Source organism: Thalassospira xianhensis MCCC 1A02616 (genome assembly GCF_003326475.1).
Lineage (GTDB): Bacteria > Pseudomonadota > Alphaproteobacteria > Rhodospirillales > Thalassospiraceae > Thalassospira > Thalassospira xianhensis.
Genome location: NZ_JPWA01000030.1, coordinates 1 through 56,639, shown reverse-complemented (window position 1 = coordinate 56,639; position 56,639 = coordinate 1). Strand labels below are relative to the sequence as shown.

General features: G+C 53.2%; 55 protein-coding genes, 1 tRNA gene, 1 other RNA gene and 1 riboswitch (1 of these 58 running past the window's edge). Of the genes, 25 read left to right on the top strand and 32 right to left on the bottom strand.

Going from position 1 to position 56,639, the window contains the following annotated elements:
• Together TH5_RS19570 and ffs are read right to left on the bottom strand one after the other, a co-directional pair.
• Positions 1–1,027 carry the 5' portion of a DNA polymerase III subunit gamma/tau gene (locus tag TH5_RS19570; RefSeq protein ID WP_114123269.1) on the bottom strand. Its footprint begins 875 nt before the window's first position, so the window shows 1,027 of its 1,902 coding nt (coding positions 1–1,027); its start codon is at positions 1,025–1,027; its stop codon lies beyond the left edge, outside the window.
• A 153-nt stretch (positions 1,028–1,180) separates the two neighbouring features.
• An RNA gene (ffs, locus tag TH5_RS19565) (signal recognition particle sRNA small type) lies at positions 1,181–1,275 on the bottom strand.
• Positions 1,276–1,472: 197 nt separating this feature from the next.
• Between ffs and nudC the strand changes: the two genes are divergently transcribed.
• Both nudC and TH5_RS19555 read left to right on the top strand, forming a co-directional pair.
• Complete coding sequence (gene nudC / locus TH5_RS19560) at positions 1,473–2,399, top strand: NAD(+) diphosphatase (RefSeq protein WP_114123268.1); 927 nt, start codon at positions 1,473–1,475, stop codon at positions 2,397–2,399.
• 83 nt (positions 2,400–2,482) lie between these two features.
• Positions 2,483–3,274 (top strand): substrate-binding periplasmic protein, encoded by a 792-nt coding sequence (locus tag TH5_RS19555; protein WP_167443602.1) that lies wholly within the window; start codon positions 2,483–2,485, stop codon positions 3,272–3,274.
• Positions 3,275–3,300: 26 nt separating this feature from the next.
• Here TH5_RS19555 and TH5_RS19550 read toward each other — a convergent pair whose 3' ends face one another.
• The 4 genes from TH5_RS19550 to TH5_RS25665 form a co-directional block, all read right to left on the bottom strand.
• Positions 3,301–3,666, bottom strand: coding sequence for a DUF1636 family protein (locus TH5_RS19550; protein WP_114123277.1), 366 nt, complete (start codon positions 3,664–3,666; stop codon positions 3,301–3,303).
• A 79-nt stretch (positions 3,667–3,745) separates the two neighbouring features.
• Positions 3,746–4,333 (bottom strand): YdeI/OmpD-associated family protein, encoded by a 588-nt coding sequence (locus TH5_RS19545; RefSeq protein WP_114123266.1) that lies wholly within the window; start codon positions 4,331–4,333, stop codon positions 3,746–3,748.
• A 44-nt stretch (positions 4,334–4,377) separates the two neighbouring features.
• Entirely contained in the window at positions 4,378–5,259 is an 882-nt protein-coding gene (locus tag TH5_RS19540) for a LysR family transcriptional regulator (RefSeq protein ID WP_114123265.1), read from the bottom strand.
• A 27-nt stretch (positions 5,260–5,286) separates the two neighbouring features.
• A complete protein-coding gene (locus TH5_RS25665; protein WP_167443601.1) occupies positions 5,287–5,427 on the bottom strand; it encodes a hypothetical protein in 141 nt (46 codons plus the stop codon).
• Here TH5_RS25665 and TH5_RS19535 point away from each other — a divergent pair.
• Positions 5,416–6,024, top strand: coding sequence for a glutathione S-transferase family protein (locus tag TH5_RS19535; RefSeq protein ID WP_114123264.1), 609 nt, complete (start codon positions 5,416–5,418; stop codon positions 6,022–6,024). The two genes, TH5_RS25665 and TH5_RS19535, sit on opposite strands and share 12 nt — an antisense overlap.
• Positions 6,025–6,160: 136 nt before the next feature.
• Here the strand turns inward: TH5_RS19535 and TH5_RS19530 are convergent, their stop codons facing one another.
• Positions 6,161–6,829: a glutathione S-transferase family protein gene (locus TH5_RS19530; protein ID WP_114123276.1), complete on the bottom strand. Its 669-nt coding sequence runs from the start codon at positions 6,827–6,829 to the stop codon at positions 6,161–6,163.
• A gap of 157 nt (positions 6,830–6,986) precedes the next feature.
• On the opposite strand from TH5_RS19530, the gene TH5_RS19525 reads away from it, so the two are divergent.
• The gene (locus tag TH5_RS19525; protein ID WP_114123263.1) at positions 6,987–7,688 is read left to right on the top strand and encodes a TetR/AcrR family transcriptional regulator; all 702 of its coding nucleotides are present in this window, start codon (positions 6,987–6,989) and stop codon (positions 7,686–7,688) included.
• A gap of 7 nt (positions 7,689–7,695) precedes the next feature.
• Here the strand turns inward: TH5_RS19525 and TH5_RS19520 are convergent, their stop codons facing one another.
• From TH5_RS19520 to TH5_RS19505, 4 genes are all read right to left on the bottom strand, one after another.
• Positions 7,696–8,781 (bottom strand): 2OG-Fe(II) oxygenase family protein, encoded by a 1,086-nt coding sequence (locus tag TH5_RS19520; RefSeq protein WP_114123262.1) that lies wholly within the window; start codon positions 8,779–8,781, stop codon positions 7,696–7,698.
• Positions 8,782–8,822: 41 nt separating this feature from the next.
• Positions 8,823–9,968 carry a succinyl-diaminopimelate desuccinylase gene (dapE, locus tag TH5_RS19515; RefSeq protein ID WP_114123261.1) on the bottom strand — a complete coding sequence of 382 codons (1,146 nt, stop codon included), beginning with the start codon at positions 9,966–9,968 and terminating at the stop codon, positions 8,823–8,825.
• A 145-nt stretch (positions 9,969–10,113) separates the two neighbouring features.
• Positions 10,114–10,959, bottom strand: coding sequence for a 2,3,4,5-tetrahydropyridine-2,6-dicarboxylate N-succinyltransferase (dapD, locus tag TH5_RS19510; RefSeq protein ID WP_062952251.1), 846 nt, complete (start codon positions 10,957–10,959; stop codon positions 10,114–10,116).
• A gap of 180 nt (positions 10,960–11,139) precedes the next feature.
• Positions 11,140–11,838 carry a pyrimidine 5'-nucleotidase gene (locus tag TH5_RS19505; RefSeq protein ID WP_114123260.1) on the bottom strand — a complete coding sequence of 233 codons (699 nt, stop codon included), beginning with the start codon at positions 11,836–11,838 and terminating at the stop codon, positions 11,140–11,142.
• A 427-nt stretch (positions 11,839–12,265) separates the two neighbouring features.
• On the opposite strand from TH5_RS19505, the gene TH5_RS19495 reads away from it, so the two are divergent.
• Positions 12,266–13,954, top strand: coding sequence for an EAL domain-containing protein (locus TH5_RS19495; protein WP_114123258.1), 1,689 nt, complete (start codon positions 12,266–12,268; stop codon positions 13,952–13,954).
• Positions 13,955–14,108: 154 nt separating this feature from the next.
• Here TH5_RS19495 and TH5_RS19490 read toward each other — a convergent pair whose 3' ends face one another.
• The 4 genes from TH5_RS19490 to TH5_RS19475 form a co-directional block, all read right to left on the bottom strand.
• Entirely contained in the window at positions 14,109–15,734 is a 1,626-nt protein-coding gene (locus tag TH5_RS19490; RefSeq protein WP_114123257.1) for a phosphoenolpyruvate carboxykinase, read from the bottom strand.
• Between the two features lie 210 nt (positions 15,735–15,944).
• The gene (locus tag TH5_RS19485; protein ID WP_114123256.1) at positions 15,945–16,718 is read right to left on the bottom strand and encodes a HugZ family pyridoxamine 5'-phosphate oxidase; all 774 of its coding nucleotides are present in this window, start codon (positions 16,716–16,718) and stop codon (positions 15,945–15,947) included.
• Between the two features lie 76 nt (positions 16,719–16,794).
• Entirely contained in the window at positions 16,795–17,001 is a 207-nt protein-coding gene (locus TH5_RS19480) for a DUF1289 domain-containing protein (RefSeq protein ID WP_114123255.1), read from the bottom strand.
• A gap of 121 nt (positions 17,002–17,122) precedes the next feature.
• Positions 17,123–17,320: a CsbD family protein gene (locus tag TH5_RS19475; protein ID WP_062952233.1), complete on the bottom strand. Its 198-nt coding sequence runs from the start codon at positions 17,318–17,320 to the stop codon at positions 17,123–17,125.
• Positions 17,321–17,585: 265 nt separating this feature from the next.
• Between TH5_RS19475 and TH5_RS19470 the strand changes: the two genes are divergently transcribed.
• Positions 17,586–18,200 (top strand): RNA methyltransferase, encoded by a 615-nt coding sequence (locus TH5_RS19470; protein ID WP_114123254.1) that lies wholly within the window; start codon positions 17,586–17,588, stop codon positions 18,198–18,200.
• Positions 18,201–18,327: 127 nt separating this feature from the next.
• On the opposite strand, the gene TH5_RS19465 is transcribed toward TH5_RS19470, so the two are convergent.
• The 3 genes from TH5_RS19465 to TH5_RS19455 all read right to left on the bottom strand — a co-directional run bounded on the left by TH5_RS19465 (position 18,328) and on the right by TH5_RS19455 (position 22,546).
• Complete coding sequence (locus TH5_RS19465; protein WP_114123253.1) at positions 18,328–20,568, bottom strand: anthranilate synthase component I; 2,241 nt, start codon at positions 20,566–20,568, stop codon at positions 18,328–18,330.
• Between the two features lie 252 nt (positions 20,569–20,820).
• Positions 20,821–21,792, bottom strand: coding sequence for an ion transporter (locus TH5_RS19460; protein ID WP_114123252.1), 972 nt, complete (start codon positions 21,790–21,792; stop codon positions 20,821–20,823).
• 109 nt (positions 21,793–21,901) lie between these two features.
• A complete protein-coding gene (locus TH5_RS19455; protein WP_114123251.1) occupies positions 21,902–22,546 on the bottom strand; it encodes a phosphoribosylanthranilate isomerase in 645 nt (214 codons plus the stop codon).
• 144 nt (positions 22,547–22,690) lie between these two features.
• Between TH5_RS19455 and ubiE the strand changes: the two genes are divergently transcribed.
• The 3 genes from ubiE to TH5_RS19440 are packed head-to-tail and all read left to right on the top strand — an operon-like array spanning position 22,691 to position 25,473.
• Positions 22,691–23,464 carry a bifunctional demethylmenaquinone methyltransferase/2-methoxy-6-polyprenyl-1,4-benzoquinol methylase UbiE gene (gene ubiE, locus TH5_RS19450; protein WP_114123250.1) on the top strand — a complete coding sequence of 258 codons (774 nt, stop codon included), beginning with the start codon at positions 22,691–22,693 and terminating at the stop codon, positions 23,462–23,464.
• 11 nt (positions 23,465–23,475) lie between these two features.
• On the top strand, positions 23,476–25,035 hold the full coding sequence (ubiB, locus tag TH5_RS19445; protein WP_114123249.1) for a 2-polyprenylphenol 6-hydroxylase: 1,560 nt from the start codon (positions 23,476–23,478) through the stop codon (positions 25,033–25,035).
• Positions 25,036–25,044: 9 nt separating this feature from the next.
• Entirely contained in the window at positions 25,045–25,473 is a 429-nt protein-coding gene (locus tag TH5_RS19440; RefSeq protein WP_114123248.1) for a GNAT family N-acetyltransferase, read from the top strand.
• An 84-nt stretch (positions 25,474–25,557) separates the two neighbouring features.
• Here the strand turns inward: TH5_RS19440 and TH5_RS19435 are convergent, their stop codons facing one another.
• Complete coding sequence (locus TH5_RS19435; protein ID WP_114123247.1) at positions 25,558–27,216, bottom strand: methyl-accepting chemotaxis protein; 1,659 nt, start codon at positions 27,214–27,216, stop codon at positions 25,558–25,560.
• A 500-nt stretch (positions 27,217–27,716) separates the two neighbouring features.
• Here TH5_RS19435 and TH5_RS19430 point away from each other — a divergent pair, with 500 nt between their 5' ends.
• The 4 genes from TH5_RS19430 to TH5_RS19415 all read left to right on the top strand — a co-directional run bounded on the left by TH5_RS19430 (position 27,717) and on the right by TH5_RS19415 (position 31,366).
• Positions 27,717–29,300: a tetratricopeptide repeat protein gene (locus tag TH5_RS19430; protein ID WP_244204982.1), complete on the top strand. Its 1,584-nt coding sequence runs from the start codon at positions 27,717–27,719 to the stop codon at positions 29,298–29,300.
• Positions 29,301–29,510: 210 nt separating this feature from the next.
• On the top strand, positions 29,511–29,990 hold the full coding sequence (gene gpt / locus TH5_RS19425; RefSeq protein WP_114123275.1) for a xanthine phosphoribosyltransferase: 480 nt from the start codon (positions 29,511–29,513) through the stop codon (positions 29,988–29,990).
• A gap of 61 nt (positions 29,991–30,051) precedes the next feature.
• Positions 30,052–31,215, top strand: a complete 1,164-nt coding sequence (locus tag TH5_RS19420; protein ID WP_114123246.1) for a PQQ-dependent sugar dehydrogenase — start codon at positions 30,052–30,054, stop codon at positions 31,213–31,215.
• 77 nt (positions 31,216–31,292) lie between these two features.
• Positions 31,293–31,366 (top strand) — tRNA-Gly (locus TH5_RS19415).
• A 21-nt stretch (positions 31,367–31,387) separates the two neighbouring features.
• Here TH5_RS19415 and TH5_RS19410 read toward each other — a convergent pair.
• The 3 genes from TH5_RS19410 to TH5_RS19400 all read right to left on the bottom strand — a co-directional run bounded on the left by TH5_RS19410 (position 31,388) and on the right by TH5_RS19400 (position 33,291).
• On the bottom strand, positions 31,388–32,038 hold the full coding sequence (locus TH5_RS19410) for a sigma-70 family RNA polymerase sigma factor (RefSeq protein ID WP_114123245.1): 651 nt from the start codon (positions 32,036–32,038) through the stop codon (positions 31,388–31,390).
• A complete protein-coding gene (locus TH5_RS19405; RefSeq protein ID WP_114123244.1) occupies positions 31,975–32,439 on the bottom strand; it encodes an ArsI/CadI family heavy metal resistance metalloenzyme in 465 nt (154 codons plus the stop codon). The genes TH5_RS19410 and TH5_RS19405 overlap by 64 nt, the downstream gene beginning before the upstream one ends.
• A 69-nt stretch (positions 32,440–32,508) precedes the next feature.
• The gene (locus TH5_RS19400) at positions 32,509–33,291 is read right to left on the bottom strand and encodes a thermonuclease family protein (RefSeq protein ID WP_114123243.1); all 783 of its coding nucleotides are present in this window, start codon (positions 33,289–33,291) and stop codon (positions 32,509–32,511) included.
• Between the two features lie 208 nt (positions 33,292–33,499).
• On the opposite strand from TH5_RS19400, the gene TH5_RS19395 reads away from it, so the two are divergent.
• The 3 genes from TH5_RS19395 (at position 33,500) to TH5_RS19385 (ending at position 36,507) form a co-directional block, all read left to right on the top strand.
• Entirely contained in the window at positions 33,500–34,918 is a 1,419-nt protein-coding gene (locus tag TH5_RS19395; RefSeq protein WP_114123242.1) for a TrkH family potassium uptake protein, read from the top strand.
• 102 nt (positions 34,919–35,020) lie between these two features.
• Positions 35,021–35,209: a DUF3012 domain-containing protein gene (locus TH5_RS19390; RefSeq protein ID WP_208638492.1), complete on the top strand. Its 189-nt coding sequence runs from the start codon at positions 35,021–35,023 to the stop codon at positions 35,207–35,209.
• 290 nt (positions 35,210–35,499) lie between these two features.
• The gene (locus TH5_RS19385; RefSeq protein ID WP_114123241.1) at positions 35,500–36,507 is read left to right on the top strand and encodes an aspartate-semialdehyde dehydrogenase; all 1,008 of its coding nucleotides are present in this window, start codon (positions 35,500–35,502) and stop codon (positions 36,505–36,507) included.
• A 69-nt stretch (positions 36,508–36,576) separates the two neighbouring features.
• On the opposite strand, the gene TH5_RS19380 is transcribed toward TH5_RS19385, so the two are convergent.
• Positions 36,577–38,013, bottom strand: coding sequence for a sensor domain-containing diguanylate cyclase (locus tag TH5_RS19380; RefSeq protein ID WP_114123240.1), 1,437 nt, complete (start codon positions 38,011–38,013; stop codon positions 36,577–36,579).
• Positions 38,014–38,241: 228 nt separating this feature from the next.
• On the bottom strand, positions 38,242–39,108 hold the full coding sequence (gene purU, locus TH5_RS19375; RefSeq protein WP_114123239.1) for a formyltetrahydrofolate deformylase: 867 nt from the start codon (positions 39,106–39,108) through the stop codon (positions 38,242–38,244).
• 346 nt (positions 39,109–39,454) lie between these two features.
• On the opposite strand from purU, the gene TH5_RS19370 reads away from it, so the two are divergent.
• The 4 genes from TH5_RS19370 to TH5_RS19355 all read left to right on the top strand — a co-directional run bounded on the left by TH5_RS19370 (position 39,455) and on the right by TH5_RS19355 (position 42,631).
• Entirely contained in the window at positions 39,455–40,903 is a 1,449-nt protein-coding gene (locus TH5_RS19370; RefSeq protein WP_114123273.1) for a TrkH family potassium uptake protein, read from the top strand.
• 184 nt (positions 40,904–41,087) lie between these two features.
• Complete coding sequence (locus TH5_RS19365; protein WP_114123238.1) at positions 41,088–41,669, top strand: TetR/AcrR family transcriptional regulator; 582 nt, start codon at positions 41,088–41,090, stop codon at positions 41,667–41,669.
• A 37-nt stretch (positions 41,670–41,706) separates the two neighbouring features.
• Positions 41,707–41,994 carry a YciI family protein gene (locus tag TH5_RS19360; RefSeq protein WP_114123237.1) on the top strand — a complete coding sequence of 96 codons (288 nt, stop codon included), beginning with the start codon at positions 41,707–41,709 and terminating at the stop codon, positions 41,992–41,994.
• Between the two features lie 31 nt (positions 41,995–42,025).
• Positions 42,026–42,631, top strand: coding sequence for a DNA-3-methyladenine glycosylase I (locus TH5_RS19355; protein ID WP_114123236.1), 606 nt, complete (start codon positions 42,026–42,028; stop codon positions 42,629–42,631).
• Between the two features lie 165 nt (positions 42,632–42,796).
• On the opposite strand, the gene TH5_RS19350 is transcribed toward TH5_RS19355, so the two are convergent.
• From TH5_RS19350 to TH5_RS19340, 3 genes are all read right to left on the bottom strand, one after another.
• Positions 42,797–44,257: a sensor histidine kinase gene (locus TH5_RS19350; RefSeq protein WP_114123235.1), complete on the bottom strand. Its 1,461-nt coding sequence runs from the start codon at positions 44,255–44,257 to the stop codon at positions 42,797–42,799.
• Between the two features lie 67 nt (positions 44,258–44,324).
• Positions 44,325–45,752, bottom strand: a complete 1,428-nt coding sequence (locus TH5_RS19345) for a dihydrolipoyl dehydrogenase family protein (RefSeq protein ID WP_114123234.1) — start codon at positions 45,750–45,752, stop codon at positions 44,325–44,327.
• Complete coding sequence (locus TH5_RS19340; RefSeq protein ID WP_114123233.1) at positions 45,752–46,540, bottom strand: TVP38/TMEM64 family protein; 789 nt, start codon at positions 46,538–46,540, stop codon at positions 45,752–45,754. Before TH5_RS19340 ends, TH5_RS19345 begins: the two co-directional genes overlap by 1 nt.
• Before the next feature lie 216 nt (positions 46,541–46,756).
• A riboswitch (SAM riboswitch) is annotated at positions 46,757–46,831 on the top strand.
• A 77-nt stretch (positions 46,832–46,908) separates the two neighbouring features.
• On the opposite strand from TH5_RS19340, the gene metZ reads away from it, so the two are divergent.
• The 3 genes from metZ to folE all read left to right on the top strand — a co-directional run bounded on the left by metZ (position 46,909) and on the right by folE (position 49,376).
• Positions 46,909–48,111, top strand: coding sequence for an O-succinylhomoserine sulfhydrylase (gene metZ, locus TH5_RS19335; protein WP_114123272.1), 1,203 nt, complete (start codon positions 46,909–46,911; stop codon positions 48,109–48,111).
• Between the two features lie 213 nt (positions 48,112–48,324).
• Positions 48,325–48,717 (top strand): Co2+/Mg2+ efflux protein ApaG, encoded by a 393-nt coding sequence (gene apaG, locus TH5_RS19330; RefSeq protein ID WP_114123232.1) that lies wholly within the window; start codon positions 48,325–48,327, stop codon positions 48,715–48,717.
• A 68-nt stretch (positions 48,718–48,785) separates the two neighbouring features.
• Positions 48,786–49,376, top strand: coding sequence for a GTP cyclohydrolase I FolE (folE, locus tag TH5_RS19325; protein WP_062952206.1), 591 nt, complete (start codon positions 48,786–48,788; stop codon positions 49,374–49,376).
• Between the two features lie 69 nt (positions 49,377–49,445).
• Here folE and TH5_RS19320 read toward each other — a convergent pair whose 3' ends face one another.
• Genes TH5_RS19320 through TH5_RS19310 form a run of 3 tightly spaced genes read right to left on the bottom strand, consistent with a single transcriptional unit; the run spans position 49,446 to position 51,328 of the window.
• On the bottom strand, positions 49,446–49,916 hold the full coding sequence (locus TH5_RS19320; RefSeq protein ID WP_167443600.1) for a c-type cytochrome: 471 nt from the start codon (positions 49,914–49,916) through the stop codon (positions 49,446–49,448).
• Between the two features lie 41 nt (positions 49,917–49,957).
• Entirely contained in the window at positions 49,958–50,812 is an 855-nt protein-coding gene (locus TH5_RS19315; RefSeq protein WP_114123230.1) for a fructosamine kinase family protein, read from the bottom strand.
• Positions 50,813–50,815: 3 nt separating this feature from the next.
• The gene (locus TH5_RS19310) at positions 50,816–51,328 is read right to left on the bottom strand and encodes a low molecular weight protein-tyrosine-phosphatase (protein WP_244204981.1); all 513 of its coding nucleotides are present in this window, start codon (positions 51,326–51,328) and stop codon (positions 50,816–50,818) included.
• A 179-nt stretch (positions 51,329–51,507) separates the two neighbouring features.
• Between TH5_RS19310 and TH5_RS19305 the strand changes: the two genes are divergently transcribed.
• Together TH5_RS19305 and TH5_RS19300 are read left to right on the top strand one after the other, a co-directional pair.
• The gene (locus TH5_RS19305) at positions 51,508–52,467 is read left to right on the top strand and encodes an AraC family transcriptional regulator (protein WP_114123229.1); all 960 of its coding nucleotides are present in this window, start codon (positions 51,508–51,510) and stop codon (positions 52,465–52,467) included.
• A 120-nt stretch (positions 52,468–52,587) separates the two neighbouring features.
• Entirely contained in the window at positions 52,588–53,850 is a 1,263-nt protein-coding gene (locus TH5_RS19300) for a hypothetical protein (protein ID WP_114123270.1), read from the top strand.
• Positions 53,851–53,932: 82 nt separating this feature from the next.
• Here the strand turns inward: TH5_RS19300 and TH5_RS19295 are convergent, their stop codons facing one another.
• Together TH5_RS19295 and TH5_RS19290 are read right to left on the bottom strand one after the other, a co-directional pair.
• Positions 53,933–55,369, bottom strand: a complete 1,437-nt coding sequence (locus TH5_RS19295) for an MATE family efflux transporter (RefSeq protein ID WP_114123228.1) — start codon at positions 55,367–55,369, stop codon at positions 53,933–53,935.
• A gap of 99 nt (positions 55,370–55,468) precedes the next feature.
• Positions 55,469–56,224, bottom strand: a complete 756-nt coding sequence (locus TH5_RS19290; protein WP_114123227.1) for a glycerophosphodiester phosphodiesterase family protein — start codon at positions 56,222–56,224, stop codon at positions 55,469–55,471.
• Positions 56,225–56,639 lie beyond the last annotated feature (415 nt).

The window sequence follows — 56,639 nt, the reverse complement described above, 5'->3', positions numbered from 1 at the left end:
AGTGGGTCAGATCAAGCATATCCTGCAACATTACGGCAGGATCGCCGCCTAGTGCATATTGTGCACCCAGCAATTCCAGCGCTTCGTTGATCTCGCCCTTCATGGTCTGATCAAACAGATCAAAAATCCGCGACCTGTCGGACAGGCCCAGCATGTCGCGGACCTGCTGGGTGGTGACTTTGCCCGCCCCATGCGAAATCGCCTGATCCAGAAGGCTCATGCCGTCACGAACCGACCCGTCAGCGGCGCGCGCAATTAGCGCAAGCGCCTCGTCCTCGATATCGGCATGTTCAAGGTCGGCGATGCGTTTGTAATGGGCGGCCAGTTCATCGGTCTGAACCCGGCGCAAATCAAAACGCTGGCAACGCGAAAGAACCGTAATCGGAATTTTGCGGATTTCTGTGGTCGCAAAGATGAATTTCACATGCTCTGGCGGTTCTTCCAGCGTTTTCAAAAGCGCGTTAAACGCACTTTTCGATAGCATGTGCACTTCGTCGATGATGTAAATTTTGTAGCGGGCCGATGTCGGGCGATAACGAACGCCTTCGATCAGTTCGCGAATATCGTCAACACCGGTACGTGACGCGGCATCCATTTCCAGAACGTCGACATGACGGTCTTCGGCAATCGCGCGGCAATGTTCGCAAACACCGCATGGCTCGATGGTGGCATTGCCTTTGCCATCCGGTCCGATGCAGTTCAGCGCACGCGCAATAATACGGGCGGTGGTGGTTTTACCGATCCCGCGTACCCCGGTCAGAACAAAGGCATGCGCCAGACGTCCGCTTTCAAGCGCGTTTGACAGCGTCTTGACCATCGGCCCGTGGCCGATCAGCTCGTCAAAGGTTTTCGGGCGATATTTGCGGGCAAGAACCTGATATTCGCTTTTGGGCGCTTCTTCGGTCTTTGGCGCAGTCACAGATGCGGGTGCCGCTGCAGCGGGTTCCTGTTCCATATTAAGCTCTGGCGCCTCAGCCTCGGGCGTTTCTGGTGCTGACGTTTCGGTGCTGTCGATCTGATCCGTCATTCATCCGGTCCGGCATGTTTCAATGTGCTTTGGTTTTAGCAGCTTCGCCCCCGCATGGGAAAGACCAAGTGGGAAATTTCCCACACAAAATTCCATTGCAGGCAGGATGCTGCAAAGCATGGCGGAAACGTGTGATTTTGGGGGATGCAAAGGGTGAGAGACTGAACCGCGACCCGGAAAAACTCGTTACGGCTGCTACCTTCCGGTCCTGACCGGGTTGGCGAGCGGTCCGTCCACGGCCAGCCTCTCGCCCCCTATATCGCGCAAGGAACCGTAAAACGCAAGGCCCGGCTTTGATTTTTTCATAAATCGCGTGATCGTGGCTTTGACGGCGGGTTTGGTCGCGCTAATGTCGATGCCTGTCACCTGAATATGCTGACCCACCATATTGAATTACGGGACTCGACCCCGGCTCTGGTGGATCCAACCAAGGAATTGCCCCGAAATGGACAGGCTGTTTTACGAAGCAACAGATCTGGATCGCGATGCCCGGTTGCGCACCCGGGAAAACTGGCGTGAACTGCTGCTGGCCGAAGAAACTATCAGAATCATGATTTGCCATGGCGGTGATCCGCTTTTTGCCTGGCCCGAAGACATGAACGAGCATGAACTGGTCGTTGTGGGGGGCCCGGCATTGCCGCATCTTGATCTCGAAATCGAACGGGCAAACTGGATCTATATCGGTCGACAGGGCGGCGAGGCGGTCATCGCGATTGATATCGAACCGGTTATTTCCGACCGTGATGATGCCATTCGTCGGCTTGGCGGCGGTTTTGGCGATATGCGAAGCCGCATGGCCGCTCTTTCTGAAGACGAAGCCGCCCTGGCCGCCCAAGCTCGTGCCATTTTCAACTGGCACCAGAAACACCGTTTTTGTGGTGTCTGTGGTCATCCCAACCACGTTATGGAAGCTGGTTACCGCCTGCAATGCAGCAATTCGGCTTGTGGCACACCGCATTTTCCACGAACTGATCCTGCGGTGATCATGCTGATCCATCACAATGACCATGTCTTGTTGGCACGTTCTCCGCAATTCCTCCCCGGTACCGTTTCCGTGCTTGCCGGGTTTGTCGAACCGGGTGAAACGCTTGAACAGGCCGTTGCGCGCGAGGTGTTCGAAGAAGTCGGGATACGCATCAAACGTGCACGCTATATTGCATCTCAACCATGGCCTTTCCCCGGGTCCTTGATGCTTGGCTTTATCGCCGAGGCAGAAACGACCGACATCGTCGCTGATGAAAAGGAAATTGAATTTGCGATGTGGGTGCATCGTGACGAAGTTGCCGCTCTACCGGAAAAAGGCATCAATCTTCCCCGTCCCATTTCTATTGCGCGTTACCTTCTGGAAAACTGGTGCGAAGGACGCATATAGAGAAGTATTCACCGTACTGTGATGGTCTGGAATGCCATTGCAGCCCGGTCAATAACCGGATGGGAGAAAGGATCAGTCTTCGGATGAAGCGAATGTTTCGGTGGTTTGGCAGTCTGATGGGATCGGCATGGTTGGCGATTGCCTTTTCAGCAGATGCCAAAGCAAAGGATCCGATAAATGTCAGGGTAGGCAGCTATGAATATGGCGTTGTCTATTTTTTTGAAGGCGATAAACCAGCCGGATTTGCGCCCGAACTGATCGCGGCTCTGAACGCGATCCAATCAACGTATTTTTTCGAACTTGTCGAAACGTCATCGCGCCGTCGATACAGCGATCTGGCTGCAGGCGCGTTCGATATGGTTCTGCTCGAAAGTTCCGATTGGGAATGGGACGATCAGAATGTTGTGTTTTCCGATCCGATCGTGACGGAACATGACCTGTATGTCGCACGGCGAAGGGACATTCCAGGGCCAAGCTGGTTCGACGAGGTAACCTCGCGCAATATTCTGTGCGTGCTGGGTTTCCATTACGGATTTTCCGGCTTCAATTCCAACCCGGATTATCTTCGCGACAATTTCAATGTTTCGTTGCTTTACAACGAACAGCAGGTACTGGAAGAATTGCTGTCTGGTTCTGGCGATGTTGGTATCGTTTCCGCAGGATTTCTTGCCCGAACCTTTCAGGCGCAGCCTGAACTGTCCGAACAGGTATTCATCGGGCCGAAACCCGATTCAAGCTATGATCTGGTTTCTGTGATGTCAGAAAAATCAGTGATCCCGGTCAAGGAATTCAACGATCTGATTCGCGTTTTACACACCAAGGGGAATATCGCGAACAACTGGCGCGATTTGCATCAGAACCTTTCCAAACCTTGATCTTTCCGCGGTGAATTTCATGATGTTCAGTCTAGCGGCGGAATGCGCGCGATAACATTGCGCCGCAGACTTTCAGGTCGTTCACGCCATGGTACGATACCGTCATTTGTCCCGGCATATCGACGGCCGAGTTCGCAAAGATCATCGATCATGCCGGTATCAAGATTGCCATAAACATATCCCCATTTACCCGGCCCGCTAAGCGCAACTGAGCAGCCCGATTTGCAATTGGTCAGGCATTCGACGGCTCTGATATCAAATGGCATATCTTGCTTAGCGCAGCTTTCGACCATTTTATCAAAAAGCTCTCTGCCATGCCGGGGATCGGTAGCTCCCTTGGCCGAGGATGACGTGCAGGTCGTGCAGATACTCAGGCGTGATTTGGTGGTCATGGCATCCAATAGTTAAGGCGTTTACGGGACGCGCATCCAAACAGTTTGCCCGTTGTCCGGTCAAGTCATCTTGTTATGCCTAACGATCCTGAAGGCCTCTGCCTTCCATAATACGAGGCACACATTTCTCGATTCGGGATGTACGCGTGGCCGATTGTTTGGCACCGGAAAAATGAAGGTTGTATCCCCGTTGCCGACCCGGTGTCAGCGCATTGAAAGCACGTTCGAGATCGGGATTTTCGGCAAATTTTTTCAGAAGCTCTGCCGGAAGTTCAAGCTTGTTCTTTTCGCTGAACTCGATCTTGAGTCCCGATTTCTCCACTTCGATTGCTGCCTTTATGTAGGCCTTCAGAATGTTTTCTTTGGCAGTGATTTCCGGAGCCGAAGCGAAATGAATGCGGCGCATGGCCTGCGAATTTTCGCCCGGTTTGGCAAGGATATCCTCTGGATCATCCATCAGTGCACCCTTGAAAAATCCAAGCGCACAATCATCCTTCATCCCGTAAATCATCAGGATATTGCTGCTCTTGAACGTATAGCAAAGGTTGCCCCATTTGACGTCTTCGGTCAGGCCACATTCAAGAATGATTGCTCGTAGGGCTTTGCGTTCTTCGTGCCACTTCTCCTGCGCCAGAAGCACATCGACCTTTGCGGCCAAACTTGTCATTTATTGAAACTCCGGCGGACGTTTTTTCTCTATCCCCTATTCAATCAGCCGGTTGCGCGGATGGTCAAGTTATCATCATTGATATATTCGCTCACAAAACTCTGGATCGTTGCGGCAAGCTGCCGATCCACAAGCGGATGCGACGCATCTGACAGCATCAGTGCTACCCCGACCGCGGGTAATGGCGGGAAACCGTCGCGACTTTCAAGAATCTGAAACTCGTCCGTGACACTTGCCGCGGCAAGTGCTGCTACACCAAGTCCGTCACGCACCAGATGCAATAACGATGCCGCCTGTCTGGTCGTTGCAAACAGAGTAAAAGGACGATCCGCCTTTGAAATGGCATCAATCGCCCAAGCATGAAATTTGCAATCTTCGGCAGGCAGAACAAGCGATAGCGGGTTCGCCAGATGTTGTTTGTGGATCGGCGACGAAACCCAGACACCGGGTTCATGACGCAAGAAATATCCCTCTTCGCCTTTTTCTGATCGGCTGATAATGGATATATCAAGTTCACCCTGATCAAGCATCCGGTGGAGCAATATTGTCGGATTGACGGAAATAAAGAATTTGGCATCGGGATGGGCCATGCGTATCGCGCGCAGTACCACCGGCAGGATTTTCTGGGTGTAATCATCGGGGCATCCGATCCGGATCGGGCGGCTGCTATCCTGCCCGCGCATCTTTCCCATGGCTTCGTCCTGCAGCGACAGCATACGCCTTGCATATCCGACAAAAGTGATGCCATCCGCCGTCAATAGAACATTGCGGCCTTCCCGTTCAAACAGTGTACTGCCAACAATATCTTCCAGTCGTTTCATCTGCATGGAAAAGGCCGATGGGGTGCGACCTATCCGGTCTGCTGCACGATTGAAACTGCCGCATTCGGCAAACGCAACAAAACTTCGAAGCAGATCGGAATCCATGAAACATCCTTTGATCAGAAATAATGATCAATAAATTTGAACTGTCTGGTCAAAACTATTCGATTGTTTGCCAGTCGGCCAGCGCCAATTATCGGCGCTGGCAATTATCGGCGCTGGCCGGCCATTGCTGTTTGCAAGTGCCAAAGGAATACTGAAATGATCCTTCATGATTTTCTCCCTTCGGGAAACGGTTACAAAATCCGTTTGCTTTTAACCCTTCTTGGCAAATCGTTTGATCTGGTCGAGCATGACATCACCAAGGGTGAAACCCGCACGCCCGAATTTCTGTCGCGGATCAATGCCAATGGCAAAATCCCTGCGTTGGAATTCGACCATGGCCGGGTTCTGGTCGAAAGCAATGCGATTCTGATCCACCTTGCCGAGGGAACACCCTATTTGCCGACCGATGTGTGGGAACGCACCGAGGTCATGCAATGGCTATTCTTTGAACAATATGATCACGAACCGACGATTGCCGTTTTAAGGTCATGGGTCGGGATCAAGGGCATGCCAGAACATGCCGACATTTTTGTGCCGATGAAGCGCGCGGGCGCGAAAAAGGCGCTCGATCTTATGGAAAAACGCCTGTCGGGTCATAACTGGCTGGTGGGGGATGCGTTGACCATCGCCGATATATCCCTTTACGCCTACACCCACGTTGCCGAGGAGGGTGACATCGATCTGTCGATCTATCCTGGCATCCTGGCATGGCTTGACCGTATCGCGGCCCTGCCGGGATATGTTCCGATCACATGGAAACCCTGACTCCACTCGCTTAATAAAAAAAACAGCCGCCCCGTCATCGGAAGGCATATTGGGGCATCCTTATCGGGGCGGCTGCAAGAACCGATGCGCGATCCAGGTAGCGCATCGGCGAAAAGGAAAAGATGGTTAGGTGTCCCTATGCCGACCTTAAAATCCGGTCGGGCAATAACGGATCGGTTGCGGCGGCTGAATGGCGTGCCTGAAAACTGTTGAAAGCGGCATTGATATTCGGGACTGCCGCCAGAATTTCCGGTCCGCCGGGCATTGCTTTCAGATAGTGGATCATCGGCATGATCAGCATATCGGGGATGGTGAAACGCGGGCCGAACAACCAGCCGCCAGCATAATGCGGATCAAGAACCTTGAGGTCTCCTGCAATCAGTTCTCCCATGCGGCTCATGCGTATGGCAAAGCCGGGATCGTTGCGCTGTTCTTCATCGGCAAAGACCATCGGAATGACAAATTGCCGCAGGATATGGGGATCAAGCCGGGTAAGCGCGACACTGATCCATTGTTCCATATGCGCGACCTTGTCCTGACGCACGGGGCGTAACAATGGTCCGTCAAAGACATCGTCAATATACCGGCAGATCGCGGCTGTTTCGTATAGCACCAGACTGTCATGTACCAAAACTGGCACCTTGCCAAACGGGTTGAAGCGTAGCAATTCAGGCGTAGGGGATGAGCCGGGGGTTTGAATGCCCTTGGTGCGAAACTCGAACGAAATCTCTTTCTCGATACAGGCAATACGGACGGTGCGCGACAGGCTGCTGCGCGGCATGCCGTAAATAATCACCTCGGACATCGCAAAATCCTTTGCATCAGTGATACGCGCATGAAACCGAAACAGGGCTTTGATGCGCGAAACTTGCCAACAGGATTGCGGACTACATAATATGTTCAAGAACATATTATAAAAATGTGTGAGCCTTGTTTCCAGCCACACTAATCGGAGCCAAAGCATGCCTTACAGTCCGGACCACAAGCCAAAGACGCGGCAAAAAATCATCCGCTCGGCGGCCAAGCTTTTCAAAACGGTCGGCTATGAAAATGTTACCATTGATCAGGTGATGGCTGATGCCGGGCTCACGCGCGGCGGGTTTTATGCCCATTTCAAAAACAAGGAAGACCTGTTTGTCGCTACAGTCGAAAGCGGCATCGATCTTCTTGGTGAACCGATCCTGTCACGCTTGCGCAAGGCCGAAAAATTCGGACTTGATTGGACCACCACCTTTGCCGAGCTTTATCTGTCAAATCAGCATCTGCATCACCCCGGCAAGGGTTGTGCATTACCAACGCTTTCAACCGAAGTTGCCCGTTCAGGCGAGCGGGCACAGAAGGCTTTTTCCAAGGTTATCCGCGGGGCATGCGGCAAGCTTGCCGCGAAACTGGCCCTTGAGGAACGGGGCATGGCACCGATGACCCGCGAAGAAGCCAATGCCTGGTTTGAAAGTCCGCCACTTGATGAAATCGGTAAGGAACACCGCATCAATGCAACCGCGATGCTGTCGATGATGGTTGGTGCAATGGTGCTTGGCAGGGCTGTTGATGACAAAACGGCCGAGCTGATCCTGAACTCCGTGCGAAAAACCGTGCCGCGGCTCAAATCACCACAAGAAAGCGTGGGGAATGCTGCGCGCCAATCCGCTGAAAGCCCTATCTAACGATCGATCAGCGTTTCATCGCAAGTGGGGCGATCTGGCCTTGGCGTTGGGCGATCATTTTTTGTTCCGCGATTGCGCCGGCTTCGTCGGTCAGGAAGGTGAAAATTCCGAACCGGCGGCCTTGGGTGACCGGCATTGCTTCATGCAGCAGCGAACAGGAAAAGATCACGGCACCTCCGGCAGGTGGTGCATAAAGGCTGCGGCCATATTCCGGAAACCGGACCTGCCCGCCTTCATATGTGATCGGGTTCAGGTTTAGCGACACGGCAAATCGCCGATGGGCTGTAAAGGCCGTGCGGTTATCCCGATGGCGGCCAAAATGTCCCTGATCGGCCGCGTCATAACACCCGATCCGCAGGGCTTCCATGCTGGCCGTTCTGAACTGGAAGGCCTTGAACAGTTCCGGAATGACCCGTCCGACAAGTCTACTTTTGACTTTCTCAAACAGCACTTCATCCAAAAGGACGACATCGTTGCGCTTCTTGATATCGGATTTTGTCGTGCTGCTGTTTTCAACACCCTTGGAAACACCATCGGCCCGCTTTTCTCCGGCTTCCCAATAGGAAATCAGTTCCTGACAAAGTTCCGGTTCGAGAATGTCATGCAGCAGCATTACCGGAGCCTGACGATTGACCAGATCGGGTTGGCTTCCGGCGTGGATAGCTTTACAAACTTCAACGCCTTTATCCATGTCCGCCTGCGGTGCGTTGAACACCAGCCGATGGTTGGGATCTATCAGAAGTATTGATGGATCAGTTACCCCAAAAAGCTTTCTGACAGCGTTTTCCGAGTCATAAAGTTCGATGGCTTTGGTATTTGATTTGATGCTTTTCTTGGGGCTCTTTTTCCCACCTATGATCAGGAAAGTCAGCACCTCGCAATCCGATACCTGATCCAGAAACCGATCCATTTCCTGTCGGGTATCTTTGGTCGGTTTGTCATCAAGCAGCCAAAGGGCAAGTGTATTGCCGGCAATCAACTGATCGGTCAGGTCTACGGGCTGTCCTGCTGAATTAAGCAGGGAAATTTTCGGGACGATGTCACCTTTGACAATCCGGGTTGAATGGATTGCCGCCTTTTGTGTCCCCGCCATTTTCCTGCTCCCCCGACCAGTTGTAATGCGTTTTGTTTTAATCAGACTTTTGCAAAGTACCCTGAAAGAACATCGGCGTAAATCACGACCAGATTTTTGATGTCATCGACCATCGCGTGTTCATCGACCTTGTGCATACTTTGACCGACCAGACCGAATTCGGCGACTTCGCAATATTTGTGGATAAAGCGGGCATCCGATGTACCCCCCGTGGTACTCATATCCGGTCGATGGCCTGTAACCTTTTCCGAAGCATCGGAAATCAGGGCTGCAAGCTTGCCCGGCTCGGACACAAATGCCTCGCCGGAAATCTTGACTTTAAGGTCATGGGCACCGGCATGTGCAGCACAGGTTTCACGGATCCATTTTTCCAGATCGACGCCCTGATGCAGGTCGTTGAAACGGATATTAAATGCAGCACTCACCTTCGACGGCACCACGTTGGTCGCAGGGTTTCCGGCATCAATGGTGGTGACTTCCAGATTGCTTGGCTGGAAATGCGGGGTGCCCTGATCGAGTTCGTGCGCGGTCAGGGCATTGAGGACCTTTAACATGCGCGGTACAGGGTTATCGGCCAGATGTGGATAGGCAACGTGCCCCTGCGCGCCATAAATCGTCAGCCACCCCGTAATGGAGCCGCGGCGACCGACTTTCATCATTTCGCCGAGATATGTCGGATTTGTCGGCTCGCCGAGAAGGCAGACATCAAGTTTCTCGCCATGCTTGTCACACCAGTCCAGCAGCTTGATCGTGCCGTTCACCGCATCGGCTTCTTCGTCACCGGTGATCAGGAAGCTGATGCTTTCGTCAAAATCAGGATGGGCCGCCAAAAAAGCATCAACCGACTCAACGAAACAGGCAATGTTGGTTTTCATATCAACCGCGCCGCGCCCAAACAGACGGCCATCCTTTATCTCGCCGCCAAACGGATCAACCGTCCATGCCGCGGCATCGCCTGCCGGAACTACATCGGTATGCCCCGCGAAGCAGAAATTGCGTCCTTTGGTGCCCAACCGGGCATAAAGGTTGTCGATGCTATCCCAGCCGTCTTCGTGAAATACCTTGCGTTTGCAGTCAAAGCCGCGTGCTTCAAGGGCAGCCTGCAACACATCAAGGGCACCGGCATCCGCAGGTGTGACGGACGGGCAGCGGATCAGGGACTGGGCAAGGTCAAGGGCGGCAGACATTTGATATTCTCTTGGCTTCGTGATGATGGACGAGGATTTGCATCCCACTATCAATGCTTTATCTGAAACACTGGGCGAGTAAAAAAGGGCGAAACGGTATTCCGCTTCGCCCCTTATAGATCATTGGCAAATCGGGTGACAGAAATCAGTCACGCAGCAATTCGTTGATCGAAGTTTTCGAACGGGTTTTTTCATCCACACGCTTGATGATAACCGCGCAATACAGGCTCGGCCCCGGTTTGCCATCGGGCAACGGTTTGCCCGGAATGCTGCCCGGAACCACAACCGAATAGGCTGGAACACGACCGACAAAGGTCTCGCCGGTGGTGCGGTCGATGATCTTGGTCGACGCGCCGATGAAGACACCCATGGAAATGACGGCCCCTTCTTCGACGATCACACCTTCGACGATTTCCGAACGCGCCCCGATAAAGGCGTTGTCTTCGATGATGACCGGGCCAGCCTGAAGCGGTTCAAGGACGCCACCAATACCGGCACCACCGGAAAGGTGAACGTTTTTACCGATCTGTGCGCACGATCCAACCGTGGCCCAGGTATCGACCATGACACCGGTATCAACATAGGCGCCCAGGTTCACAAAGGACGGCATCAAAACGGTGCCCGGTGCGACATAGGCCGAACGGCGCACGATGCTGCCCGGTACGGCGCGGAAACCGGCATTTTTGAATTCGGCTTCGCCCCACCCTTCGAATTTCGACGGGACCTTATCCCACCAGTTCGTGTTTTCGCCGGGGCCACCGGAAATGGTGGTCATGTCATTGAGACGGAAGGACAGAAGAACCGCCTTCTTGGCCCACTGATTGACAACCCACTTGCCATCGGTTTTTTCAGCGACACGTAGTTTACCGCTATCAAGTGCGGCAAGCGTCTGGTCGACGGCCTTGCGGATTTCACCCTGGGTGGCAGAGCTGATTTCGTCGCGGTTTTCCCAAGCGACGTTGATCACGCCTTCAAGTTCTGTTCTGTCCATTTTCAGAAGTCCTTGCGGTCAGCTTTAATTTCATGTCGGGCGGAGAATGGTCAAAGCCTGTGGTGAAGTCAACTCCGCCAGTTTACGTAGGGGTTCCCTGATCCTGACCCGCGAAAGAATTACCCGATCAGGAAGGCAAGCTCAATCTTGGAACCATGACAAATTTGCCAGGAAGCGGTTTTATACCGGACTGTTGGCCAGTTCGCGCAAGAAATGCACCAGATTGTCTGTGTGGTGATCAATCCGGGGATCGTCGTGCCCGGCCTGCGCCCATTCCTCGTCCGTATGGACCCAGACGGTGGTCATGCCCATATCTTTTGCCGGAAGCAGGTTTTTGGCCATGTCCTCGAAATAGATCGCACGCGTCGGATCAATTGCATCGCGTGCGAGCAACCGGTCATAAGGCTGGCGTTCGGGTTTGGGGATATAGTCGGCATCGACGATGTCAAAGATGGTTTCGAAATGGCTGGCAATGCCAAGGCGATCCATCACCCGTTCGGCATGCCCGCGCGATGCGTTGGTGAAGATCACCTTGCGGCATGGCAGCGCATCCAAAGCAGCCGCCAGTTCCGGCGCAGGATCCATCACGGACAGATCAATATTGTGAACCTTGCTAAGGTAATCCGCCGGATCAATGTCATGTTCGGTCATCAGACCGCGCAGCGTCGTGCCATAGCGATGAAAATAGCTTTTCTGGATCACATAGGCCTCGTCCGCCGGAAGCCGTAATGTATCACGCACATATTGCCCGATTAGATTCGATACCTGCGAAAACAGGTCACATGCCGAGGGATAGAGCGTGTTGTCGAGATCAAAGATCAGGACATTGTCCGGCGCAATACGCGGAATGACAGCAGTGGCAGAAACGATCGAGGGCATGTTGAAGCATTCCGGTTATGGGCGATGGTGGCACAAAGCAACGCGGCGTTTACGACGTTCTTTATTATGGGATTACATCCGGTTTGCAAAGGTGCCGACGTTGATTTCGCAGTGCAGCATTGTAGGCATGCGGTTTTTGCAACAATTTCAGGCTCGAATAATTTGGGGTAGGGGTTTAAAAAGCGCAGCCTGAACAAAGATATAGTCAATCTGTGTTTGGAACCGGGCGGTGCCAGGGGAATGTTCCGAATTTCGGCGCGTTACGCACCCGGAAATGTATTCGCGAAGTTCGAAATCTGTCGGTGCTGTAAAGGCGTTATTAAGGGTGCCATGCAGATGATAGGCGAATTCGTCTTTGCGGATGATGTGACTTCCTGAATTGGGGGCAGGAAGGCGCAAGGATTTCGAGGCAGCGCAAGAGGACCCTTTGGAAAAGCTTCTCAAAAGTCGAACGACGGCACTTCGGAACGAACGTAACCGTTTCGCTGCACTTGCGTTTGTGTGGGGGGATCTTCTGCTTGAACTGGATGACGATCTGAGGATCGTGTTCGCATCCGGTGCGGCAGATGGAATGATTGGCCGGTCGGCAGCCGATCTCGAGGGCCATACCCTACAATCTGTACTGGCCCCGCAATTCAGGCCGCTGGTTCAGGAAATGTTGTATGTGGCGCGCCGTCGTGGCCGGATGGACAATATTCAGGTGCGGTTTATTCGCCCGGATGAACAGTTAAGCGCCCCGGTTTCCATGAGCGGCTATTTCCTGCCTGATCTTGGCGATCATTTCTTTGTTGCCTTGCGTGTTGCGATCAATACGCTACCCCATGATGTGGCGCGATCAATCAGGCGCGATGAGGCAACAGGACTGATGGACGAGGAAAGCCTATCCCGGGTGGTGACCGAACGCCTGATGGCGCAACGCGAAACCGGTGCAGAACACAAATTTACCCTGATGACATTGAATGCCTTTGATCCGCTTTGCAAACGCATGGAGCAGATCGAACGTGATGAAATGCTGGCCAGTATCGGTGCATTTCTGCGCGCGCATTCCGTCGCCGGAGACACGGCCGGCCGTCTTAATGGCAATCAGTTTGGTATGCTGCACAGGCCGGACGTGCCGGTTGGCGAACTTGAAAACCGGATTGCCGACTGTGCACGCGATGCCGATCCGTCGGGTAAGGGTGTGGATATTTCGACGTCTGTTACCGATTTTACCGCCGAGATGATTCCGCCGGGCGATCTGGCGCGCGGGGTGCTTTATTCGATCCGCCGGTTCTGCGACCGGCAGGAGCACGGATTCACGTTTTCCCGGCTGATCGGACAGGCACCAAATCTGGTGAATGATACATTTTCGGCCATGCGCGATTTTGGAATGCGGGTCGATCGGCTGAAATTCGATGCGGTTTATCAGCCGATTGTGCGATTGCCATCTGCGGAAATTCACCATTTCGAGGTTCTTGCACGTTTTTATGATGACGAAGGCAAGCTGATTCCGACGGATCGTCTGATCACTTTTGCCGAACAGGTCAATATGATCCACAGGCTGGATCTGGCTATGATGCGCCGGACGCTGAAATGGATACGCAATCAACTGGAAGAGGGTATTGATGCCCGTGTTGCGGTCAACGTTTCGGGTCACAGTATTGAAAATCCGGATTTTTGCCGGTCGGTAATTGCGTTGTTTGAACGCAACCGCGATACGATGGGGCAGCTGATGATCGAGATTACCGAAACGGCTGAAATCACCGACATCGATACGGCTTCTACCTGGATCACACGTTTCCGGGATTTCGGAGTTGAGATTTGTCTGGATGATTTTGGTACGGGGGCATCGAATTTCCGGTATCTCAGCGCGCTGGATGTCGACTATGTCAAGATTGACGGAGAATCAATCCGCCAGTCCCTGAAGTCATCCAAAGGTCGTGCGTTCATGAAATCGCTGGTCGATCTGTGTCATGAATTGAAGGTCGAGGTCGTGGCGGAAATGATCGAAACCGATGCGATGCGTGAAATGGTGACAAAGGTCGGTTTCGACTATGCGCAAGGGTATCTTTTTGGCAAACCCGAAAAGGATATCACGCTTTACTGGCGCAACATTCACGATCCCAAACGCCATTAGACACAGCCCGATAGTCACTGCAAAGGTCGCCACAACGGCGGCCTTTTTTGTAAACTCAAATAATTCCGTCTGACTGAAACGAGAGTTAGTTCTCGGATTTTCAGCAAAAAAGGCCGGTGCATGCACCGGCCTTTTCGATCAGTTTTCGGTCGCCTTATTCAGCGGCTTTGACTTCGGTGTTGCTGCGAATTGCAGCATCGCGAACATCGCCGTCTACATGTTCTTCGAACTTGGTAAAGTTCTTTTCGAACAGGCCGGTCAGATTTGTCGCAGCCTTGTCATATGCAGCCTTGTCCGACCAGCTGTCACGCGGGTTAAGGACTTCGGCGGGGATGTCACCACACGCGGTTGGATATGCCAGACCGAAATACGGGTCGGTCGCGAAGTCGGCGTTTTCGAGTTCGCCATTGAGTGCCGCGTTCAGAAGGCCGCGGGTATAGGCGATCTTCATACGCGAACCAACGCCATAGCCACCACCGGACCAACCGGTATTAACCAGCCAGCAATTGGCCTGATGTTTTTCCATCAGTTCACCAAGCAGCTTGGCATAAACCGATGGATGACGTGGCATGAACGGCGCACCAAAGCATGCAGAGAATGCCGCAGTCGGTTCCTTGACACCTTTTTCGGTGCCGGCAACCTTTGCGGTATAACCCGACAGGAAATGGTACATTGCCTGTGCTGAAGTGAGCTTGGCGATCGGCGGCAGAACACCAAACGCATCGCAGGTCAGCATGATGATGTTTTTCGGATGGCCGCCACGACCGTTTTCCGATGCATTCGGGATGAATTCGATCGGATAGCTGGAACGCGTATTTTCGGTGTGACGTGCATCGTCGAGGTCAAGCTCACGCGATTGCTTGTTCATCACAACGTTTTCCAGAACCGTCCCGAAGGTTTGGGTTGTGGCATAGATTTCCGGTTCTGCTTCTTTGGAAAGCTTGATCACCTTGGCGTAGCAGCCGCCTTCAAAGTTGAAGACGCCATCTTCGCCCCAGCCATGTTCATCGTCACCGATAAGCGTGCGCGATGCGTCGGCCGACAGGGTGGTTTTGCCGGTGCCCGACAGGCCAAAGAAGATCGCCGTGTCGCCGTCCTTGCCCATATTGGCCGAGCAATGCATCGGCATAACGCCCTTGGCCGGAAGAATATGGTTAAGAACGGAGAAGATCGATTTCTTCATTTCGCCAGCATACCAGGTGCCGCCGATAATGACCATTTTGCGCTCGAAGGAAACGACGACGAATACTTCGGAACGGGTGCCATCGACTTCCGGATCAGCCTGCAGGCCCGGGGCATGCAGAACGGTGAATTCCGGGGCAAAATCGCGCAGTTCTTCCTTTGCGGGCTGGATGAACATGTTGCGAGCGAACAGGTTGTGCCATGCATTTTCGTTGATCACGCGAACCGGCAGGCGGAAACGCGGATCTGAACCGGCATAGCAGTCCTGAACAAACAGTTCGGTACCCTGGAAGTAAGCGCGCACTTTCTGGTACAGGCGCTCGAATACTTCCGGGCTGACCGGGCGGTTAACGTCGCCCCAGTCGATGTCGTTCTTGGTGCCTTCCTCTTCGACGATGAAACGGTCCTGCGGGGAACGGCCGGTATGTTCACCGGTCAGCGCAACAAATGCGCCACCCTTGGCAATTTTGCCTTCCTGACGACGGATTGCATGTTCGTAGAGGCCGGCAGCGTCCAAATTCCAGTGAACGGCGCCAAGATTTTTGAGGCCATGGGTTTCAAGGCCTACACGGCTGACAACGGGTCCTGATTGCAGCACGGATCTCTCCTGGTGGGAATTGAGTCTGGGGGTTAATAGTCAATTCTACACAATCGACATGTGGGATAGCCGGTTGCGTCGCGACATATTGTTACAAAGGTGTCTTAAAAGCAACCTGTCCTTTGGCTCAATACCAAGGAAAACGTAGACGTTTTTGCGTTTGCGAAAAGTCACCTTTCGAAAGTGACAATTAAATCTTCGTTGCCCAAATCAGGTCATTTGACCGCGCGCTTTTTTACACATTTCGACCAGAATATCGCGCGCTTCGCCGGGGCTGCGGATCGTTTTGGCAAAATCGACGCGCAAAGGACGGGAATCGGCAGAATTGCATTCCAAATCCATTCCATCGCAATCAATGGCGACCATTTTCCATCCGCCATTCCTATCCTGATCGGTGAAATGTCCGACAATGTCGGCAATCGCATCGCCATGATCGGTATTCATATGTTCGATCACGTCGTCATGGCCCGTGATCAGCGACTGACAACCGTCGACAATGAACTGGTCGCCTTTCAGTCGTCGTTGTTTGCCAAAACCGCCAACCCAGTAAACGGCTTCGACCGTGACATGATAAAAGCCGAAATCGGCGAAATCGGCATATTGGGCGGCATCGGGATGGGCTCGCAGATAGCGCTGCCGGGTTTCGAGTGTGTGATCGGCAACTGTTCGGCCAAAGATCGTTAGTCTGGCGTTATCCGAATTGATCCTCTCGCTTTGTCCGGGATCGATATTACCGTCGGTAAACAGCAGGGACATTCGCGGATCACTTTGCAAATGACGGGTATGATCCGCCAGATCGGAAATCAGCAGGATGGGGCTGCCATCAATATGGGCGGCAGGAACGACCATTGATGTTACCGGCCATCCATCGCCAACCTGTTTGTGATCGCAGGCGGTTGTGGCCATGACTGCATGTGCGGCACGTCGTGTCATACGCCGGAGTTCTGCCGCGGCATTTCCATTCTGCTGTGCAATGTCCGACATGCAGTGTGTCCCCTTGATGAACAGGGCTTTTATTTGGGGTTGGTTGTCGCCGTCCGCAATGTTTGGTCTGGCTGGATTACAGATTGCTGTTTCCGGTCGTAATGAGCGGTGCGGTCGTGGCGGAAAGACGACGTTTGCGGATGGTTTCCAGCACCCGTTTTTTGCTGCCGTCGCTCATGCCCATCCATGCACCAATTTCGTCGCCCGTACGAAAGCATCCGGTGCAGTAGCCAGCGGCGGGGTCAAGAACGCAAACGCCAATACAGGGGGATTTGACAGGCATGATTTTCCAAATCTGGTAACGAGATTGATTGTGTGCATAGAAAACACAAAGCCCGCCAGGATCAAGAGGGTAATAATCCGGCGGGCTTTGTAATGTGTGGTAATTTCGGGACGTGAACGTTCTAGAGGCGGTCAAACCAGTTGCGGACCTGCCGGTCGGCCTCTTCGCGTTTAACGCCATAAGCTTCCTGAACCAGACCGACCAGTTTTTCCTGCTGGCCTTCAATCTGATCAAGGTCATCGTCAGTAAGACGGCCCCACTCGCGCTTGACGTGGCCCCGCATTTGTTTCCAACGGCCTTCGATTTGGTCCCAATTCATCAGGTATTCTCCTGTTTCTTTCGGGTTGTTTGCTCGTTTGGTCAGGAAATTTGTCTGCACGCCAATGACATGCGACTTCTCCGGTTGCTTGATTATGAAACGGTTCGGAGTGTTTTTTGTTCCAAGATACCCGGATTGCTTCCTCTGCCAGGGCAGGGTTGCGGCCCGCTGACTTGCCATATTCGCCTGTGAGGGGTATAGCCGAGCCAGTTTTTTCATTGGAGTGTGTGTGAGCGCACCATCGGCGTGCAGCACGGAGGACAATATGCGCGGATATTTCGGGATCGGGATCGAGGGGGCCAGCAAGCCTTTTAACGTGGGCACGCTGTTTCGTTCCGCTCATGCGTTTGGTGCCGGCTTTGCCTTCACTGTGGATGCGGATTTCCGTGATGAAAGGGCCAATGTGGCCGACACATCACGTGCGTCCGAGCAGATGCCCTATTATCACTTCCCTGATCACGATCATCTGTTCCTGCCCGATGGATGCCGGATGGTTGGTGTTGAACTGACTCCGGACGCGATTGAGTTGCCAAGTTTCAAGCATCCGTCGCGCGCGGCTTATATCCTTGGTCCGGAACGTGGCAACCTGTCACAGGAAATGCAGGATCAGTGCGATTTCATCATCAAAATCCCGATGAGCTTCTGCGTGAATGTCGCCATTGCCGCCAATATCGTAATGTATGACCGGCTGATCAGCCTTGGCCGTTTTGCCCCGCGCCCGGTACGGGCCGGCGCCCCGACCGAGCCAAAGCCGGAGGCCTTTTATGGTGGCTGGATTTCGCGCACGCGGGACAAACGCAAAGCCGATCCTGAAAAGTTCCGCCAAGCTCCGCCACCCGATTACAGCGTGATCGACGGGACGCTGGATGACGACGATTAATATCCGAAAATGAAGCAACGGCCGCGAGGGAGGAGCGCGGCCGTCGCATTTTCCTGACCCGGTTTCATCGACAGGGGGAGGTCGATGACAGGGGGATGGGTCAGGCAATCGGTTTCACTTCTTCGTTTCAGGCAGCCTGTATTGCTGTTTCATCTCGCTCATCCCCTTCGTCAGCGTCCGGAATTTCGGCCTTTTCAGGCAGAATGCCGTGCGGATTGCGTAGCAAGTTGGCAATCATCCGCATCCCGACATCGCCCTGCAGGGTCAGCAGGCTTTCGGGATGGAACTGCACCGCACTGATCGGCAGGCTCTGATGGCGTATGCCCATCACCACACCGTCATTGCTCCGCGCGGTGATTTTAAGATCAGCCGGCAGGCTTGCCAGATCGGCAAATAGCGAGTGATAGCGTCCGACGACAATTTCATCGGGTAGGCCTTCAAACAGCGGATCAGACGGGTCCAGTTTCACCTTAGACGGTTTGCCATGCATTGGTGTGTCGAGTTGGCCAAGTGATCCGCCGAAAAATTCGACAATTCCCTGTAAACCAAGGCAAACACCAAAGACGGGAAGCCCCGCGGCAAGGGCACGCTCGATGCTATGGCGCAGCCCGTAATCATCGGGACGTCCCGGTCCCGGGGACAGGAACACCAGATCGGGTTTAAAATCGTCAAACGCCTCGTCCGGGAAACTGGGGCGCAGCGTCAGGGTTTCAGCACCGGTTGCGCGAATATAGCTGGCAAGGTTTTGGACAAAGCTATCTTCGTGGTCGATCAGGAGTACACGTTTGCCAACACCGGAAACGGTTGGGTCAATAGTGGCTTCGTCCTTGGCATCGCGGGTGACGGCATCAATCATGGCTGATGCCTTCAATACGGTTTCGGCTTCTTCGGCGGCAGACTCACTATCAAACAGCAATGTTGCACCCGCGCGAACTTCGGCGACACCCTGTTTGAGGCGTACGGTGCGTAATGTCAGGCCGGTATTCAGATTGCCATTGCACAGAACCGCACCAATGGCCCCGCCATACCATGCACGCGGACTACGTTCGACGGCTTCGATATGCTTCATGGCGGCCCGTTTAGGGGCACCGGTGACAGTGACAGCCCAGCAATGCGTCAGGAAAGCATCAAGCGCATCGAACCCTTCGCGAAGGCGGCCTTCGACATGATCGACCGTATGGATCAGGCGGGAATACATTTCGATCTGACGACGGCCAAGAATACGGATGCTGCCGGGTTTGCAGACACGTGCCTTATCGTTGCGATCAACGTCGGTGCACATGGTCAGTTCGGATTCTTCCTTGGCCGAATTCAGAAGGGTACGGATATTTTCGGCATCCTCAATCGCGTCGCGACCGCGCGCGATGGTCCCCGAGATCGGGCAGGTTTCAATACGCTGACCGGTAACGCGGACATACATTTCCGGCGATGCGCCAATCAGGTGTTCACCGTCCCCCAGATTGATCAGGAAACCATAAGGTGCTGGATTTCGGCGTTTAAGGCGGCGGAAGATTTCCGACGGGGCAGTTTTGCATTCGGTCCGGAACACGCGGCTTGGCACGACTTCAAACAGTTCACCGCGCGCAAATCGTGGCTTGGTTGCATCGACGACGGCAGCGTATTCGCCGTCCTTCATATCATTTTCGACGATGCCGTTTGCACCGTGTGACGGTGGGTGATCCTGTGTGATGCGGTCGAGCCCGGCGGTGCTATGGCCATCTGGCGCAATGAATTCATATTCAAAAAGGGTTGCGACCTTGGATGCATGGTCGACCGTGATCATCTGATCGGGCAGGTAAAGATGGACGTCTTTATGATCACTGTTACGGTCCTGGGTCAGTGATATCTGTTCAAAATGAAGGGCGATGTCGTAGCCAAAGGCACCGTATAGGCCCAGACGTTCGTCGCCCTTGTGGGCAAACAGATCACGAATGGCCCGGACAACGGAAAACAGGCTGGGCTGTTGACTGCGTTCTTCTTCGGGGAACCAGGCGGCCGTTTTGCCGACATAACCGTAAAGCCCGTCATCGCCCTTGGTCAGGCCTTCGATATGGGCATGACCGGCAAGGGCATGTTCAATCATTGGCAAAAGCACCCGGCCTCGATCATTGAGCGCACGGATTGCAAAGCCACGTTCGCGTCCGGTGATTTCCAGCGGTGGTTTGGCAAAGCCCATGTCCCAGCGCGAATAGCGACCCGGAAACTCGTAGCTTGAAGACAGCAAAACCCCCTTCGTCCGGTCAAGCGCGTCGATCAGGCTCTCAGTGGCATTTTCATAGGTGATTTCTGTCTGGCGGCGAATAACGGCGATGCCGCCATCGGTGGTATATCGATATTCGCTAGTGGTTTCAGAAGTCGGGTTGGTCACGTCAAATACTCCGTTTGCGGGGCGCTGCCGCAGGAGCAATGTGACTTTTCAGTAAATTAGGAAAAAGGTCCGAAAACACAAAGCCGCCTGCGAAGATCAGGCGGCCGGTTGTTTCAGGGCATGATAATTGGCCGCCCGCTTATGCGGACCACCACCAACGATTGGAAATAAGTATCGGGTTCATGCCATGTGTTTTCATGTGTCAAACTATGATCAGCGATCAGACGGGCGTCAAGCATTTTGATCAGACGATTATTCGCCCGGTTCCGAAACCTCGAAACGCAGCGGTTTATGGCAATGTGGACAGGACAGAAGATCGTCTTCGTGATTGTGATGAATGTCGCGGACGTCGTCGATGATGGACTGGGCCTGTTCATCGCTGATGCCAAGTTCATCCTGATGAGATCGTAGCCTTTTTCGCACGGCCTCGGTCAGGCGTTTTCCCGAAAGCTGATGGGTGGCTTGTTGGCGATAAGCATCTTCGCGGCGGCGCAGTTCACTGGAAAAGGCAGATGCCAGAATACCGGCGGGCACTGCGACGATGCCGATACCCGTCAGTGAAATCAGACTTGCGATGACTTTGCCCAGCGCTGTGATCGGTACGACATCCCCGTAACCGACGGTGGCAAGGGTGATAACGCTCCAATAAAGGGCACCGGGCAGGTTGCCAAATGCGTCAGGTTGGGCTTCGTGTTCTGCAAGATAAATGGCACCTGCACTGAAAACCAGCATACAGGCCAAAGCCGCGCTTGCGGCGCCAAAGATACCCATCTGCTGACGAAACACCATCAGCATCAGTTCAAGCCCGGTGGAATAGCGGGTGAACTTCAAAAGCCTAAGCAGGCGGACAATGCGGATGAACCGGAGATCAATCGACGTGAAAAATAGCAAGAAGACCGGCAGGATTGCGATCAGATCAACCATTGCCATCGGTCGCAGCATATAGCGTAAACGGCCCCATTTTCCGGAAAATTCCGGGTTGTCGGGTGCGGACCAGACACGCAAGCCGTATTCGATGGTGAAAATGGTGGTGCAGACCAGTTCGATGACCAGAAAAAGGACAAAAAACTGTTCAGCCAGTTCATGAACGGTGTCGAGAATGACACAGATAACATTGATCACGATCAGGGATGCAAGGATCAGATGCACGGTCAATGACAGCCGTGATTGGCGGTCCGCCCCATACAGCAAATTCTGAACCTTTGATCGAAGCGTTCTTTCCATTTGACCCCATACTTTAACGGGGCACCACAAACCGCCCGCAATCATCGAATGATTGCTGACATCGCTTCAGAAATGGTTAAAGAAGATGCTTATGTGAAGCCGCAGGGTGCTAGTAACCCTTTGCCGCGCGAATGAAATCGGCAATTCTGCGCGCGTCTTTCACGCCTTTGGTTTTTTCAACACCAGACGATACATCGACCCACGGGGCACCGGAAATACGCACCGCATCGGTGACATTGTCGGGATCAAGTCCACCGGCCAGCATCCAATTGCTTTTGAAGCTGCGCCCGGTAAGAAGTGTCCAGTCAAAGCTGACGGCGTTGCCGCCGGGAAGAATGCTTTCTTTGGGCGGTTTGGCATCGAAAAGCAGAAAATCGGCGACGCCATCGAAGTTTGCCGCAGCGGCATCAATGTCATCGGACGTGCTGACCGAAACGGCCTTCATGACGCGCAGACCGAATTTTTCTTTTACTTCTGCAACCCGTTCCGGGCTTTCCTTGCCATGCATCTGGATCATGTCAAGGCGGCCGGCCTTGATCGCGTTTTCAAGGGCCTCGTCACCGGCTTCAACAAACAGCCCGACTTTAAGGATGCTGTCAGGCACACGCTCGGTCAGGGTGGTGGCACCGTTAAGCGATATGTGCCGCGGGCTTGGGGGGAAAAAGACATAACCCAAGGCATCCGCCCCGGCACTCATTGCGGCCATCGCGGCGTCTTCGCTATTGATTCCACAGATTTTGACCATGCAGCTCATCGTGGGGTCCTGTCTTGTAGCCAATTCAAACTTCCGTCCAAGTCATTTGGTCCTAGCAGAAAGTGATCACGACCAACAGGATATTTGCGATTTAACGTGGCTTTCCACTGGCGAGATGGCGGTTGCTGCGCTATTTTCCCGGCCATGAGCAAGCACACAGGCCCAGCCGGGGGCGAAAACGGCGAAAAGACAACCCATTTTGGTTTCCGGGACGTCCCCGAAAGCCAGAAGGCATCGATGGTGCGCGAGGTTTTCGATACTGTCGCGTCCAAATATGACTTGATGAATGATCTGATGAGCGGCGGTATTCACCGCCTGTGGAAAGATACGTTCATCAACGAGCTGAAGCCGCGTCCGGGCATGAAGCTGCTGGACGTTGCCGGTGGCACCGGGGACATTGCATTCCGGTTCCTGAAGAATGGCGGCGGCTCTGTCACGGTGTGCGACATTAACTATGAAATGCTGCATGTCGGTCGTGATCGCGCGGTGGATCATGGGTTGCTGAAAAACATCAACTGGACTGTTGGCGATGCGCAGAAACTGCCGCTGCCCGATCATTCGGTTGACGCCTATACCATTGCCTTTGGCATCCGGAACGTGACGCGGATTATCGAAGCCCTGTCCGAAGCCTATCGTGTGCTGCGACCAGGCGGAAAGTTCCAATGCCTTGAATTTTCCAAGGTGGTGGTGCCGGGGTTCGATAAACTTTACGACACATACTCGTTCAAACTTCTGCCTGAAATCGGCCGCTTCATTGCGGGGAATCGCGAAGCATATCAGTATTTGGCCGAAAGCATCCGTCAGTTCCCCGATCAGGAAACCTTTGCGTCCATGATCCGTGATGCCGGGTTCGAGCGGGTGAAATATCGCAATCTTTCGGGTGGTATTGCCGCTATTCATTCCGGCTGGCGGATATAGGTGGCGACTGAATGATACGGTTCGTTCGCAACAGCTTTCGCCTGCTTGGAATGGCGCGGACTTTGGCGCGTCACGATGCGCTATTTCCGCTTGCCCTTGTCCCGGGTGGTAAGGTTCTGGCATTTCTTGCCCGTCTGACGGCACCGTTTTCGAAACGATCAGATTTGCGGCCGGGGCAGCGGCTAGCCCGTGCGCTTGAAGAATTGGGACCTGCATTCATCAAGCTCGGTCAGACACTGGCGACGCGTGCCGATCTGATCGGGGATGATGTTGCGGCTGATTTATCAAGCTTGCAGGATCGCCTGCCACCATTTTCGGCCATGATTGCCAAGCGGATCATTACCGAACAGCTTGATGGGCCATTTGAAGCCCTGTTTTCCGAGTTTGACGATACGCCTGTTGCGGCGGCATCTATCGCGCAGGTGCATTTTGCAACCACATCTGACGGGCGTGAAGTTGCGGTCAAGGTGCTGCGCCCGGATATCAAGGCCCGATTTGCGCGTGATCTGGATCTGTTTTACTGGGTATCGGAAATTGTCGAACTGACGCAACCGCGTCTGCGCCGTCTTAAACCGGTTGAAACCATCAAGACGCTGGAAGACAGCGTGCATCTTGAAATGGATTTGCGGTTTGAAGCATCGGCAGCATCCGAGTTCCGCGACAATTTCGAAGCTGATCCGACCTATTATGTTCCGCAGATAGATTGGGAACGGACGGCCGAACATGTGATCACTATGGAACGGGTCAAGGGTGTGCGTATCGATAATGTCGAGGCGCTGGACCGGATGGGGGTTGATCGCTCCTCCCTGCTGGCCAAGGCGGCCGGCGCATTTTTCCAACAGGTTTTCCGTGACGGTTTCTTCCATGCCGACATGCATCCGGGCAACCTGTTCGTCGACGAAACTGGCAAGGTCAGCATCGTTGATTTCGGGATTATGGGACGTGTTGACCGTCAGACGCGGCTTTACCTTGCAGAAATGCTTCTGGGTTTCCTGACGCGCGATTATCGACGTGTCGCCGAGGTTCATTTTGAAGCTGGATATGTGCCTCGCAACCAGTCGCTTGAAAACTTTCAGCAGGCTTGTCGTTCTATCGGGGAGCCGATCCTTGGCAAGGAGCTCGCGGATATTTCGGTTGGCCGTCTGTTGGGGCAGCTTTTCCAGATTACCGAAACCTTCGGGATGGAAACCCAGCCACAGCTTTTGATGCTTCAGAAAACCATGATCGTTGCCGAGGGGCTTTCTCGTATTCTGAGTCCGAACGAGAATATGTGGGAATTGTCGCGTCCGCTGATCGAAGAATGGATGCGCGAAAACCTTGGCCCGGAAGCAAAGATTGCGGAAGCCACCCGACAGGCCGGAACGATGTTGCGCCGGTTGCCCCGTGTTCTTGAGGCCGCCGAACAGGCATCGGCCGTCTTTACCGATCAGGGATTGCGTCTGCATCCCGATACCGTCGCCGCAATGCGGGGCCGGTCTAACGGGCAACGCAGTTCCGGCGGTATCTCGAAACAATCAGTATTGCTTTGGGTGGCGATTGCAGCACTGGCCGTTGCCCTATTCGTGAAATAGAGATCGGCCATGAGCGAAATTGAAATCAGTTGTGACCGTGGTCGGCTTGACCTTGGATATTGCTATGATTTCATTGCCAATTCTTATTGGTCGCGGGGCAGGTCGCGTGGCGAGTTTGACCGTTCGGTTGAAATGTCGGTGCCGGTTGGTGCCTATTGCGACGGACGGCAAGTTGGCTTTGCCCGGGTCGTGACCGACCTCATCGCAATTGCTTACATCGCTGATGTGTTTGTTGATCCCGATTACCGTCGTCGCGGAATTGCATCCATGATGCTTGATACCCTGCATGGTCATCCCGATATTGCGCGGGTCAAACGATGGATGCTGGCGACGCTTGATATGCAGCCGGTTTATCGCCAGCACGGATATGAAGACCTGAATGAAACGATCATGATGCGGCTGGATGGTGCGTCTGACGATCAAGCGCCATTACGTTAAATCCGATTAAAACCGGTTTCTAACAAAAACGCCGCCACGGTCGAATCGGGCGGCGTTTTCTTTGCTGTTGGTAGCGCCAAACAATCAGCTGGTGCGGACTTCATCAAGGAAGTTGCCGACTTCACTGCGTAGCGTTCCGGATTGCGCACCGAGTTTCTCAGACGAATCAAGTACCTGTCGGGCAGCATCACCGGTCTGGCGGGCGGCAGACTGCATTTCATGAATGTGGCTGGTGACTTCCTGTGTGCTTTGCACGGCCTGCTGGACAGAGTGCGAGATTTCGGAAGTCGCCTTACCCTGTTCCTGTACTGCGGCTGCGACCTCGGACGCGATTTCGTTCAGATTGGCGATAATGCTGGTGATCCCGTCAATCGCACCGACAGCTTCCTGGGTTGATCCCTGAATGCCTGAAATCTGGGCCGAAATATCCTCCGTTGCACGTGCGGTCTGATTGGCAAGGTTTTTGACCTCGTTGGCGACCACGGCAAAGCCCTTGCCCGCATCACCGGCGCGTGCTGCCTCAATTGTGGCGTTCAGTGCCAGAAGGTTGGTCTGTTCGGCGATGGCCTGAATGATCTGGACCACTTCACCAACTTTCTGTGCCGAAACATCAAGCCCTTGAACCATTTCGTTGACCCGGTTGGCCTCGGTGCTGGCATTGGCGGTGATATTCGATGTGTCATTCACGCGCGCGCTGATGTCACGAATCGAAACAGAAAGCTGTTCGGCGGCACTGGCCACCGTTTCGACACTGTGATTGGCTTGTTCGACGGCGGCCACAACAGCCTGTGAACCGGCTTCGTTCTGGTGGACGGCGGCGACCATGGTCTGGGCGACCTGTTGCATTTCGCTTGATGCTCCGGATACACCGTCGACAACACCCATCACGGTTTGTTCAAAACGTCCGGCCAAGCCGTTCATGGCTTCACGGCGTTTGGCCTCGGCACGTTCGCGTTCCTGTTCACGTTCGCGATCCAGTTGTGCAACGCGGTTTGCGTTTTCCTTGAAAACTTCGACCGAGGCGGCCATCTGGCCGATTTCATCGGTGCGATGAACGCCCGGAATATGAATGTCACGATTGCCATCCGCAAGGGCTGCCATGGCGCCATTGATTTTAACAAGCGGCGTAATGATCTGATTACGCAGGACAAACCATGTGCTGCCTAGCAGGACGATAAGAATTGCAGCGGCAAGAGCCATCTGGATGATGACAGCCTGCTTTACCTCGGCATTAACGCGTTCTAGACTCCACGCCGTTAGCAGCATGCCACGATACTGATCTTCGTCCCGACGCTTGGAATATTTCGTGATCGGCGCAGCAACAATAACGGCGTCGCCCGATATGAAGCTGACGACTTCCTTGTTTTCAAGCCGTTCCAGATAGGGTTCGGCAAGTGCAGCCAGATCGTGTTCGGGAAGGTTTTCGGATTGATAGGTCGCAATCGGCTCGCCATCCGGATTGGCAGCCACCAGCGACGCCAGCTGTGATCCTTCTTTGTCGGTGATTTTGCGAAATTCTTTTTCAACCGAGTTACCGTCCATGGCGATAAAGCCCGGTTGCACGGCGGTCGACAGCATTTCAGTTTTTTCGACCGACTCATTATACATGATTTCGATCATCGCATCGCGTTGCGAAACCGTCTGGATCGTCATCATTGCGCCAAAGCCGACAATCAGCAATGCAACCACAACCAGAATGACTTTGCGTCCGACAGAGCCGCCGGATCGTTTGGTTTCGGCCATTTAAGGTCTCCCGTCCTTTGAAGCCTGATGATATTTGTTCCCTCGTTACCTGATCGATCACCCGCGATCATTTCAAAGCGTCGCAACTTGGTCGAACAGGTTGGTGCCGTCTTTTTGGTGTTCCGAATTATGGCTCCGGAAATTTGCCAAACCGACGGTCATTTATTGTTTTGGTTCCCTGTGTAACACCACAGGGATTGGATTGCATTTTTACGCCTTTCTTCGGTCCCTCGTAAAAAAGCTACTTCAAAGCGCGACATAACCGAAATAATTAAAATCGACTTGTTTGAAATTGTCCAAAACTCACTAAATGCGATAAAATCATCCGGTATTGTTCTTGTTTTTAGAAAATAATTCTATTCGCATGTTCGGTTATTTTTGCGACGCGAATCGTCTGGCGATGACAACAGTCCGATGGACGAGTACATATGGGAATGGTCGTCTGTCTTTTTGACATTGTATGATCCGGTGGTTGCAGTTTTACGGGACGGGGAACCCGAATGGCGAAGTCCAGAACCATGAACAAGCCGCGTGCGGTCAAAAAAGGCAAAAAAGCCATAGCCAGTGGTTCTGCAAAAAGTCTTGCGCAACAAGCTTCGGTGGATAGTTTGCCGGGCTTTACCGTTCCCAGACCTGAAACTGCAGAATTGCCACAGACGAAAAGCAACGCAGCCAAAAAAGTGTCGGATCAATCCCATGGGGCGCCCGCAATCGCCGCACGCTCCGGTAAATCGGAAATGTTCGCCCGTGCACTTGATGCCCATCAGTCTGGCAGGATTGAAGAGGCAATTTCGCTTTATGGTGCGGTTCTCAGACAAAATGCCGATCAGCCCGATGTCTGGAATAACCTTGGTGTCGCGCTTCGGCGCAGTAAACGGCTTGATGCCGCACTTGTCGCCTATCGCAGGGCGGCGGAACTGCGTCCTGGCAATGCGGGGCTTTGGTCAAATATGGGTAACTGTCTGCGTGAGATGATGCGGTTTGATGAGGCCGCGGCGGCTCATGACAAGGCGCTGGAGCTTGATGCGTCAATCAAATCGCATCCGTTCAACGCCGGCCTGGTTTATCGGGATACCAACCGGTTCGAGCAGGCTATTAAATATTTTGATGCGGCCTTGTCCATTGATCCCGATTATGTCGATGCAAACTGGGACAAGGCACTGGCACTTTTGGCAACAGGGCAGTACGCAGCGGGTTGGGCCGGATATGAAACGCGCCGCAAGCTTGCCGATAATCCGATCCGCCCGCTTGAATCTGTTCCGGAATGGGATGGAAAGGCCGATTTGCGTGGCAAAAGACTGCTATTACGTGCCGAGCAGGGCTTTGGCGACATGATCCAGTTTGCCCGTTTTGTCCCATTAGTGGGGAAGAGGGCCGCGCATATCATTCTTGAATGCCGATCGGAATTGATCCCGGTGATGAGCACGATTGCCGGTGTCGGGACGATTGTTGAAAAGGGGGCGAAATTGCCGCCCTTCGATCTGCATGTACCTTTGCTTAGCCTGCCGCATGTCATGAAAATCAGCGAGGCCGAATTGCATCGTGTGTCTGCAGAACCTTATTTGAGTGCGCCGAAAGGCAAGCAGGCACGATTAAGCCCGCCATCGGGGACGGTGCTTAAGGTTGGGTTGATATGGGCAGGCAAGCTTAACCCGCGTGATCGATCCTGTCCGCTTGAAATGCTGATGCCGCTTATGGCGCAGAAAGGGGCAAGTTTTTACAGTTTTCAGGTCGACGAGCGGCGAGGTGACATAGCCAAACTTGGCGCCAATGCCCTGATTACCGACATGGGTGAACATATTCATGATTTTGGTGACAGTGCCGCCTTGATGAAGGCGATGGATCTGGTCATCACGATTGACAGTGCGCCTGCCCATCTTGCCGGGGCGCTCGGTTTGCCGGTCTGGATGCTGCAACTTTATACGACAGATTGGCGCTGGATGGTAAACCGCTCAGACAGTCCATGGTATCCGACGATGCGGATTTATAGGCAAGACGCGGCAGGGGATTGGACTGTCCCGATTGCAAAGCTGAGCGCTGATTTTGCCAATCTGCTTAAGGCGCGCCTGGGAGCTGCGGCATAGTTAAGCCGATTAACAGCTAAATTTTGGTCAACACCCGGTGATCGTCTGATCAATTCTTTAAACAGGAATAGTCCCGGCCCTTGTCTTTGACGATGACTCAGCGTAGGAAAGCGCCTTAAATTTACGAAGAATATCGACCGCTGTCCGGTCTTTCCCATGATTGGGGCTGATAGTCAGCAGGCGATCCGTTTTTTGCGCAGGAGAAAGCTTGTGAGCGAAGCTGCTTATAACAAAGGTTTCCCGGTTTCCTGGGAACAGATGCATCGCGACGCACGTGCATTGGCGTGGCGTCTGCTGGAAAAAGGTCCGTATAAGGGCATTATCGCGATCACCCGTGGTGGTCTGGTTCCGGCTGCCATTATTGCACGCGAACTTGATATCCGGCTGATTGATACTGTTTGCATTCGCAGCTACTCTGACAAGACGCGTGGCGATCTTGAATGGCTTAAGGGCGTTGAAGGCGATGGTGCGGATATGCTGATCATTGATGATCTGGTCGATACCGGCAAAACCGCGAAGGCTGTACGCGAAAAGCTGCCAAAGGCACATTTCGCGACCGTCTATGCCAAGCCGCTTGGCCGCGAGATTGTCGACAGCTTTGTGACGGAAGTTTCCCAGGATACCTGGATTTATTTCCCGTGGGACATGGAGCTTTCGGTCAACGCGCCGATATCCGAACGCGTTCGCTAATCGGTCTTGAAGATCTGATCGTATCTTCCTCAAGGCCCGTTGGACCGAAAAGGAGGACACGATGCAAAATCAAAACTGCCCGGCTCGCTATCGTCAACCGTCATTAACGGTCCGATGGGCCGGGCATTTCTGTTTCTGGCTTGGGTTCTGCGTGCTTGCGATTGTGGGTATATCGGCCCCTGTCATCGCACAAGATCTGCCCGCGCAAACGCAAAAAGCCATGTCACTTCTGCGACCTGAAAGCGGTTATCGGCTTGAATTGTTTGCCCCGGTAAATAGTGCGCGTTCTATTGCTGTTGCCCCGGAACTGAAGGGCATTTTCGTCGGGACGCGTGGTCCCAATCTTTATTTCGTGCGCGATGCGGATGGGAATGGCAAGGGCGAGGAAGTCAATCTGATTGCCGATGACTTCAAGATGGCTAATGGCATTGCCTATAAGCCCGGAACGTTGTTTGTTGCCGATCAGCACCGGGTTGTATCCTACGATCTTTCAAATTTTGATGGGAAAGCATTGGGACGCCCGCGCATCCTGTTTACCAACCTGCCGGATAAGCGCCATCATGGTTGGCGTTATGTTGCACTTTCGCCGGATCAAAGCCGTCTGTTCATTGCCGTTGGCGCACCGTGCAATATCTGCAAGGTCAGCGGACTTGAAGGTACGATCATTTCTATGCCGATAAGTGGCGGGGCGCCGAAAATCTATGCCAGCGGCATCCGTAATTCCGTTGGGCTGACCTTTCATCCCGATACCGGTGATTTGTGGTTCACCGACAATGGCGGGGATAATCTTGGTGATGATGTGCCGCGCGAAGAATTGAACCATGCCACCGCCGAAGGGCTGTTTTATGGTTATCCGTGGTATGCTGGGAACGATACGCGATCCCCGCAGTTTGCCAATGAAACTCCACCGGCTGAAGTCACCTTTCCGGCCTTTACTTTTAACGCGCATAATGCCGCGTTGGGGCTGACCTTTGATGATGGTGATGCGCTTGTGGCGTTGCACGGATCATGGAACCGGACCATCCCGGATGGTTACAAGGTTGTCCGGGTGGAATTTCGCAATGGTGAACCTGTGGCAACCAACCCATTCCTAGATGGTTTCCTGCGCAGCAACGGCGAGGTTGTTGGCCGTCCGGTTGACGTAAAGCATTATATTGATGGATCGATACTGGTGTCGGATGACCATGCCAGTGCCGTTTGGCGACTGGTTCCGACGGGCGGTTAGCTCATCCAAAATAAATCAACCCGGTATGGGGTTGGGCTTGCACCCACCCTGAAACCGGGCTATAAAACCGCCGCTTCGCGGGTGTAGTTCAATGGTAGAACGGCAGCTTCCCAAGCTGCATACGAGGGTTCGATTCCCTTCACCCGCTCCAGATTTCCCGGAATGACCGAAATCAGTTTGCCGCGCAGGATATGGTGCTGTGGCATTTATTGTTGCAACCGTCAGTCATAGCGGTCGGGCAACAAGATATCAGCCGGTCACGCAACCGTTTGCGAGCACGCTGAACCCGCGATTTGATGGTAGGAAGAGCGACGGCATGACGGGTGGCAAAATCGGTTTGTCGGGTCTGTTGCAGGTCAATCTCGGTCAGTACTATTCGATCAGCATCCGACATATTTGAAATAAATCCCGAAAGACAGTCACTTAATCCCGCCACGTCAGGCCGTGTATGGACTGACTGATTTTCCGGGGCGCCGGACAAAGTAGGATCGGTTTTCAGGTTGTGCTGGGCCATGCGTTGTCTCCCCTGCTTCCGATAAAAATCATTAATTTTGCTGCGTGCGACCGCATAAATCCAGGCAGAGGGGTTACCAGATGTTTGCAAAGCCGCCTTGTTGCGGACGATAGCCTCAAGGATATCCGAGACAACATCTTCGGCGTCATTTTCCGGAACACGGCTTCGAACAAAGTGATGCAGGCCCTTTCGAAGAGCCTGCCAGTCCGGGGATGTTTGATATGAGACTGTAAAGGTCATTGGTTTTACGTACAGCAAACCTGTTCTGGCTCGGATGTGGCGTTGATGTCGGGGTGCTGCCCGCAGCATCCTGCCTGTGATGATTCGCCGCCTGTTTTATCCGCTTCCGGTTCATCATCAAGAATATGATACCATTCCCAGGCCAGTTCGTCCGGTTCCTTGATCCAGAGTTTGGCCTGTCTGGCATGACAGCAACTGGTTTCAGTAACACCGTTTGACTTAAGTCCGCTGCCGCCAAGATGGTCTGATACCTTATCAAACTCGGACGCGTTCAGACATTCAACTCCGATGTGATTAAGCTGCTCGTTTGCTTCAGGGCGTTCAAACAAAACGAGTTTAAGTGGTGGTACAAGAATTTCGAAATTTGCATAGCCGTTGCGTTTCTTGTGAACCGGGGTTGCAAACATTTTACTGTAAAATGTGACGGCCCGATCAAGATTTTTGACATTCAGGGCAAGTTGCAGGCGCATTTTCGTCTCCAGACAATCAATATGATGATCAGGAAGACGTACAGACCAGCAAAAAGATGCAGGGCCAGATCATTTTTTTAGTGGGGCGTAGGAAAGACCCTCCGAACGGGCCTGTTCGTCGCTGCAAAGAAATTCACGCCTGTCCGCGGTAGTATCCTTGTAGCGTGGATCAAGGGTCCCAAGGTAATGGCTATCGCCTTCAGGGACGAAAAGGCAGCGCCCGTTTTCACCATCAAGCCGGGCGCCCGACCGCCATTCACCTGGGGGGATCATGTCACCGCCATGTATGCCAATACCGGCGTTGTCGGCTTCTTCCGAAAGACCGTCATAGCGATGGGAATATCCTTCGATCGGAAGGGCCTCACCGTCACTGACCATGGCAGCAGCCACATCGCGTTCACCAATACCGCATTCGACAATGGGGAAATCGTCATCTTTGCCGGAATGCTCCTTATCACCGGGCCAGCAGCGCACGGTAAAGGGAGCCATGGCGAAATATTTGCGAAGCTGCATGGCTGATGACATGCCGCAGTCCCAAAAATTGCCATTGTGCCGGCATTGCTGGCCAAGTTCGGGAGCATCAATGCCGGCGATGTCTGCAACGACACCATCAATCATGATCGTATCGCCATCAATAACCAGAACATCCCGGCCCTGTGCCTCTAACGCCTTTTGTTCGCCATTTGACGGGGTGTCGCCAGCGGCATGAACCGGTTTGTCCTGCATATAGATCGCAAGTGCAAATGCGACGGGAATGGAAAGCAGAAGGATAAAACGAAAAGAGCGTCTCAAAGCAACCTCGATGGTTTGGTGATTGGACACAGGTGATGCAATCAGGATACAGAATGGCATGAATGGCTTGCGCAAGAACAGTCGAAAACAACGGCAAAATAATGTCCTGAAATCCCGGGAAATGTGCGGCTTTGACTCTGTTCGTGCCGACACATCTGCGATAACAGGATGCAATCGTTGTCAATTGGCTGTACAAGCGGATTTCCCGAGTTAGGCATGGACATCGTTCTTGTTTCGACTGCAGCCCATCTTTTTCGTCGTAGGCATAATGGTCATTATCATCGGTGTTTCGATGATGATCCCGGCTGCCGTCGACCTTTATTATGGTAATCCCGACTGGAAGATTTTCGCACAGGCGTCAATGACCAGTATCGGTCTTGGCGGCATGGCCTGCCTTGCCTGCCGGTCGGAAATCGGTCCGCGTGTGAATGCCCGTCAGGGCTATGTTCTGACGGTGTTTTCCTGGATCGCAGTCAGTCTTGCTGGTGCCCTTCCGCTTTGGTTCTCGTCCCTTGATATCAGCTTTTGTGATGCGGTTTTTGAGACCGTTTCGGGGCTGACCACGACTGGCTCAACGGTTCTGTCGGCGCTTGATGACATGCCGCCGGGTCTTTTGCTGTGGCGGTCGATCCTGCAGTGGCTGGGCGGGATCGGGATTATTGTGACAGCACTTGCGCTGCTGCCGATGATGAGGGTCGGTGGAATGCAGCTTTTTCAGATGGAAAGCTCGGACCGATCGGAAAAACTGAGCCCGCGTATTCGCGATATGTGCCTGCAGATCGTGATGATTTATGTCGGTCTTAGCGTCATCTGCATGGTTCTGTACCGGATCTTCGGCATGACCTGGTTTGACGCGATTAATCATGGCATGTCGACCTTGGCGACCGGTGGATATTCAACGTCTGATCTGTCATTTGCCAAATTCGATTCCAGTCTGGCGCTGCACTGGGTTGGCATTATTTTCATGTTCGCAGGTGCTTTGCCGTTTACGGCTTATGCTGTACTGGTGCGTAAACGAGATATTCGCGCGATAGCAAATAATCAGCAAATCCGGATTTTCCTGCTGATCATTGCGGTTTTCACCGGCCTTTTAACCCTGCGTCTGATGCATATTTCCGATGACGGGTTTTTCAGATCGTTGACCATGGCAGCGTTCAACCTTGTTTCGGTGATTACCACGACGGGTTATGCGTCGGGCGACTATCTGCAATGGGGTCCGGCAGCGATCATGCTGTTCTTCTTTGCGACCTTTATCGGCGGATGTTCCGGCTCGACGGCGGGCGGATTCAAGATGTTCCGGCTTTATGTGGTGTTTACAGGGCTTAAAGCACATTTCATGCGCCTGCGTAGTCCGTCGGCTGTGATTGTAAGCCGGATCGACAAACATGAGATCACGTCTGACATCTATAACGCGGTAACGGTTTATGTCTTCCTGCTGACGATCAGCTATATCGCGATCAGTGTCGCACTGGCTTTGACCGGTCTTGATCTGGTGACTTCAATGAGTGCGGCGGCAACGGCACTTGCCAATGTGGGCCCGGGTCTTGGCCCGATTATTGGTCCGGCGGGGAATTTCCAGTCGCTGCCCGATGCTGCGAAATGGATTCTTGATGTTGCAATGGTGCTGGGCCGGTTGGAGTTTGAAACGCTTCTGGTGCTTCTGTTGCCAGCTTTCTGGCGCGATTGAGTGGTAAAATGACGGGGGTGTCGCGGTTGTCAGCGACAATGCCCTGATTTTGCCTAAACTGGGCGGCAGATTTCGTTGAAACAAACAAGGAAAGACATGCAAATGGCAATGTGGAACATTCCCGGTCGGAAACTCGTTTTTGGTGTATCGCTTTTGATGATGGCGGGGGTGCTTGGCGCCTGTTCACCAGAAGTCGGCAGCAAGGAATGGTGCGAAGACATGAAGGAAAAGCCAAAAGGCGACTGGTCCGCCAACGAGGCCACCGATTTCGCCAAACATTGCGTTTTCTGATTTTCGATTCTTTGTGATCAGGCAATCTTTCTCGTTTGAATTTAGGTGTTTGCCCTTTGGCGCCGGCTTGCCGGAAAACTGCCAAAGGGCAAAAATTTGCACAAAATCCTGAGAAAAATGCATGGAACAACTCGTTTCGGGTTGCGTTTGAGTTCCAAGATTGCTGTGCATGCGTGCGATGCAGCAAGGTGCATTTGCCAACGCAAAAGAAATCCTTATAATGCGCGGCCCGCGAGCAATCGCGTAAGTCGAAAGCGACAACAATTTTTATACGAGGTTAGACAATTATTATGAGTGCCGAAAATCTCCATGTCGGTGTGATCGGCGCAACCGGTGCGGTTGGCGTCGAGCTGATCAATGTTATGTTTGATCGCAACTTCCCTGTGGGTGAACTCACCCTGTTCGCGTCCGAGCGTTCGGCAGGCAAGACCGTGGAGACTAAGTACGGCACTAAGACCATCGCACTGTTTTCGGTTGAAGAAGCCAAACAGTGCGACATTGTCTTTCTTGCAGTTTCAGGTGATTTCGCCAAGGAATTCGCCCCGCAGATTGCCGAGGGCGCGCTGGTGATCGACAACTCTTCGGCATTCCGTCTGAATGACGATGTGCCGTTGATCGTGCCGGAAATCAATGGTGACCTTGCCAAGACCGCCAAGCTGATTGCCAACCCGAATTGCACCACTGCGATTGCAGCTGTGGCGCTGTGGCCGTTGCACAAGGCATTCGGCCTGAAAAAGGTCATCGTTTCGACCTATCAGGCGGCATCAGGTGCCGGTCAGCCGGGTATGAACGAACTGCGCGAAGGTCTGGCAGCGGGGCTTGAAGGCAAACCTGTTCCGGCCGAAGTCTTTGCTCATCCGTTGGCGTTCAACGTTATCCCGCATATCGATAGCTTCCAGGAAAACGGTTACACCCGTGAGGAGATGAAAGTCACCTGGGAAACCCGGAAGATATTTGGTGAGCCGAACCTGCCAGTATCTTGCACGGCGGTGCGTATTCCGACCGAGCGGACCCATTCGGAATCCATCGTGGTTGAAACCGAAAAGGTCGTTACGCCGGCTGCTGCACGTGAAGCATTGGCCAGTGCCAAAGGTGTTAAACTGGTCGATGATCCGGCTAATAATGTCTATCCGATGCCGATCAATGCGACGAAGCAGTACGACGTAGAAGTCGGTCGTATCCGTTCAAACCTGATTTTTGGTGATCATGGTCTGGAACTGTTTGTGGCCGGTGACCAGTTGCTTAAAGGTGCAGCGTTGAACGCGGTCCAGATCGCAGAAGCCTATATCGCTGATTAAAAGATATAACGGATCTAAATGAAAACGGCCCCGATTTCGGGGCCGTTTTTGTTTGTCTGGCAGGGCCGATCAGGCGACCGAAATATGATCGCGACCAGCATTTTTGGCAGTATAAAGCGCGTTATCAACACGAGTTATAAGTGTTTCAAACTCTTCACCGTCTCGATACTCGGTGATACCTGCACTAACCGTGACCAGAATGGTATCCCGCCCGAAGCGTACCGGATGTTCGCGGATCGCGTCGGAAATTTCCCGTGCTTTCGTCATTGCTTCCTGGCGACTAAGGCCGGGCAGAAGCAGGATGAATTCGTCACCGCCCCAGCGGCACAAAGTATCGGATTCACGTGAATGACGGCGAATGGTGGTGGCAACTTCCTTAAGCGTTGCGTCGCCGCCAGGATGGCCAAAGGTGTCATTAACTTCCTTGAACTCGTCAAGATCGATACAGACAACGCCTAAAGGTTCCGCACGCCGTTTGCAGGATTTGGCCACACCTTCAAACACGAGATCAAAGACCTGCCGGTTGCATGCGCCGGTCAGCTTGTCACGTGATGCGAGTTCTTCCAGACGGCTTTGATAATTCCGGATCGTTAGATAGGCGGCAATGCCGACAATCGCGGTAATCAGAAGCGATACAGCGATATTGATCAGGAAGGTGGTTTCGATCTTCTGGTCACCGATATGTTCTTTCTGTTCGACCAGCAGCAACCAGCCGAATTCCGGAACAAGGCGACTGTTTACGAAATAGGTTTCTCCGTGGTCCTCGTAAGTAATCGAGGATCCAGGGGAAGTCAGAATCTGGGTGGCATGGACACGAATTCCATTGCGGTCGTGCAGTGTTTCGGACGTCCCGAAGCCGCTGCCGTGCAGGGTGATCCGCCCTTCCAGATCAACAAAGTAAATCGTTCGGCCATAACGTTTCTGATAGGTCTCGATCAGGCGGGTAACGGAATTGACGGATAAGCCAACACCGGTGATGCCGATGACATTTCCGTCATAGTCGCGGACCTGATAATTAACGAAAACCGCCAGACGTGATCGGTCCGCAGTGTCATGATCGACATTGATTTCATAGGGTTTTTGATCGTCGCGTGCCTGAAAATACCAGAAATCGGCCGGATCATCTTCGGATACCTGCTTGATCACACCGGTCGGGTGATAATAGTTACGGGTCTTGTCCGAGATAAAATAGGACGTGACAGTATCATATCGCATCTGGATTTCACCGAGATAGCGGATGATTTGTTCAGGGTCATTTTCCCCGGCGAGCGTCCAGTCCCGGACAAAAGTATCCTGCGCCATCAGTGATGAAATAAAGATCGGTTGCAGCAGGTCACGCTGGATCTCGGAATAGATATTGTCGCTGGTCAGCGGTAGTGTGCTCTCGGCAATTTGCTGTTCCAGTGATTGCCGGGCGACGTAAAAACTTACGAAACTCGTGGTCAGAAAGCCGGCAACCAGCAAAATGCACAAAACGATAGCGAAATAAATTTTCTTTCCAGGCACGGAAAGCCCCCAAGGTAGTTCTAGGGCAACGTAATTCGTTGCAAGCTATTGTTATTCAGGGAATTTTACTGTCCCAGAATATAACTTATTCGAAAATTCGCATGTTTTCTATCGGCCATTTTGTCGATTGCGTTCATTACTTTCATAGGTGGTAATGCATATCAAAAAATAAACCACCAGTCATTAGGACGGGTGGTTTGTTGGTGTCAGATATCTTTTGCCAGCCTTTTATCGGCGGAAGACAACCGTTTTATTCCCGTTACGGAAAACGCGATGTTCGCAATGCATCTGGATCGCGCGCGAGAAAACGACAGATTCGATATCTCGCCCGATTTCAACCATATCCTCGGCCGTCATCGTGTGATCGACATGTTCGATGGCTTGATGGATGATCGGGCCCTCATCAAGATCGGCGGTGACATAGTGGGCTGTTGCCCCGATCAGTTTCACGCCGCGTGAATGGGCCTGATGATAGGGTTTTGCACCCTTGAAGCTGGGCAGGAACGAATGGTGTATATTGATGCAGCGTCCTTCGAGCGCGCGACACAGATCCGTTGACAGAACCTGCATATAGCGCGCCAGGCCGACCAGATCGGCGTCGTGCTCGTCAATGATGTCCAGAAGTTTTGCTTCCTGACTTGCCTTGGTTTCCTTGTTTACCGGGAGATGGTAATAGGGAATACCGTACCATTCGACGATACCACGCATGTCTTCGTGGTTGGAAACAATCGCCGGGATTTCGATATGCACATTGTTCGAAGCAACCCGGTGCAGCAGATCGTTCAGGCAGTGGCCAAACTTTGACACCATCAGCAACACTTTTGGTTTCCGATGGAAATCATGAAGCTCCCATTGCATCGTGAATTTATCGGCGATGCTGGCGAATTTATCGGCAAACTCGACCTTCGTGCGCAAGGCACGGCCGGCATCGAATTTCACGCGCATGAAAAAGCGATTGCTTTGCGGATCGCCGAACTGCTCCAGCTTGTTGACGAACGCGCCTTCCTCGGCAAGGAAGCTGGTGACACTGGCGACGATCCCGAATGTATCCGGGCAGGTAATCGTCAGGATAAAAGTTTTGGCGAGTTCGGACATTTCCGCTGAATCTTTCGGTTTTGAATTTTGATCTGCAAGCGATATAGCGGCCTTGGCAAGTCATGCCAACCCGGAATTGGCGGCAAACAAGCTATACCAAGGCTGATAGACGCAATTCGCATAGCTGCATGATTGCAGGCATGAAATCACAATCAGCGCAGGAACCATACGTTTAAAAGCTGGACATTGGCGGGGCATGTGCCAAGAATTCCGCTTCGTTTGACGGAAGAAGATGTAACGCGGCCGGTTTTTCGGCTATGCAAGGCAGAATGTCAGAGATAATTGCGAACACATGTGATGCCCGGTTCACAAATACCGGGTGCAAAACATGGTGCGGGGCTGTTCATTGATCGATTTTCGTCCAATCCTTTTTATTATCGGTATTCTGCTGTGCACCCTGTCGGTCGGGATGTTTATTCCGGCCCTTGTTGATCTGTATTACGGGCAGCGGGATTGGCTGGTATTTTCGGCGGCATCGGCTGTATCGCTTTTCATTGGCGGTGCATTGGTGATGATGAACCGAACCGACAATCTTAAAATCACATCGCGTCAGGCCTTTATTCTGACAACTGCAAGCTGGGTTGTTTTGACTGCAGTTTCGGCACTGCCGTTTGCGTTTTCCGACCTCGATATGAGCTATACGGACGCGTTTTTTGAAGCCATGTCGGGTATTTCGACCACGGGCTCAACCGTGATTGTCGGGCTTGATACGGCCCCGCCCGGGATTTTGTTGTGGCGGGCACTTCTGCAGTGGCTGGGCGGGATCGGGATTATTGTTATGGCGATTGCGGTCATGCCGATGCTACGTGTCGGCGGGATGCAGCTTTTCCGTATGGAAAACTCCGATAAGTCGGACAAGGCATTTCCGCGTGCCACCCAGATCGCCGTTGGTATCGCAAGCCTTTATCTGGGTTTCACCGTCATTTGGGCCATCCTGTTGTGGTGGGCGGGTATGCCGGGATTTGATGCAATTGCGCACGCAATGACGACAATTGCCACAGGCGGTTTTTCTACCAAGGATGCGTCGGTCGGGCACTTTGATAACCCCGCTGTCGATGTGATTATCACGCTGGGTATGGCTGCCGGTGCGTTGCCCTTCATTCTTTATCTGCAAACCTTGCGGGGGAAGGCATCTGCGTTGTTTGTGGATGGGCAGGTCCGCTGGTTCGTGGCAATTGCCAGTTCCATCATTCTGGGGCTTAGTATCTGGCATTCGGAAACAAATAATGTCGTGTTTCTGGATGCGCTTCGATACACGTCTTTTAACATTGTATCGGTAATGACCGGCACCGGTTATGCCACCACGGATTACGGGCTTTGGGGACCGTTTGCTGTGACAGTGTTTTTCTTTGTGATGTTCGTGGGGGGCTGTGCTGGATCGACGACCTGCGGGGTTAAAATCTTCCGTCTTCAGGTTCTTTATGAAATTGCCAAAATCCAGCTCTCACACATGCTCCGCCCACATGGGGTTTTCATTGCCTACTATAACCGTAAACCGCTTTCCGAAGACGTCACGGAATCGGTGCTGAGCTTCTTCTTCCTGTTCGTGTTCTGCTTTGTGGTTCTGGCAGCGGCCCTTGGTGCAATGGGCCTTGATTTCATTACGGCAGTTTCAAGTGCCGGTACCGCGATTGCGAATGTCGGCCCCGGACTTGGTCCGATTGTGGGACCGTCGGGGAATTTTGCAACCCTGCCGGACGGGGCGAAGTGGTTGATGTCGGTTGGCATGCTGATCGGGCGTCTGGAGGTTTTCACCGTTCTGGTGCTGCTTTTCCCGGCCTTCTGGCGCGACTGAGTTCCCCTTTTTCAGTCTTTTATAACGCCCTGCTTTATGCGGGGGTTTTCCTCTGCTCTGGTTTGCTGGCGGCATGCCGAACGCGCTGTGATTTGTCGGATTGACAATTTAGGACATTTGACCTAATAAAATAGGGCAAATGTCCTAATGAAGTTTCAGGCGCTCATAACAGGGACGAAAAGGAATGGCCGTGGAACAAGGTACGCGAGACAGGATTGTCGAGGCCGCCGATCAGCTGTTTTATCAACAGGGGTTCGAACCAACCTCCTTTGCCGATATCGCGGGCGAAGTTGGTATATCACGTGGAAATTTCTATTATCACTTCAAAACCAAGGATGAGATCCTTGATGCGGTGATCAATCGGCGCCTGACCAATACCGAACAGATGCTGGATCATTGGGAGGCAGAAGGAGAAGATCCGGCTGCCCGTATCAGTAGCTTCATTCATATCCTGATCGTCAACGGCGAAAAAATCCGACGCTACGGCTGTCCGGTCGGAACGCTTTCTGCCGAACTGGCAAAGCTCAACCATGCTGCGCAGAGTGATGCCGTGGGTCTTTTCACTCTTTTCCGCCTATGGCTGTGTCGTCAGTTCGAAAGACTGGGCTGCGCGGAAAGGTCTGATGATCTGGCGATGCATTTGCTCGCCCGAAGTCAGGGTGTTGCGGCTCTTGCCAATGCCTTTGGTGATGAGAAATTCGTGCAGCAGGAAGTCAGTCAAATGTGCGACTGGCTGGATGCCCAGATTTGTCCGGCCCGTACCTGAAACGGAAATACGCACGCAAGCCATTCGGAGAATATCAATGTTTACCATTTTACTGACGTTTTCGGATAACCGGGCAAAGGCATCGCAATTCATGGATGCTCATAAAAAATGGATCAGCCAAGGCTTTGACGATGGTGTCTTTTTGGTGGTCGGAAACCTTCAACCCAATCGTGGTGGCGGAATTCTTGCCCATAACACAACGTTTGAGGAATTGATGGTGCGTGTGAATGCAGACCCGTTTGTTGCCGAACAGGTTGTTGAGGCCGAAATCATTGAAATCACTCCGGCCAGAACGGATGTGCGTCTGGAATTCATGATGGCGTGACATTTTCACGAATGACCAAAGAGGGGTGAAGATGGGGACCACAACGATCAGCGCAGACGGTAAAGCACGTTGCAAATGGTGTGATGCAGCACCGGAATTTGATGCTTACCACGATAGGGAATGGGGCTTTCCGGTTGGTAATGATCGCCGATTGTTTGAAAAAATCTGTCTGGAAGGCTTTCAGTCAGGTTTGAGCTGGCGCACCATTCTGACCAAGCGAGAAAATTTCCGGGCGGCATTTGATAATTTTGATTTTGATCGTGTTGCGAAATTCACACCAGATGATGTCGAACGGCTGTTGCAGGATGGCGGTATCATCCGCCATCGCGGCAAGATCGAAGCTGTCATCAATAACGCCAACCGTGCCTGCGAAATGGTCGCGACAGAAGGATCGCTTGCCGCCTATTTCTGGCGGTTCGAGCCACAGGAACGGCCTAATGGCCGACCGCAAACTGCATCTACGTCTGATACATCGGTGGCGATTTCCAAAGATTTGAAAAAGCGCGGCTGGAAATTTGTCGGTCCAACCACTGTTTATGCCTTCATGCAGGCGATGGGATTGATCAACGATCATGCAAAAGGATGCTTCATGCGACCGGTAATCGATGCGGCGCGCCGGGAATTTGAAAGGCCGTGATTCTGGAGAAGGTGGCGATGCCAGACCTTGGGTCAGGAGCGGATCGGGGATCGGGATATCGGTCCAGCATCGCCTTGACGCAACAATGCCAAATCATATTCATTCGGTAAAATCGAATGTTAATTTAAATTCGATAGATAAAATCTATTTATTATGAGTTTTCCTTCAGGCCATGACGGGCAAGGTCACACAAAAGGTTGCACCGTCCGGTCCGGTTGCGCTAAGGCGAAGGTCCCCCTTGTGGGCAAGGATAAGTTCGCGCGCGATGGCCAGGCCAAGACCCGTACCGCCTTTTCTGCCTGTGGCAGCGAAGGGAACGAACAGATTTTTGATCGCCTTTTCAGGCAGACCGGGGCCGTTATCAATGATCTGGATTTCTACGAATACATCCGCATTATCCGTAGCTGCCATTGATGCCTGTTTGATAGTAACTTTGGTTGCACCGGCGTCCAGCGGGTTGCGGATGAGGTTGCTGAACGCGCGGAAAAGCTGATCGTAATCGGCTTCAATCATCAATTCGGCGGGCAGTTCAATCTGAATTTTCGCCTTGCACGGTTCCTTGATCGCATCAGGGGTTTCTGGCGTCAGAAGATTGTCATCGCCATTTTGCAGCAAGATCTGATCGCGAATTTCTTCGATCAATTCGATCAGGGTAAAGCGCGCGATATCAAGTGTTGGCGGGGCTTCGCGGGCAAAGGAGAGGGTTTGCTCGCTGATATAAACCGCGCGCTCCATCGATGATAGCAAGCGCGGTACGACAGCACGGACTTCCTGATCCTCGCTTTGTGCCAGTTTTTCGGTCATCAGCATTGATGTTGCCAGCGCATTTCGAAGATCATGACTGATTTTCGTCGCAGCGGTTCCAAGGGCTGCGAGACGGCGGCGCTGATTTAACATCGCCTGCAGATCATGTTGCATGTTGGCAAGTTCGTGCCTTGCAATGCCAATCTCATCGTCACGGTCATCCGGCACGATGACCGATCCCTGATCTTGCGGATTTTCGCGAAAACGGATCATGTCACTGGTTAACGTCCGCATTGGCCGGACCAGAAGCCGGTTCAGCGCGAAATAAACCAGACCGGCAGTGAAGAACGAAATCACCAGTGACAATCCCATCACGCGCCAGCCAAAATTGCGCATGTCTTCGGCCAGACCCCCTTCATGAACTAGTATTTCTATCTCGAAATCTGGCGCCATGGAGGGCATGCCTACAACGCGTAACATCCGGTCATGTGGTTGAGTCAGGGTTGAAAGACCATCGTACAAAGCCATCGGGATGGAAAAGGTCGTCAGATCGACGTCGTAATCCACTTTGGCGGGCATATCGTCGCGTTGAAGCAATAATTTGCGATCATCGCGGCGTAAAATAACGGCCTCTATTCCCGCATTGGAAAGCAGTTCCTTTTCCAGATCGTCAGGGATCATCTGATCGGGAGTCGCTTCCAGCGCCAAGGCAGCGAGATAGCCGGAATCAAGATGGGCCTTGAGCCAGTCAACCCGATAGCGCGCGACCGAGGGTGCAAAGACGAAAATCTCTGCCAGCATGACAAAGCCGACAGTCAGCACCAGCAGGCGTGCAGACAGCGATTTGGCCCATGGGGGCAGTTTGAGATGCGGGCGTTCCATGACGAATGTTAGCCAGAGACCGGGAAAAATGTACAGCGTTTCAGAAGCTTGTTCCTGCGTTCCTGCCTTAGCCAAGCTTCAGAAGAAAACGGACAATCTTTCGGGTTCTGTCGTTAAACAGGCTGGGTGTATACCACGCCCCGGCAACCCGTTTGGATAGTTCGCCAAGTGTTGGATATGGGGCAATCATTCCGGCGATGGCACCGATCTTCATTTTCTTTGATATTGCCAGCGACCAAAGTCCGATCAGTTCCCCGGCCTGATGGCCGACTATACCCGCGCCAAGGATTTTTCCCTTTGGGGTGGTGACGACCTTGATAAAGCCCTTGGTCCGGGCTTCGGCCCTTGCGCGGTCATTTTCGGCATAGGTCCAGGTCACGACCCGGATTGCGTCGCCGAACTTTTCGCACGCGCTCGTCTCACTCAGGCCAACCTGCGCCAGTTCCGGGCTGGTATATGTCACCCAAGGAACCGCGCTGTGATCAATTTTGGCGGGCAAGCGGAATAGTGCATTGCGGATAACAATGCCCGCATCATAACCGGCCATATGGGTAAATTGCAGGCCGCCGGTAACATCGCCAATGGCAAAGATCTTGCGGTTACTTGTGCGCAGGCGATTATCTACCTCGATCCCGCGTGGGCTGTAAGTGACGGCAGCTTCATCAAGACCAAGATTGTCGACCGTTGGCTTGCGTCCGGTGGCCACCAGAAGGTGACTGCCTTCAATCGTGATTTCTGTGCCATCCCGTTCGATCATGACACGGATCTGCCCGTTATGGGTTTCGATCCGCTGCGTTTTGACCTTTTCATATAGGCTTATGCCTGCCGCCTCCAACTCGTCCCGGATGACGGCAACCAGATCGGGATCATCTTTGGGAAGGATCGTGAACATTTCGATCACGGTAACCTTTGCACCAAGTTCGCGATGTGCCTGTGCCATTTCAAGGCCGATCGGGCCACCACCGATGATAATCAGGTGATCAGGGCAGGTGCGGTTTTCAAAGATGGTTTCGTTGGTAAAGAACGGAACATCGGCGATCCCGTCAATCGGTGGCACCGAAGCATGCGAACCGGTGGCGATGACAAACCGTTTTGCTTGAACGCGCTTGCCATCGGCGATGACTTCTTCAGGACCGGTGAACCGGGCTTCTGCCTGAATGACCGTACAGCCAAGCTTTTCAAACCGTTCAACCGAATCATGTGGTGCAATATCGGCTATTACTGAACGGACATGATCCATTGCATGCGCAAAGTTTGTCGAAACCGGGCCGGTGGTAACGCCAAACTGCGATGCTGCCCGTGCGTTACTTGCGGCATGGCTTGCCGCCAGCAGAGCCTTTGACGGGACACAGCCCGTATTCAGGCAGTCCCCCCCCATCTTGCCCTTTTCAATCAGGACAACCTTTGCCCCCATTTGCACCGCCCCTGCGGCAACGGAAAGCCCGCCGGAACCGGCGCCAATCACACAGATGTCGGTCTTGATCACTTCATTCATTAGGTGCTGGTCCCGACATTACGGTTACGAAATTTTTTATAGATCACGGGAATCAGTGCCAGGATGGCAAGGCCGATGATCGGGGTCAGAATCCTGGGTTCAAAGATAATGCCAAGATCGGGTGTCTTTCCCTGATCAAATAGGGCTCCCAGGCCATCCCCTATGGAAACATAAACAAATGTCCCCGGGATAATGCCAATCGCGGTTCCCATAACAAAGGAACGAAACTTCACGCCAAGCAAAGCCGGAACGAGATTTACCAGCCAGAAAGGAAACAGGGGAACAAGACGCAAAACCATCAGGTAGCTGAAGGCGTTCTCGGCAAAACCGGTTTCCATTTTGCGGATGGCGTTGCCCGCCTTTGCATGCATCAAATCATAAAACGCGTAACGTGCCGCCAGGTAAACCACCGTTGCACCAATGGTGGCGGCGATCACAACGTAGGTTGTGCCAAACCCCGTCCCGAACAGAAAACCGCCCAAAATGGTCAAAAGTGATCCGACCGGAAGCGACAGGGCGACGGCAATCGCGTATGTCACCATGAAGACGGCAATGCTTGAAACCGGATTGTTTGCGACGAAAGCCTGAAGGATATCGCGATTCTCGCGAAGGGTATCGAACGAAAGGTAATCTAAAATTCCGCTTGCCCACGCCAATACCAACCCGGCAATCAGGATCGAAACCGGCAACAACTTGCGCCACAACGAAGTTCGGGCAGTTTTTGTCTGACCTTTATCGGTGTGATCGTTGGAATGCTGGTCTGCCGTCATTGTTTGTGTCTTGGCCATTGATTCTATTGTCTTTACGGCATTCGTATCAGAAGCCGTTTCCAAAGGATTACATGTCTTGGTCGAACATTAGAGGGAAAAAACGCGGAATGCTCATGAACTGCTTTCAACATTGCGTGAAGGTCCGGAGAGCATATGCAAGGAGGATTAAAAGGGTATCTGGTCAATTCAGGTGAAAGCCTGATGCTTGACGTTGGGTAAAGCAGGTCGTATCGTCATATTCATCGTGGGATTTGTCGACCGGCTTGCGGCCACGTAAAAAATCGCTAAAGAGGGTAATCGTGGCTTCGGCCCTGACCCATCGTGCCGGTCAGGGTTTTTTTGTGTCCGGCAAATGCCAATATGACCGGGCATATAGGAGCGATACGATGACGACCGATAAAAAGGCTTCCGATAAATGGCGCGCTGCCACCCGTTCTGTCCGGGGTGGTACGGCGCGCAGCGGGTTTAATGAAACCTCCGAAGCCATCTTTATGAATTCCGGCTATGTCTACGATACAGCCGCCGAGGCCGAAGCATCCTTTGATGGCACTGGCCCGGAACGCTTTGTTTATTCCCGATTTGCCAACCCCACCGTGGCGATGTTCGAAGAACGTCTGGCGCTGCTTGAAGGGGCGTCTTATTGCCGTGGGACGGCGTCGGGCATGTCGGCCGTCTGGAATGCGCTTATTGCCTGTACCAAGGCTGGTGGTCGTGTCGTCGGATCGCGCGCACTTTTCGGATCATGCGAGTTTATCCTGACAACCCTTTTGCCGCGTTTTGGTGTTGAAACCGAACTGGTTGACGGTACCGATCATGCCGCATGGGAAAAGGCACTGTCCAAACCGGCTGATGCGGTCTTCATTGAAACCCCGTCGAACCCGACCCTTGAAGTCATTGATATCGCCTTTGTCGTCGATCTTGCGCACAAGGCCGGGGCGAAAGTGGTTGTCGACAACGTCTTTGCGACGCCGATCCTGCAAAAACCGATGGAACTGGGCGCGGACATTGTTGTCTATTCCGCGACCAAGCATATTGATGGCCAGGGACGTTGCCTTGGCGGTGCGATCCTGTTCAATGACAAGGAATGGCACGATAATCACCTGACCACGTTCCTGCGTCACACTGGCCCCAGTATGAGCCCGTTCAACGCATGGGTTCTCCTGAAAGGGCTCGAGACACTTGGTCTGCGTGTCGATCAGCATATCCGCAACGCAACGGCTCTTGCCGGGTTCCTTTCGGAACAGCCGCAGGTATCGCGCGTTATCTATCCGGGGCTTGAAAGCCATCCGCAGCACGAACTGGCCATGAAACAGATGTCCGGACGTGGCGGTGGATTGATCGCGATTGAGCTTGCCGGTGGTAAATCGGCTGCTTTTTCGTTGCTTGATAACCTGCAGCTTATTGATATTTCGAACAATCTTGGTGATGCCAAAAGTCTTGCAACCCACCCGTGGACCACGACCCATCAGCGTGTTCCGGCTGAAGACAAGATCACGATGGGGATCACCGAGGGCATGTTGCGTCTTTCGGTCGGGCTTGAGGATATTGACGATCTCAAGGAAGATCTGACTGCGGCATTGCGCGTATAAGACACAGCAGATTCGGCAGAATGCCTAAATCGGGCGGTCCGTATTCTGCGTGGGCCGCCTTTTCTTTTGAGGATCGAATGTGATGGGGATTTTAATTTGATGACAGACATCTGGCACTTGGGACCCGGACTGTCTAAATAAAAGCCGAGCAACGCCGTGACAGCGCAACGCCCTTGGCAGAAGGACTGCATAAAGATTGGCCTGGAGTTTTGCATGTATTCATCCGTGACCCGCGACATTAAAGTATCCGTGCAACCGGTGTTCCTTGATGAACAATCGGACCCGGACAGCCATCGCTATGTCTGGGCCTATAGGGTTGTCATCGAAAATCAGAGCCCGAAAACTGTACAGCTTTTAAACCGTTACTGGCGCATTACCGATTCCCGGGGATCGACACAGGAAGTACGTGGATCGGGTGTGGTCGGCGAACAGCCGGTTCTGGCCAGTGGCGAAAGTTTCAACTACACAAGCGGTGCGCCACTGGCGACGCCAAGCGGTTTTATGGTTGGTACTTATGAAATGACTGATATGGATGGAAACCGGTTTGATATTGAAATTCCGGCATTTTCACTCGACAGTCCGCATAGCCAGCGCACCGTTAATTAAATGAACTGACAGAAATATAGGGTCGGGAGCACATGACCCACAGGACAGAGTTATAAAGAGGAAACCATATGTGCAGCGAAACCAGCGTCGCTAAACGCCCATCGCGTGAAGAAGCAGAAGAAGCCGTTCGTACACTGCTTCGTTGGGCAGGCGATGATCCCGACCGCGAAGGTCTGCGCGGGACACCAGATCGTGTCGTGCGGTCCTACGGCGAGTTTTTCGCAGGCTATCAACAGGACCCGGCGGACATTCTGCGCCGCACCTTCGAGGAAACCGACGGTTACGACGAAATGGTCGTGTTGCGCGATATCCGGGTCGAGTCCTATTGTGAACATCACATGGTGCCGATTATTGGTGTCGCCCATGTTGCCTATCTGCCGCGTCGCCGTGTTGTCGGTATTTCGAAGCTTGCCCGCGTGGTCGAGGTTTATGCCAAGCGGTTGCAAATTCAGGAAAAAATGACGGCACAGGTCGCCAACACCATTCAGGAAGAACTTGATCCGCTGGGTGTTGCGGTTGTGATTGATGCAAACCATCAATGCATGAGCACACGCGGCATCCACAAGACCGGTGTTTCGATGGTGACCAGCCGGATGCTTGGTGCATTTCGCGATGATCCGATCACACGGCGCGAATTTTTCGCGATGATCGGTCGCTAGGTTTTTCGATTCTAATGAACAAAGGCCGCCTCTGGGGGCGGCCTTTGTCATATTCACGCAGCCCCTTGCCTAGTCGGCGCGGAACTGCTGATGGCAGGACTTGCAAGTTTGCAGCACGTTACGGAATGCATCGTCAAACTCACCGGTGTCGTTGCTGCCCGACGCGGCATCTTTGGCGGCAATCGTCTTTAGCATGTCGGCATTTATCGCAAGTTCATCTGCCAATCGGGAAAACGCGTCCCATTTCTCCCAGATTTCAGGCGACGCCTCGGATGGGGCGCTTGTGCTACCGGTCGGGAACAGTTCGGTGAAGGCCGATCCTGCATGGCTGCTGATTTTCATGGCAGCCAGTTCGACCTTGGCCGGGTCATAGGGGAGTTCCCCCTTTAACATTGGCACCATCATCTTCACCTGTTTGCCGATGACTTCCATGCCATCCATCCGTTCCTTTACGACACCTTTTGCACCTTCATGTGCGACAGCAGCAATGCTGATCGCGGTGGCAAAAACTGTTGCGCCAACTAGTATTCCGGTTCTCATAAGCCTGTTTTCTTTTTGTGTTTGAATGCGGGTTTGAGGTCTCATACCCCAAAACGTGTCAAAATGCGATCCACAGACCCGACATAGGATCCACCAAAAAGACGAACATGCACGAGAAGGGGATAAAGATTGTAAAGATCGCGGCGTTCTTCAAAGAATCCCGGCTGGATCGGCAAAATTTCCCCATATCGGTCAAAGAATGCAGGTGTCAGGTCACCAAACAATGTACCGAAGGCAAGTTCAATCTCGCGGTCTCCATAATAAATCGCTGGATCAACAAGTCCTGCAATTTTGCCTTTATCACACAGAATATTCCCTCCCCACAAATCGCCATGCAACAAGGATGGGACGCCATCTGACGGCAGAAGATCACCAAGTTTTGCCGCAAGCGTTTCGATCCGGGAAAAAAGAGGGGAGGGTAACCGTCCATACCGGGACGCCTGATCTGCCATATAAAGCAGCCGGTGATCGCGAAAAAACTCGCCCCAGCTATTTGTCAGATGATTGGGTTGATCAAGGCCGCCAATCAGCGTTTTGAACGACAACCCGAATTGTTCTTGTGTAACCTGATGCTGTTCGGCCAGAAGATTAGCCAGATCACGCTGGACCTGACCGTTCATGTGGCCATCATTTTCGATAAAATCCATGATCAGCAACGCGGGCTCGGCATATAGAACCGCGGGGCAGGGAATGGGGGAATGCGTACCGAAATAGGTCAGCATGGCTCCTTCAATCGCAAGGTTGGTCTCGCCGCCCTGTTTGACCACCACCTTGCGGCCATCTTGCAGTTCCATCTGACTGACATCGGCGACACATCCCCCTGGAAGCGGGCGGGATGCGATAACCTCACTACCGGTAAGTTCGGTAATCTTCCGCGTTACCGGATGTAAATCCATCAATCAGATTCCGTGCTTTTCCCGAATATGGGCCAAAAGGGCATTTGACGTTTCCTCGATCATATCAAAAACCGAAACAAAGCCGTTTGTTCCGCCATAGTAGGGATCGGGAACGCTTTGGCCTTTGCGATCGGGATGATGATCAAGAAACAGCGCAAGTTTCTCGTGATGCCGGGTCGGCGACTGTCGTTGCATGTCTGCCAGATGCCCGTCATCCATTGCCAGAATATAATCAAAATCGTTGTAATCAGACGGGCTGATTTTACGGGATCTTAATGGGGATAAATCATATCCGCGGCTTGCGGCCATTTCCCGTGATCTTGAATCCGCCAGTTCGCCTACATGATATCCCGACAGGCCACAGCTATCGACTTCGATATGTGAACTGAGCCCGGCCTTGCTGACCATGGTCCTGAAAACGCCGTCAGCCGTGGGCGAACGACAGATATTTCCGGTACAGACAAACAGAACCTTGATCACGGTATGGCTTTCAGTAGTTGCAAACAGAATATCCACAGACTGGCACAGTCATCCTGATCTGTGCAACGGAATGCAATGGAACCATTCGAAATTATGATCTCAGGGCGCAAAAGTAATCAATGTAACAGCTTCGTGACATTTTCAGCGGTAAGCTGACAGCCATGTCATATGTTTGTATGATCGCGCCAACTAGTAATTTCCAAATGTGACGGGTAATGCAGGAATTCGTATCGTTCGGTTTGCATATTGCGCTGATTCGGCAACTGGCCTGGTTGCCGAAGGGCTATGATCTGGTAGCGGATGGCACCGTCATCACCAGTTCGCGTCTGCGCAGCATCCTTCTTTCTCTCGAAGAAACCAACGGCCCTGCGGTGCTGGTTCGTCTTGGGCGTCATCTTGCCCTTAAAGAACAGCAGCCGGTTCTGACCATGCTGCGTCAGGGGGCGACACCCGAACTGATCGCTGATCGCTGGCACCGTCTTGAAGGATATTCCCACGCCCGCAGCCGGACAGACTATCAGGCGACCGGCAAATCATTGACATTGCATCGCGGCGCTGTGCGCGGCCAGCCCCCGGCACGGGTTGAAAACCTTCTGCTGCATGGCTTCATGGTTGGTTTGCTCGAAGCAGTTGGTGTCGAAAATGTCAGCAGCGCGATCCTGCCAAGCCACGGCCCGGCCATTCCGGTGATCCGAAACGGAAAGCTGATCAAGAAACTTGATTTCGCAGGGCGTGCTTTACGCTTCCGCATCAGCTGGCAAAGCTATGTCGCCATCTCATCGGGCTATCCGTTCATGGCTAACATGCCCGGAACGGCTCCGACTGTCGGGAACAGTCGACCTGTCGTGCAAAAGCTGTGTGCGGTGCTTGAACATGATATCGGGCGCAGTTGGACGATTGATGATGTCGCCACTGCGCTGGATACATCAGGCCGGACTTTGCAACGTCGGTTGCAACAGGCCAACAGCCGGTTTTCCGATCTGCTTCGTCTCGTTCGGGTCCGGGAGGCCTGTCGACTGCTGAATGGTACCAGCCTGACCGTGGGTGAGATCGGGTTTTGGTGCGGCTTCACCGACAATGCCCATTTCAGTCGCGATTTTCGTCGTTTGGTGGGGATGCCGCCTTCTGTCTACCGTGAAGCAAGTCTTGGTCATGCGGGGCTGACGCGGGCTTGACGAGCGTAATTGAAAATCCGTGCCAATTGACCGGTCGCAATTCGTTGGGTATCAGCAGGGAAATATATACCCGATACAAATGCGGTGATGCCAGACACGCCGCCACACTGCGAGGCGACCATGACCGATACATCCGCAAACGATCAGTATGCAGGCTTCCTGCCGCCATTCTTCCGGGATCGCCCGGATGCGGAAGATGTAATGATCCGGACCTGGCAGGTTGGTGATCCGCTTGGCAATCATGATGTGCCCGATGTCCCGGCATCGCTTGCCCTGTTCTTTGATCTGATTGCACCTGCGGCTGAGCGGGGTGGTTCAAACGGGTTCGCCCATTTATGGCTTGATCGTCATCCACATGAACAGCCCGGCTGGCGGCTGTCTGTTGCCCATGTCGGTTCTGTGACTGAACTGGATGACGCCATTGCCAAACCTCTTGCCCGGCTGGCTGCGTCCATGACGATATCCCTGATCGAAACCGAAAGCTGGCACATGACCCGCCCGCTTTGGCGCAAGCGTGCCGAACCGGTGCGTCTGACCTTCTGGGGATCATTGGGCAAACACGCACGCAGCTTGATCGGTCATCGGGATGCCGCGGGGTATTATCAGCCGGTGGGGGCAGGACTTCGTTCCGACCATGTGTTTGCAACCTTGCCCCTGCTTGAAGATATGCTGGGCGATCCATTCCTGCGTGGCGGGATGGGCTTTGAAGACGCGCTTCGTATTGGTATATCGCTCGGACGGGCCCATTTGCTCGAGAGCTGGATCGAAGCCGGTGGGGTGGAAAAGGAACCCTATTTCAGGCCGATGCAAATCTGGCATCAGGCATGGCTTGCCAATGCGCTGATCGATCCGGCGGTCGCAACGCTTGCCATGTCGGGTTTGCCGCCGATGCCGGCCCTTGATTTTGATCGCAAGGCGGATCCGGAAACGCGGCGTGCCGCGCTTGATGATCTTTCTGGCTGGCTAACCGTGGTGTTTTTCAATGATGCCAATCCGGCTCTTCGCAATGCGTTCATTGCCGGGGTGCAAAATGCCGTCTGGCTTGATCCTGATTTGCAGCAATATGTCCAGCCGCAGCAACGTGCCGAAATTCTGCAAGGCTTGATGCCCTATTGCCGCTGGTTCCTTGCGATGGCGCTTTATAACCATCTCGGAAATCTTGCGGCGGGAACAGCACGCGAGGATCAGATCGCATTTTACGCAGCCCTTGTCGAAGCCCTGCCGGAACTCTCGCCCTTGGGCGAACTTGCGACCCAGCGTGATATCGAGCAGCACATCATACGCATTGATGTCGCACGGGCGGCTTCGGCTCTGGATACGCTGGTTCTGCCATTTTGTGATCTGCTGATGCCGCGCCTTAAACTCGATGCGGTGCGCGCATAGCTTTGCATGTAGGCAAACGCGCAAAATAAAAGGTCCGCTGAGGATATTCGGCGGACCTTTCTTTTAGTGACGAGGCGATTGTCTATTGCTGATAGGCTTTGATCGGACGGCTCGATACAATCGCAAACCGGATGGCAAGGCCGCTAACCGCGACAAGGCTTGCAATCACAATCCCCCAGAACAGCCCGGCAACGCCAAGCCCGGCGACAAAGGTCAGATAATAACCGGCCGGGATCATCACACATATATATGACACCAGATGCAGGATCGTCGGGACCCATTTATCCCCGGCACCGCGTAACGCGCTGATGGCGGCATTTTGTCCGCCATCGGTCGGGAAAATGATCGGCATCAGGATCAAAACACCGGCAGTCGTGGCAATAACTGTGGCATCCTGACTGAACAGATGCGCCACCAGCCCCGGAAAGAAGTAAAGCGGCGCGCTCAGAAGCAGCATCACGGTCATGGTCGTCAAAAGTCCAATCCATCCGGCCAGTGCCATATCAGGCCGGTCGCGCCTGCCATAGGCGATGCCGACGCGAACGGATGTCGCTGACGCCAGGCCAAGGGCTACCATGAACATCAATGCCAGCATCGTCATGGTAATACCGTAACTTGCCGCGGCAACAACCCCAAGCCGGCCAGCAAAGAGCTGCATGGCGGCAAAGGCGCTGGTTTCCATACCCTGGCTTGCCCCGGCGGCATATCCCATATGGCGGGCATCGCGTGAATGACGCCACCAGCCAGAAAAGCCGTCACGAATGCCATAATCGGAATGGCTGCGCATCAAAAGGATATATGCCAGCAGGCTGATCGCCATGACCCAACGGATGACGGTCGATGTCCATGCCGCACCCTCGGCCCCCATTTCGGGAAGGCCGAACGCGCCATAAACCAGCCCGTAATCCAGCACCAGATTGACGAAATTGGCACCAATCATCATGACCATGCCCGGCAATGGCCGTTGCAATCCTTCAAGGAAAAAGCTGCAAGTAATATAAATCAACGCACCGGGCATCCCGATGGACAGGATCATCGCCAGCGCACTGGCATGCTCGGTGATTTCGTCCGGTTGGCCGGTCGCCATAAACAACCAGTCGGATTTCCAAGTAAGGACCATGAAAGCAATGCCGATCAGAACGGCATAGGGCATGCAAGCCCGCCATGTCTGCCCGGCCTCGCGCAGATTGTTTCGCCCGACCGAATGCGATGTCAGGATCATTACCCCGGTCAGAAGTCCGATGCCGGTAACCATCAATGATGTAAAAGGCGCATGCGCAATGTTCAGATAGGCCAGACTGGCGCTATCGTAATTGCCGACGATAATCGTATCGACAACCGCCATGATCAGCATGCCAAGCCGTGCAATCACCACCGGTAATGCCAGACGGAACAGTTCGCTCAAGTGGCGTCTTACACGGTTATGCGGGTAAAGCGGCACCGGAGGAACATTCGGCGGCAATCCTTCCGGATGATTGGGGGGCATACCCGGTGGGGCGCCGGGTGGTGTGATCGTCATTGTCTTCGTTTCCTCGTTATCATTTTTGCGCGGCAGTCATTGCGGTGCAATGCAATGGCGGGTGGCGCACGCCGCGTGATTATTATCGTGCCTGTCGACTTATTTGTTCCGGCCCTGCGGGTTGGGATGACGCGGGATTGCGGCAATCATCTTTGCGGGATCATCGGTAATGACCGATGTCACGCCCCAGCCAAACAATTCGCGGGCACGGTCCGGATCATTGACGGTATAACAGACCAGTGGCACATTGGCCGCAACGATTTCCGCGGCTTTTCCGGGATCAAGCGCCTTGTGATCGATATGAAGCGCACTGGCACCAAGTTTGGTGTATTCCTCATGCCAATTGACAGGCAGTGTTTCCAGAAGCCAGCCGCACGGCATATCGGGCAAAAGCCGCCTGATTTCCGCAACCGCATTGTCGTCAAAACTTGAAAGCAGGATCGGAAGTTTCTTTGCCCTGCCAAGTTCTTTGGCAACTTCCTGACACAGGCGCACCGGATCACAGCCCGATGGCTTGATTTCAAGATTGGCTCCCATATCCATAAAGAACAGGGTTTCGAGCGTGTCGCTCAGTGTCGGAATGCGCTCGCCTTTATATATGTCTGAAAACCATGAACCGGCATCAAGCTCACGCAGCACGCTTAACGGCTGCATGTGGATCGGGCCTGTTCCGTTGGTGGTCCGTTCCAGTGTGTCGTCATGAATAAGCACACACTGGTTATCGGCACTCAGCGTCACGTCGCATTCAATCCATTTGGCCTGCCGCGCCCCGGCCACCCTAAAGGCGGCAATGGTGTTTTCCGGGGCTTCGATGGATGCGCCGCGATGGGCGACAATATGGGGAATCTCGATCACGTTTCGGACCTTTATATATCGGGTGGCAAATGCGCATCAGAGCCGGGTAATCGTGTTTCAAGCGAAATCTATTTGCCCGGATCGGCAGGTTAAATCAGCGTTGCGATTCTCATACGCCTGATGCTTTCTGTAAAAAAGCGAAAATCTTGTGTCGATTTGAACGTAACTCTTTTCATATTCGCACCGAAGTCATTGGACTCCATATCGGATTCCCGCAGTGATCCGATTGTTTTTATCGGTTTTCCGATGTTTCATGACTGTTTCACAGGGGCAGTGTGATGTTCTTCAATTAAGGGATTTCAATGCAAAACCCCGGAAAGACCAGTGTTTGTGCGGACCGTTTCGGGGGTGAAAAAAACAATCTGCAAAAATCTCAGAAAAACTTCAAAAAAGGTATTTACAGGCTCGGCGAGGG

Bases quoted from the DNA above. Each gene is read 5' to 3' on its own strand.
- nudC (WP_114123268.1), top strand. From the start codon at position 1,473: ATGGACAGGCTGTTTTACGAAGCAACAGATCTGGATCGCGATGCCCGG.
- TH5_RS19555 (WP_167443602.1), top strand. From the start codon at position 2,483: ATGAAGCGAATGTTTCGGTGGTTTGGCAGTCTGATGGGATCGGCATGG.
- TH5_RS19550 (WP_114123277.1), bottom strand. From the start codon at position 3,666: ATGACCACCAAATCACGCCTGAGTATCTGCACGACCTGCACGTCATCC.
- TH5_RS19545 (WP_114123266.1), bottom strand. From the start codon at position 4,333: ATGACAAGTTTGGCCGCAAAGGTCGATGTGCTTCTGGCGCAGGAGAAG.
- TH5_RS19540 (WP_114123265.1), bottom strand. From the start codon at position 5,259: ATGGATTCCGATCTGCTTCGAAGTTTTGTTGCGTTTGCCGAATGCGGC.
- TH5_RS19535 (WP_114123264.1), top strand. From the start codon at position 5,416: ATGATCCTTCATGATTTTCTCCCTTCGGGAAACGGTTACAAAATCCGT.
- TH5_RS25665 (WP_167443601.1), bottom strand. From the start codon at position 5,427: ATGAAGGATCATTTCAGTATTCCTTTGGCACTTGCAAACAGCAATGGC.
- TH5_RS19530 (WP_114123276.1), bottom strand. From the start codon at position 6,829: ATGTCCGAGGTGATTATTTACGGCATGCCGCGCAGCAGCCTGTCGCGC.
- TH5_RS19525 (WP_114123263.1), top strand. From the start codon at position 6,987: ATGCCTTACAGTCCGGACCACAAGCCAAAGACGCGGCAAAAAATCATC.
- TH5_RS19520 (WP_114123262.1), bottom strand. From the start codon at position 8,781: ATGGCGGGGACACAAAAGGCGGCAATCCATTCAACCCGGATTGTCAAA.
- dapE (WP_114123261.1), bottom strand. From the start codon at position 9,968: ATGTCTGCCGCCCTTGACCTTGCCCAGTCCCTGATCCGCTGCCCGTCC.
- dapD (WP_062952251.1), bottom strand. From the start codon at position 10,959: ATGGACAGAACAGAACTTGAAGGCGTGATCAACGTCGCTTGGGAAAAC.
- TH5_RS19505 (WP_114123260.1), bottom strand. From the start codon at position 11,838: ATGCCCTCGATCGTTTCTGCCACTGCTGTCATTCCGCGTATTGCGCCG.
- TH5_RS19485 (WP_114123256.1), bottom strand. From the start codon at position 16,718: ATGTCGGACATTGCACAGCAGAATGGAAATGCCGCGGCAGAACTCCGG.
- TH5_RS19480 (WP_114123255.1), bottom strand. From the start codon at position 17,001: ATGCCTGTCAAATCCCCCTGTATTGGCGTTTGCGTTCTTGACCCCGCC.
- TH5_RS19475 (WP_062952233.1), bottom strand. From the start codon at position 17,320: ATGAATTGGGACCAAATCGAAGGCCGTTGGAAACAAATGCGGGGCCAC.
- TH5_RS19470 (WP_114123254.1), top strand. From the start codon at position 17,586: ATGCGCGGATATTTCGGGATCGGGATCGAGGGGGCCAGCAAGCCTTTT.
- TH5_RS19460 (WP_114123252.1), bottom strand. From the start codon at position 21,792: ATGGAAAGAACGCTTCGATCAAAGGTTCAGAATTTGCTGTATGGGGCG.
- TH5_RS19455 (WP_114123251.1), bottom strand. From the start codon at position 22,546: ATGAGCTGCATGGTCAAAATCTGTGGAATCAATAGCGAAGACGCCGCG.
- ubiE (WP_114123250.1), top strand. From the start codon at position 22,691: ATGAGCAAGCACACAGGCCCAGCCGGGGGCGAAAACGGCGAAAAGACA.
- ubiB (WP_114123249.1), top strand. From the start codon at position 23,476: ATGATACGGTTCGTTCGCAACAGCTTTCGCCTGCTTGGAATGGCGCGG.
- TH5_RS19440 (WP_114123248.1), top strand. From the start codon at position 25,045: ATGAGCGAAATTGAAATCAGTTGTGACCGTGGTCGGCTTGACCTTGGA.
- TH5_RS19435 (WP_114123247.1), bottom strand. From the start codon at position 27,216: ATGGCCGAAACCAAACGATCCGGCGGCTCTGTCGGACGCAAAGTCATT.
- TH5_RS19430 (WP_244204982.1), top strand. From the start codon at position 27,717: ATGGCGAAGTCCAGAACCATGAACAAGCCGCGTGCGGTCAAAAAAGGC.
- TH5_RS19420 (WP_114123246.1), top strand. From the start codon at position 30,052: ATGCAAAATCAAAACTGCCCGGCTCGCTATCGTCAACCGTCATTAACG.
- TH5_RS19410 (WP_114123245.1), bottom strand. From the start codon at position 32,038: ATGCTGCGGGCAGCACCCCGACATCAACGCCACATCCGAGCCAGAACA.
- TH5_RS19405 (WP_114123244.1), bottom strand. From the start codon at position 32,439: ATGCGCCTGCAACTTGCCCTGAATGTCAAAAATCTTGATCGGGCCGTC.
- TH5_RS19400 (WP_114123243.1), bottom strand. From the start codon at position 33,291: ATGCCATTCTGTATCCTGATTGCATCACCTGTGTCCAATCACCAAACC.
- TH5_RS19395 (WP_114123242.1), top strand. From the start codon at position 33,500: ATGGTCATTATCATCGGTGTTTCGATGATGATCCCGGCTGCCGTCGAC.
- TH5_RS19390 (WP_208638492.1), top strand. From the start codon at position 35,021: ATGGCAATGTGGAACATTCCCGGTCGGAAACTCGTTTTTGGTGTATCG.
- TH5_RS19385 (WP_114123241.1), top strand. From the start codon at position 35,500: ATGAGTGCCGAAAATCTCCATGTCGGTGTGATCGGCGCAACCGGTGCG.
- purU (WP_114123239.1), bottom strand. From the start codon at position 39,108: ATGTCCGAACTCGCCAAAACTTTTATCCTGACGATTACCTGCCCGGAT.
- TH5_RS19365 (WP_114123238.1), top strand. From the start codon at position 41,088: ATGGCCGTGGAACAAGGTACGCGAGACAGGATTGTCGAGGCCGCCGAT.
- TH5_RS19360 (WP_114123237.1), top strand. From the start codon at position 41,707: ATGTTTACCATTTTACTGACGTTTTCGGATAACCGGGCAAAGGCATCG.
- TH5_RS19355 (WP_114123236.1), top strand. From the start codon at position 42,026: ATGGGGACCACAACGATCAGCGCAGACGGTAAAGCACGTTGCAAATGG.
- TH5_RS19350 (WP_114123235.1), bottom strand. From the start codon at position 44,257: ATGGAACGCCCGCATCTCAAACTGCCCCCATGGGCCAAATCGCTGTCT.
- TH5_RS19345 (WP_114123234.1), bottom strand. From the start codon at position 45,752: ATGAATGAAGTGATCAAGACCGACATCTGTGTGATTGGCGCCGGTTCC.
- TH5_RS19340 (WP_114123233.1), bottom strand. From the start codon at position 46,540: ATGGCCAAGACACAAACAATGACGGCAGACCAGCATTCCAACGATCAC.
- metZ (WP_114123272.1), top strand. From the start codon at position 46,909: ATGACGACCGATAAAAAGGCTTCCGATAAATGGCGCGCTGCCACCCGT.
- apaG (WP_114123232.1), top strand. From the start codon at position 48,325: ATGTATTCATCCGTGACCCGCGACATTAAAGTATCCGTGCAACCGGTG.
- folE (WP_062952206.1), top strand. From the start codon at position 48,786: ATGTGCAGCGAAACCAGCGTCGCTAAACGCCCATCGCGTGAAGAAGCA.
- TH5_RS19320 (WP_167443600.1), bottom strand. From the start codon at position 49,916: ATGAGAACCGGAATACTAGTTGGCGCAACAGTTTTTGCCACCGCGATC.
- TH5_RS19315 (WP_114123230.1), bottom strand. From the start codon at position 50,812: ATGGATTTACATCCGGTAACGCGGAAGATTACCGAACTTACCGGTAGT.
- TH5_RS19305 (WP_114123229.1), top strand. From the start codon at position 51,508: ATGCAGGAATTCGTATCGTTCGGTTTGCATATTGCGCTGATTCGGCAA.
- TH5_RS19300 (WP_114123270.1), top strand. From the start codon at position 52,588: ATGACCGATACATCCGCAAACGATCAGTATGCAGGCTTCCTGCCGCCA.
- TH5_RS19295 (WP_114123228.1), bottom strand. From the start codon at position 55,369: ATGACGATCACACCACCCGGCGCCCCACCGGGTATGCCCCCCAATCAT.